This window comes from Streptomyces sp. NPDC059696 (assembly GCF_042733745.1).
Classification (GTDB): Bacteria; Actinomycetota; Actinomycetes; order Streptomycetales; family Streptomycetaceae; genus Streptomyces.
In genome coordinates this window covers 1-57671 of record NZ_JBHWFG010000023.1, presented here as the reverse complement: position 1 = coordinate 57671, position 57671 = coordinate 1, and the positions used below count along the sequence as shown (strand labels likewise).

Genomic DNA, 57671 nt, shown 5'->3' with positions numbered 1-57671 from the left:
CCGGCACGGACGCCGGTACCGGGACCGAGATGCGCGGTGCGCCCACGCCGGGCGGCGCTCACTCCCCGCCCGACAACCCCGCGAGATCCAGTGCCGCCGCGATCCGTACCGCCACGTCCTCCGCGTACAGCGCGTCCGAGCGCTCGAAGGCGCTGCGGCCCGCGCCCCGCAGGAAGGTCACGACACCCAGCGTCCGGCCCCGGCTGCGCAGCACCGCGCACAGGGCGTGCACCGCGTCCGGGGGCCACTGACGGGCCTCGGCCCACTCGCGGGCCGCCTCCGGCCGGGCCGTGCCCGCACTCGCCCGCAGGGCCCCCGCCCGCTCCACGCACTGCAGGGCCGGGTGCCCCTCGGCGTAGCGCACGGGCAGGCCCGCGGGCCCGGACAGGCTGCTCGGGCCCGGCGCGCCGGACGGCGTGGCGGCGACCCGGACCAGCCGGACGGGCCCCTCGCCCTCCCCGTCGGCGAGCGCGCCCCCGGCGACCCGGTCGACCAGCGCGTGATCGGCGAAACCGGCCAGGGCGAAATCCAGGTGGACCGTCGCCGCCTCGGCCGGGTCCTCGCACTCGGCCGCCGCCCGCGACGCCCGGTGCAGCTGCTGCGTACGGAACCGCAGCAGGGACGCCTCCTGCTCGGCCTGCTTGGCCTCCGTCACGTCCTGGAACAGCCAGCCCACCCCCAGCGGGACCGGCTCCTCCGCGAGCGGCGAGGCCAGTCTCAGGAAGCCGCTGCGCCAGCACCTGCGCTGCTCGCCCTCCACGGCACGCACGCTCACCCACACCTCGGCGGGCGCGGGCGGCGCGCCCTCCGCCAGCACGTGCTGCAGCGCGCTCTCCAGCTCCTCCACGCCCTGCGAGAGCAGCTCGCCGAGCGGGCGCCCCAGCACCGACGTACGGCCGGTGCCCAGCGCCCGGGCCGCGTGCGCGTTGACCACGGCCGGCCGCAGGTCCACGTCCACCAGGACGACACCCCAGCTGGCGTCCTCGAACAGTGCCTCGCTCAGTGCGATCGACCGCTCCAGATCGATCTGCGCGTGCACCTCGCTGAACGCGCAGTACACACCCGCCGGCTTCCCGTCGGGCCCGCGCACCGCCGCCGACTGCGTCCGCACGAGCACCCGCCCGCCGTCCTTGGTCAGCAGCGCGAACTCGTGGACCTGCCGCCCCGGGGCGTGCATCGACGACAGCAGCCGGCTCTCGACCTCCTCGGCGTCGGCGCTGCGCACGGCCCACCCGGCGAGCCCGCGCCGCCCCACGGCCTCGTCCGCGCTCCAGCCGAGGATCCGCTCGGCCTCGCGGTTCCAGTGCGTGACGACGCCGTCGGCGTCGAACGCGCACAGCGCCGCGTCCATGCCGTCCAGCAAAGCGGCAAGCAGATCCGAACCATCCGAACCGTCCCGCTCGGGCTCGTCCGGCCCCAGCTCGTCGGTGGTCCCACTACGCCGGGAAGCACTCACCTGGACCCCCTGCAGGCTGCGTCCGCACGTGCGGCACGTCGGTTCGCTCCTTGCCATCATTCAACTGGAACGTGACCCAGCGCACACCGGGTTCCCACAACATTGAAGGAATCGTTGTACGGCGGCAATGCCCACGTCAACGCCACCGGAGGCGTCCCGCCGGACCCGCCCCCGGCCGGCCGTCACCCCCGGGTCCGCCGGGCAGTCGATCAACGGCTGGGAGACCCGTCGCCGCTCCCCCGCCGCGCGTACACCTCGATCTCGATCCTCATCCTGGGGTCCGCCAGCCCGCAGACCATCATCGTCGCGGCGGGCCGCACCTCTCCGAAGCACGTGCGCAGCACCGGCCAGCAGGGCTCGAAGTCCTCCCGCTCGGGCAGCAGGTACCGCACGCGGACGACGTCCGCGAACGAACACCCGGCCTCCTCCAGCGCGGCACCGATGTTCCGCAGACACTGTTCGGCCTGCTCCACCACGTCGTCGGAGATCGTCATCCGCGCGTAGTCGAATCCGGTAGTCCCCGACACGTGCACCCAGTCGCCGTCCACGACGGCCCGGGCGTACCCGATCCGCTCCTCGAACACCGAACCGCTGAGAATCGCCTGCCGCTGCGTCATGGAGTCAAGGTCTCAAAAAAACGGTTGATGCGAGACCGAACGCTTTCTTAGGGTTCAGGTACACGAGAGAGGAGGTGGTTCGGCAGATGTATGAGAACCGGACGCGTGAGGTGGCTGCGGGCTAGCGGCCCGTCACCACACACAGTGCGGTGCCGGACCAGCGCGTGATCGAAGCGCGCAGCCGGCCCAATCTCCAGCAGTCACCCGACCCGCGAGTCGCCGGTACGTCCGGCCGGCTCCTCCCAGGAGGAACCAGACTCGCGGGTCGTCTGCGTTTTACGAGGCACCCGGAGGGGCGATGGCGACGGACGGCTGGCGCACCGACCGGATCGGCAGCGCCCTGCGAGGCGAGAACCCGGCCGTGCTGCGAAGGCTGGACAGCGGGTTCGCGGCGATCGGTGACGTGCAGTTCCTGCCTGGCTACTCGGTCCTGCTGACCGACGATCCCGCCGTGCAGCGGTTGTCCGAGCTGCCGCGGAGCGCGCGGTTGGCGTTCCTGGCCGACATGGACCGGCTGGGAGAAGCCGTCGAGCGGGCCTGCCGCCGGGTGGAGCAGGGGTTCCGGCGGGTCAATCTGGAGATTCTCGGGAATGCCGACGGGTTTCTGCACGCGCATGTGTGGCCTCGGTACGAGTGGGAGCCCGAGGAGCGGGTGCGGTTGCCGGTGTGGCTGTACCCGCGGGAGATGTGGCGCGCGCAGCGGTATGCGCTCGGGCCCGCGCACGACCTGCTGCGGGGGGCCATCGGGGAGGAGCTGGACCGGCTGGTGAAGGGGGAAGGGCCGGGGGCCTCACCCGGGGGCGGGTGAGGCCGTGAGGGGCCCCGCGTGGCCGCACCGGCCGCGTCAGTGGGCGATGTCCTCGTAGCCCTCGATCTCCTGGGGGTTGCGGGTGCCCGGGCCCACGTAGCGGGCCGAGGGGCGGACCAGGCGGCCCGTGCGCTTCTGCTCCAGGATGTGGGCGGACCAGCCGGCCGTGCGGGCGCAGGTGAACATGGACGTGAACATGTGGGCCGGGACCTCGGCGAAGTCCAGGACGATGGCCGCCCAGAACTCGACGTTCGTGGCGAGGACGCGGTCGGGGCGACGGGCGTGGAGTTCCGCGAGGGCCGCCTTCTCCAGGGCCTCGGCGACCTCGAAGCGGGGAGCGCCCAGTTCGCGGGCGGTGCGGCGCAGGACCCGGGCGCGGGGGTCCTCGGCCCGGTAGACGCGGTGGCCGAAGCCCATGAGGCGTTCGCCCTTGTCGAGCGCGTTCTTCACGTACGCCTCGGCGTCGCCGGTCCGCTCGATCTCCTCGATCATGCCGAGGACGCGCGAGGGGGCGCCGCCGTGCAGCGGGCCGGACATCGCGCCCACGGCACCGGACAGCGCCGCCGCCACGTCCGCGCCGGTCGAGGCGATGACCCGGGCGGTGAAGGTGGACGCGTTCATGCCGTGCTCGGCGGCGCTCGTCCAGTACGCGTCCACGGCCGCCACGTGCTTGGGGTCCGGCTCGCCGCGCCAGCGGATCATGAAGCGTTCGACGACGGACCGGGCCTTGTCGATCTCCCGCTGCGGGACCATCGGCAGGCCCTGGCCGCGGGCCGACTGGGCGACGTAGGAGAGGGCCATGACGGCCGCGCGGGCCAGGTCCTCGCGGGCCTCTTCGGCGTCGATGTCGAGGAGGGGCTTGAGGCCCCAGACGGGCGCCAGCATGGCCAGGGCGGACTGGACGTCCACGCGGATGTCGCCGGAGTGCACGGGAATGGGGAACGGCTCGGCGGGGGGCAGACCGGGGTTGAAGGCACCGTCGACGAGCAGACCCCACACGTTGCCGAACGAGACGTGGCCGACGAGGTCCTCGATGTCGACGCCCCGGTACCGGAGTGCGCCGCCCTCTTTGTCGGGTTCGGCGATCTCCGTCTCGAACGCGACGACTCCTTCGAGCCCGGGTACGAAGTCGGACATCAGGCGGCTCCTCGTGAGGTAAGTGACAGATGGTGTGTTATGGGGTGGGACGAACGAACCATGTGTCTGTCAGCTGGCGAAGCGGGCGCCGTCCAGTGGATCCGCGGTCGGGCGGGCGACTCGCGGTCCTGGCCGGTTGCCCCTGTGATGCCCCGTTCGGATGGCGGTCACCCAACCGGAACGGCACGGAAACGATATCTCCGAGTGCCACACTTGGGGAGGGTTCACGGCACTCAGTGCCATGCAGTGACGAAGGACACCGTCCGTACGGCAAGATGACCGGGTGACCGACCGCGACGACGTCCCCCTCGACCTGGCCTCGATGCGCAAGCAGTACCGGGCCGAGGGCCTCTCCGAGAGCGAGCTGGCCGCGACGCCCGTCGAGCAGTTCGCGCGCTGGTTCAAGCAGGCCGCGACGGACGGCGGACTGTTCGAGCCGAATGCCATGATCGTCTCGACGGCGGACGCCGAGGGGCGGACGAGCGCCCGTACGGTGCTGCTGAAGCACTTCGACACCCGGGGCTTCGTCTTCTACACCAACTACGAGTCCCGGAAGGCGCGTGATCTGGCGGAGAACCCGTACGTCTCGCTGCTGTTCCCCTGGCATCCGATGGCCCGGCAGGTCATCGTGAGCGGGGTCGCACGGCGGACCGGGCGGGACGAGACGGCGGCGTACTTCCGCACCCGGCCGCACGGCTCGCAGCTGGGCGCGTGGGCCAGCGCCCAGTCGTCGGTGGTTCCCACCCGGGCCGACATCGACGCCGCGTACGCCGAGCTGGCGGCGCGCTACCCGGAGGGCGAGCAGGTGCCGGTGCCGCCGCACTGGGGCGGTTTCCGGGTGGCCCCGCAGACGGTGGAGTTCTGGCAGGGCCGCGAGAACCGCCTGCACGACCGCCTGCGGTACGTGGAGCAGCCGGACGGCAGCTGGCGGGTGGAGCGGCTCAGTCCGTGACGGGCCGGGCTCCTGCCCGTTCCCGGACGGGCCTCATATCTTTCCCCGGACGTACGTGGTGCGGTGCCCGTCGAGCAGCTCGGCCACGCGGCTGCGGAACTCCGGTGTGAGCTCGGGCCAGTTCCAGAACTCGAACCCGAGGTGGGCGAAGGCGAAGTAGCCGTCGTTCCAGGCCCACTCGCCCAGGGGGACCCGGCGGGTGCAGGCCGGGCAGCGGACCTGGGCCGCGCCGGTGGCGGACCAGGTTTCGATGGCGTCGGAGAAGGGCGCCCAGGTCTCGTCGATCATCGACCACGCGTCGTCGACGAGGCGGGTCGTGGTCGAGCAGCGCGGGCAGACGGCTGCTTCCAGGCCTCCTGGCCAGCCGTGGAAGACGGTGCGCACGGCGTGCACGGCGAGGCCGTCCCCCGGCTCGTCGTCCGCGGCGGCCTCGTCGACCGCGCGTTCCCATCGGGGGCCCGGCGGATACCCCTCGGGCAGGCTCAGCACGCAGTCCGTGCGCTCGGCGAGGACGATGCCCTCGGCCACGAGCCACTCCACGACCCTGCGTGCGAGCGGTTCCGCGTCCGCCCCGCCCGCGTCGAGGTCGACGATCGTCTGGAAGTGATCACCCATGCCGGAACCGTAGGCCCCGCCACTGACACTCCCCTCAGCCCAGCGTCTCCTCCAGCAGTCCCGCCCACTGCGCGACCACCCGTTCACGGCGGGCCGCGTCGTCCGTGAGGAGGTTGGCGAGGCCGAGGCCGCGGGCCATGTCGAGGAGGCCCTGGACGGTCTCGCGGACGCCGGGGACGGACTCGTCGGCGGCGAGGAGCTCGACGGCTATGCGGTGGGTCTCGCGGCCGACCCGGGATTCGAGCTCGGTGACGCGGGGCCGCAGCTGCTCCTCGTTCGAGGCGGCGACCCACAGGTGGAGGGCGGCGCGGAAGAGCGGCCCGGTGTAGAGGTCGACCAGGGCGGCGACGACGGCGTGCCGGTCGCCGGCCGCGCCCTCGGGGAACAGGGCGCGCAGCGCCGTGGAGCGTTCCTCGGCGACGTACTCGACGGCCGCGGTGAAGAGGTCCTCGCGGGTCGGGAAGTGGTGCTGGGCGGCGCCGCGGGAGACGCCGGCGCGTTCGGCGACGACGGAGACGGTGGATCCCGCCCAGCCGTGTTCGGCGAGGCAGGACACGGCGGCTTCGAGGAGCCGCTGCCGGGTGGCCCGGCTGCGGTCCTGCTTGGGGACTCTCTCCGCACGGTCGACCGTGCTCACACCACCCATGCCGGATCCCGTCGTTCGAGGAAGGCCGTCATCCCCTCGCGGGCCTGCGGGGAGGAGAACAGCCGGGCCGAGAGCGCGGTCAGGTCGGCCGCGTCCCGGTCGAAGGCTTCCAGCACCCTAGTCGTGAGCAGCCGTTTCGTCTCGGCCAGGGCTTCGGGGGCGGAGCGGCGCAGACCGTCGAGGATGGGGGCGAGGGCCTGGTCGACATCGCTGTCACAGGTGGTGAGCAGGCCCGTTGCCACGGCTTCGGAGGCGGTGAAGCGTTCGCCGGTGAGGTAGTGGCGGGCCAGGGCGCGGGGGTCGGCGCGGGGCAGGACCGGCAGGGAGATGACGGCGGGGGCGACGCCGATGCGGACCTCGGTGAAGGCGAAGGTGGCTTCCGTGGAGGCGGCCGCGATGTCGCAGGCGGCCAGGAGGCCGAGGCCGCCCGCGCGGACGTGTCCGGTGACCCGGGCGACGACCGGCTTGGGCAGCGCGACGATCTGCCGCAGCAGGGCGACCAGTGCCTCGGGCGGCGGTGGGTCCTTGAGGTCGGCACCCGCGCTGAACGTGTTGCCCGAGTGGGTCAGGACGACCGCGCGGACGCCGGTGTCCTCGCCGGCGTCGGTGAGCGCGTCGGCGAGTTCTCCCACGAGGGCCGCCGACAGGGCGTTGCGGTTGTGGGGCGAGTCGAGGGACAGGGTCTCCACGGCCCGCGCGCGGGAGCGGGCGATCAGCGTCATGTGTTCTCCTTGAGCCGGCGGCGGAGGATCTTGCCGGAGGCCGCGCGGGGAACGCCGACGATGAAGGTGACGTGGCGTATCCGCTTGTACGGGGCCACGCGCTCGGCGACGTACATCATGATCTCGGCCTCGGTGAGGTCGGCGGCGGACGGCTGGCGGACGACGTAGGCGTGCGGGATCTCGTTGCCGTCGGCGTCGTACCTGCCGATGACGGCGGCGTCGGCGATGCCCGGGTGGGTGAGCAGCAGGGCCTCCAGCTCGGCGGGGGCCACCTGGAAGCCCTTGTACTTGATGAGTTCCTTGACCCGGTCGACGACGAACAGCCAGCCGTCGTCGTCCACGTGCCCGACGTCGCCGGTGTGCAGCCAGCCGTCCGCGTCGATCATCGCGCCGGTCGCGTCGGGGCGGCCGAGGTAGCCCTTCATGATCTGGGGGCCGCGGATGAGGATCTCGCCGGATGCGCCGGCGGGGAGGTCCTTGCCCGGGTCGTCGAGGGAGACGATGCGCATCTCGGTGCCGGCGACGAGCTTGCCGACGGTGCCGGGCGGGGCGTCGCTCATGGCGTCCAGGGGCACGACGTGGGTGCCGGGCGACAGTTCCGTCATGCCGTAGGCCTGGCCGACGGGCGGCAGGCCGAGGCGCCGGGAGCAGGCGGCGGCGAGGCGGGCGTCCAGGGGTGCGGCGGCGCTGATGATGTACTTCAGGGACGACAGGTCGTACTGGGCGACGGCCGGGTGCTTGGCGAGGGCCAGGACGATCGGCGGGGCCACGTAGAGGGCCGTGATGCGGTGGTTCTGGACGGCCGCGAGGAACTGTTCCAGGTCGAAGCGGGGCAGGACGACGACGGTGGCGCCCTGCCGGAGGGGTGCGTTCATCAGGGCCGTGAGGCCGTAGATGTGGAAGAAGGGCAGGACCGCCAGGACCCGGTCTCCCGGGCCCGCGGGGACCGCCGGGTGGAGCTGGGCGAGGTTGGTGGCGATCTGCCGGTGGGTGAGCATCACGCCTTTCGGGGTGCCGGTGGTCCCGGAGGAGTACGGCAGGGCGGCGACGTCTTCGGCGGGGTCGATGGCGACGTGCGGTTCGGGGGCCGTGGAGGCCAGCATGTCGATCAGGGAGCGGTGGCCGGTCGCGCTGTCGCACACGAAGATCTCCCGTACGCCGCCTGCGAGTTCGGCGGCGCGCCGGGCGGTGCCCAGCAGGGGTGACACGGTGACGATCCAGCGGGCCGCCGAGTCCCGGAGCTGTTTGGCGAACTCGTCGGCGGTGGCGAGCGGGTGCACGGTGGTGACGGTGGCACCCGCGCGCGTGGCGGCGTAGAAGGCGGTCGGGAAGGCGACGGTGTTGGGGCTGTGCAGGGCCAGGACGTCGCCCTTGCGGACCCCGGCCTCGGCGAGGGCGGCGGCGACGCGCCGGTGGAACCGGTCGACCTGCTCGTAGGTGAGGGTGGTGCCGTCGGTGCCGTCGATCAGCGCCGGGATGTCGCCGAACTCGGCGGCCCGGGCCAGGACGGCGTCGTGGATGGGCAGTTCGACGGGCGGGACGTCTGCGTACTCGCTGCGGAACATGGCTGGTTCCTCCTCGCGGCGCGGGAAGTCTCAGGTTCTCAGTACGACTTGGGCAGGCCCAGGGTCTGGTGCGAGACGAAGTTGAGGATCATCTCCCGGCTCACCGGGGCGATACGGGCCACGCGCGAGGCCGTGATCAGCCGGGCCAGTCCGTACTCGCGGGTGAGGCCGTTGCCGCCGAGGGTGTGCACCGCCTGGTCGACGGCCTTCACGCAGGCTTCGCCGGCGGCGTACTTGGCCATGTTGGCGGCCTCTCCGGCGCCCATGTCGTCACCCGCGTCGTAGAGGGCGGCGGCCTTCTGCATCATCAGCCGGGCGAGTTCGAGGTCGATGTGCGCCTGGGCCAGGGGGTGGGCGATGGCCTGGTGGGCGCCGATGGGCGTGTTCCAGACAGTGCGGTCGCGGGCGTACGCGACGGCCCCGGCCAGGGCGTGACGGCCCATGCCGATCGCGAAGGCGGCGGTCATGATGCGCTCGGGGTTGAGGCCGGCGAACAGCTGGAGGAGGCCGGCGTCCTCGTCGCCGACCAGGGCGTCGGCGGGCAGCCGTACGTCGTCCAGGACCAGTTCGAACTGCTTCTCCGCGGCGTTCAGTTCCATGTCGATGGGGCGGCGGGTGAAACCCGGGGTGTCGCGCGGGACGATGAACAGGCAGGGCTTGAGGCGGCCGCTGCGGGCGTCCTCGGTACGGCCGACGACGAGGGTCGCGTCGGCGATGTCCACGCCGGAGACGAAGACCTTGCGGCCGGTGAGGAGCCAGTCGGTGCCGTCCCTCCGGGCCGTGGTGGTGATGCGGTGGCTGTTGGAACCGGCGTCGGGTTCGGTGATGCCGAAGGCCATGAGGCGGGTGCCGTCGGCGAGGCCCGGGAGCCAGGCCTCCTTCTGGGCGTCCGTGCCGAAGCGGGCTATGACCGTGCCGCAGATGGCCGGGGAGACGATCAGCATGAGGAGCGGGCAGCCGGCCGCGCCGAGCTCTTCGAGGACGATGGAGAGTTCGGAGATGCCGCCGCCTCCGCCGCCGTGTGCCTCCGGCAGGTTGACGCCCAGGTAGCCGAGTTTCCCGGCCTCGGACCAGAGGTGGGTGGTGTCGCCTTCCCGGCCGTGGCGTTTGCCGAGTGCGGCTACGGCTTCCCGGAGGGCTTTGTGCTCTTCGGTGTCCATGGGGATCCTTTCGCGTGCGGGCTCGTCGTGGCTGATCGCGCGGTTCCCCGCGCCCCTTACGGGGCTTCCTTCACCACTGCCAGCAGTGCGCCCGGCTCCACCTGCCGACCTGGTACGACGCACAGGTCGGTCAGCGTTCCGGTCACCGGGGCCGTGATCTTGTGCTGCATCTTCATCGCCTCCAGCCACAGGAGGGGGTCGCCCGCCGTGACCGGTGCCCCTGCCGTGAGGCCGTCGGCGACGCGGACGACGGTGCCCGGCATGGGGGCCAGGAGGGAGCCGGGGGCGTGCTGCCGGGCGGGGTCGGGGAAACGGGGCAGGGCGGTCAGTGCCGTGGTGTTGACGTGGACCTGCTGGCCGTAGCGGGAGATCTCGTACGTGCGCTGCACCCCGCCCACGTCGAGGATCACGAGGTGCGCGTCCGCGTGCACCACCCGTACCCCGTCCTCCTCCGCCTCCAGGCCCTGCCGGGTGTGCCGGTAGCGGGCCTCGTGCTCCTCGCCCGCCATCAGGTACCGCTTGGTCTGCGGCTGGGAGGGGACGTTGCGCCAGCCGCCGAAGCGGGACCGGCCGTGGGCGTCGGCGAGGGCGGCGGCCAGGGGGGCGTGCGGGTCGGGGGACGGTCCGGTCAGCTCCGGCAGGTGGCGCTCGTAGAAGCCGGTGTCCATGCGGGCCGCGGTGAACTCGGGGTGGCGCAGGGAGCGGACCAGCAGGTCGCGGTTGGTGACGGGCCCGTGGACGGCGGCCCGTTCCAGGGCGGAGGCCAGGATGCGCAGGGCCTCCGGGCGGGTGGGCGCGTGGGCGATCACCTTGGCGAGCATGGGGTCGTAGTGGACGCCGATCTCGTCGCCGTCCGTGTACCCGGTGTCCAGGCGCACGGGCCCGGGGACGGTCAGACGGTGCAGGGTGCCGGTCTGCGGGGACCAGTCGCGCGCCGGGTCCTCGGCGTACAGACGGGCCTCGACGGCGTGGCCGCGCGCGCGGGGCGGGTCGGCCGCGAGGGGGTGTCCCTCGACGATCCGGATCTGCTCCGCCACCAGGTCGATGCCGAACACGGCTTCCGTGACGGGGTGTTCCACCTGGAGGCGGGTGTTCATCTCCAGGAAGTGCGCCCGGCCGTCGGCGACGAGGAACTCGACCGTTCCCGCGCCCACGTAGTCCACGGCCCGGGCGGCCCGTACGGCGAGGGCGCGGACCTCCTCGTCGAGTTCCCGGGACAGTCCGGGCGCCGGGGCCTCCTCGATCACCTTCTGGTGGCGGCGCTGCAGGGAGCAGTCGCGGGTGCCGAGGGGCCGGACGGTGCCGTGGGTGTCGGCGAGGATCTGCACCTCGACGTGCCGGCCGTTCTCCACGTACGGCTCGACGAACACCTCGCCGTCCCCGAAGGCACTCACGGCCTCGGCCCGGGCCGCGGCCACCTCGCTCTCCAGGTCGCCGAGTCGGCGTACGACGCGCATGCCGCGGCCGCCGCCGCCCGCCGCCGCCTTCACCAGCACGGGCAGGTCGTCCTCGGTGACGTCGGTGAGGGGCCGGATGCCCATGAGCTGTTTGGCGCGGGTCTTGGACGCCATCGCCTCGATGGCGTCCGGGGGCGGCCCGATCCAGCGCAGGCCCGCGTCCAGGACGGCCCGGGCGAAGCCGGCGTTCTCGGAGAGGAAGCCGTAACCGGGGTGCACGGCGTCCGCCCCGGCGGCGAGGGCGGCCTTCACGATCAGGTCGCCGCGCAGGTAGGTGTGGGCGGGCGTCTCCCCCGGAAGCCGTACGCTCACGTCGGCCACGCGCGCGTGCAGGGCGTTCGCGTCGGCGTCCGAATGCACGGCCACGGTACGGATGCCCAGGTCGTGGCAGGTGCGAAAGACGCGGCAGGCGATCTCGCCCCGGTTGGCGACCAGTACAGAAGTGATCACTGAAGGTTCCTCACATCCGGAAGACGCCGAAGCCGCCGCGCGCGCCCTCGTAGGGGGCGGTGTGGATCGCGGAGAGGCACAGGCCGAGGACGGTGCGGGTGTCGCGCGGGTCGATGACGCCGTCGTCGTACAGCCGCCCGGACAGGAACATCGGCAGCGACTCGGACTCGATCTGCTGCTCCACCATGGCGCGCAGGGCCGCGTCCGCCTCCTCGTCGTAGGGCTGTCCCTTGGCCGCGGCCGACTGGCGGGCGACGATCGACAGCACGCCCGCGAGCTGCTGCGGGCCCATGACGGCCGACTTGGCGCCGGGCCAGGCGAACAGGAAGCGGGGGTCGTAGGCGCGGCCGCACATGCCGTAGTGGCCGGCTCCGTAGGAGGCGCCCATGAGGACGGAGAGGTGGGGCACGCGGCTGTTGCTGACCGCGTTGATCATCATCGCGCCGTGCTTGATGATGCCGCCCTGCTCGTACTCCTTGCCGACCATGTAGCCGGTGGTGTTGTGCAGGAAGAGCAGCGGGATGTCGCGCTGGTTGGCGAGCTGGATGAACTGGGCGGCCTTCTGGGACTCCTCGCTGAAGAGGACCCCTCGGGCGTTCGCCAGGATGCCGACCGGATAGCCGTGGAGGGTGGCCCAGCCGGTGGTCAGGCTCGTCCCGTACAGCGGCTTGAACTCGTCGAAGTCGGAGGCGTCGACGACACGGGCGATGACCTCGCGCGGGTCGAACGGGCACTTGAGGTCGCCCGGGACGACGCCCAGCAGCTCCTCCGCGTCGTACGTGGGCGGTTCGGCGGGCCCCGGATCCTCGTACGCCTTGCGGTGGTTGAGGCGGGCGACCACGCGGCGGGCCTGGCGGAGCGCGTCCGGCTCGTCGACGGCGAAGTAGTCGGCGAGGCCCGAGGTGCGGGCGTGCATCTCGGCGCCGCCCAGGGACTCGTCGTCGCTCTCCTCGCCGGTGGCCATCTTCACCAGGGGCGGGCCGCCGAGGAACACCTTCGCCCGCTCCTTGACCATGATCACGTGGTCGGACATGCCGGGGATGTAGGCGCCGCCGGCCGTGGAGTTGCCGAAGACGACCGCGACGGTGGGGATCCCCGCGGCGGACAGCCGGGTGAGGTCGCGGAAGATGGCGCCGCCGGGGATGAAGATCTCCTTCTGGGACGGCAGATCGGCGCCGCCCGACTCCACCAGGCTGATGCAGGGCAGCCGGTTGGCGAGCGCGATGTCGTTGGCGCGCAGGGCCTTCTTCAGCGACCAGGGGTTGCTCGCCCCGCCGCGCACGGTCGGGTCGTTGGCGGTGATCAGGCATTCCACGCCCTCGACGACTCCGATGCCGGTGACCAGGGACGCGCCGACGGCGTAGTCGCTGCCCCACGCCGCCAGCGGGGACAGTTCCAGGAACGGTGTGTCGGGGTCGAGGAGCAGCTCGATGCGTTCCCGGGCGAGGAGCTTGCCGCGCTTCCTGTGCCGTGCGACGTACTTCTCGCCGCCGCCCGCGAGGGCCTTGGCGTGCTCGGCGTCGAGGGCGGCGAGCTTGGCGAGCATGGTCGCCCGGTTGGCCCGGAAGTCGGCGCCACGGGGGTCGAGCCCGGAGGTCAGGACGGTCACAGGAGGGCCTCCGGAATGTCGAGGTGGCGGGAGCGCAGCCATTCGCCGAGGGCCTTGGCCTGCGGGTCGAAGCGGTGCTGGGCGGCGACCCCGGCGCCGAGGATCCCCTCGACGACGAAGTTGAGGGCACGCAGATGGGGCAGCACGTGCCGTACGACGGTCAGCTCGCGGCTCTCGGGGATCAGTTCGCGGAACCGGTCGGCGGTCAGCTCGTGGGCGAGCCACCGCCAGGCGTCGTCCGTTCTCGCCCACACCCCGACGTTGGCGTTGCCGCCCTTGTCGCCGCTGCGGGCACCCACGACCCGGCCGAGGGCGGCCCGGGTGACCGGCCCGGGCGGTAGCGGCTCGGGCAGCGGAGGCTGCGGCACCTCGTCGGGGACGAGCGTGTCGCGGGGCGGCGGCACCGGGACCCGGTGCCCGTCGTGGAGGACCACCACATGGTCGACGGCACCATGGGGGACGTACACATCCTCGAAGACCCCATACGGCGCGCCCTTTCCGGGTGGGGCCAGCACATGGAAGCCGGGGTAGCTCGCGAGGGCCAGCTCCACGGCCGCCCCGCTCAGCGCCCGCCCCACGGCCTCCTGCTCGGGGTCCCGTACGACGAGCCGCAGCAACGCGCTCGCCGTCTCCTCGGTGGGCGCGTCGGGGCGGTCGGTGCGGACCAGCTCCCAGCGCACGTCGGACACCTTGTCGAGGGCCGGTGCCAGCTGCTCCCGCACCAGGGCGGCCTTGGCCTCGATGCCGAGGCCGGTGAGCACGAAGACCACCTCGTTGCGGAAGCCGCCGAGCCGGTTGAGGCCGACCTTGAGGGTGGGCGGCGGTGCCTCGCCGCGTACGCCCTCGATCCGCACCCGGTCGGGCCCGTCCTGGCTCAGCCGCACGGTGTCCAGCCGGGCGGTGACGTCCGGGCCCGCGTACCGGGCGCCGGCCGTCTCGTAGAGCAGCTGCGCGGTGACCGTGCCGACGTCGACGAAGCCGCCGGTGCCGGGATGCTTGGTGATGACGCAGCTGCCGTCCTCGTGCAGCTCGGCGAGCGGGAAACCGGGGCGGCGGACGTCGCCGTCCCGGAAGAAGGCGTAGTTGCCGCCGGTGGCCTGCGCGCCGCATTCCAGGACGTGCCCCGCGACCACCGCGCCCGCGAGCCGGTCGTGGTCCTCGGGGGTCCAGCCGAAGTGCGCGGCGGCGGGCCCGGTGACCAGGGCCGCGTCCGTCACCCGCCCGGTGACGACGACGTCGGCGCCCGCCCTGAGGCCCTCCGCGATGCCGAAGCCGCCGAGGTAGGCGTGGGCGGCGAGATGGCCCGGGTGGGCGGCGGTGAGGTCGTCGCCGGTCACGTGCGCGACCCGGACGGGGATGCCCAGCCGTTCGGCCGACCGCGCGACGGCGCCGGCGAGTCCGGCCGGGTTGAGGCCGCCCGCGTTGGTGACGATCCTGACGCCCCGCTCGTGCGCGACCCCCACGCACTCCTCCCACTGCCGCAGGAACGTGCGGGCGTATCCCGCGGCGGGGTCCTTCAGCCGGTCCCGGCCGAGGATGAGCATGGTCAGCTCGGCGAGGTAGTCGCCGGTGAGGACGTCGAGTTCACCGCCGGTGAGCATCTCGCGCATCGCCTCGAAGCGGTCGCCGTAGAAGCCGGAGGCGTTGCCGATGCGCAGGGGCGACCGCGAGGCCGCCTCCCTGGTGCCGCGTCCGGGCCTCACGAGGCGTGCCCCTTCGGCGGGCGGCCCTCGCCCGGGGGGCCCGCGAAGGCCTGCGCGAGGTCGAGCCAGTGGTCGGCGTCGGGCCCCTCGGCGCGCAGGGCGAGGTCCGAGCGGTGGGCGCGCTGGGTGACGAGGAGGCAGAAGTCGAGGGCGGGGCCGGTGACGCGCTGCGGGGCGTCCTCGGGGCCGTAGGTCCACAGGTCGCCGGAAGGGGCGCGGAGTTCGACGCGGAACGGGTCGGCCGGCGGGGTCAGGCCGTGCACGCCGTAGGCGAAGTCCCGGGTGCGGACCCCGAGCCGGACCACATGCCGCAGCCGGTCGGTGGGCGGGCGCTCCACACCCAGCGCGTCGGCCACGTCCTGTCCGTGGGCCCAGGTCTCCATGAGGCGGGCCGTCGCCATGGAGGCGACCGACATGGGTGGGCCGTACCAGGGGAAACGCGCCTTCGGCGTAGCGGCCCGCAGCGCCTCCTCCAGTGCCGCGCGGCCGGCGCGCCATCGGGTGAGGAGCTCGCCGGGCGGGAGTCGCGCGCCCTCCTCGGCGCCCTGGTCCACGAAGGAGTCCGGCGCGGCGAGGGCCTTCTCGACCAGCGTGCGGAAGCCGTCGGCGTCGGTGACGGCGAGCAGGGACGAGCGGTCCGTCCAGGCGAGATGGGCGATCTGGTGGGCCACGGTCCAGCCGGGCGCGGGGGTCGTGAGCGACCAGCGCCGCGGGGACAACCCGGCCACGAGGCCGTCGAGTTCCTCGCTCTCCTCACGCAGATCGTCGATCACGGGCATCGGATCGGACACGAGCGCTCCCCTCGGGGCACGGCGGTGTGCGGGGTGGTGCGGTGCGGGGTGGTGCGGCGTGCTGAGGAGCATGGCAGCGGCCCGAGAAACAATCAAGCGTGCTTGCATGAAAAGGTGTCAGACGGTGCGGTCCGCCGCTCGCGCCGCCTCCTCCAGCCGGTGCCGGTGGGCGTCCCACATGGCGCGGTCGCCCGGCGGCATGCTGTCCTTGCCCGGTGTCAGGCCGACCGCTCCGTCGATGAGTTCGCGGACGATGTCGGCGTGGCCGGCGTGACGGCTGGTGTCGGCGATCACGCGCACCAGGAGGTGGTGCAGTGTGGCCTCCCGCCGCTCCTCGGGCCACCAGGGGACCTGCCCGGTGGCGTCCAGCGGCAGCGCCCCGATCGTGCCGTCCGCGTGCTCCCACGCCTTGCGGTACAACCCCGCGATGTCCTCGCGCGACTCGTCCGGCGTGGCCCACATGTCGGCGTTGGGGTCCGCGTCCTGCGTGTACCACCAGGGCGGTGGGTTCTCGGCGAAGAACGGCCGGCCGAACGTGTCCCCGAAGTACCCCAGTTCCACCCCGGCGGCGTGCTTGACCAGTCCCAGCAGGTTGGTGCCGGTCGGGGTCAGGGGGCGGCGGATGTCGTACTCGGAGAGCCCGTCGAGCTTCCAGAGCAGGGCGTCTCGCGCCTCTTGCAGATAACGGAGGAGGTCGGCCTTCGGGCCCGGTGCGGTCATGCGGGCAGTGTGACAGCCACCACCGACACCGGGCCGGGCCGGCAACCGGGCGCCGACGCCCCCGCCCGGGCCGGCAACCGGGCACCGGAGCGACACCCCCGCCCGGGCCGGCAACCGGGCACCGGAGCGACGCCCCCGCCCGGGCCGGGCCGGACAACCCGGCGGGGCCTGCGGGCGGTCGTCCCGGGGCGGTCTGGTCGCCTGGGGGCGGCAGCCGAGGGACGGTCAGCCCTCCAGGGCCGTGCTCTCCAGGGCCGCCTTCTTCCTCCGGCCCGGGCCGACCTGGGTGCGCACCGCGCCCATGCTCGCCGCGACCACGAGGGCGATCGCGGCGGCCTCGGCGGTGCTGAGGGCCTGGTCGAGGACGAGGAAGCCGGCCGTCGCAGCGATGGCCGGCTCCAGGCTCATCAGGATCGCGAAGGTGGAGGCGGGCAGGCGGCGCAGGGCGAGGAGTTCGAGGGTGTAGGGCAGGACCGAGGAGAGCAGGGCGACCGCCGCGCCGAGGCCCAGGGTCACCGGGTCGAGCAGCTTCGTCCCCGACTCGGCGATGCCCAGCGGCAGGAACAGCACCGCCCCCACCGCCATCGCCAGGGCCAGGCCGTCCGCCTGCGGGAAGCGGCGGCCCGTACGGGCGCTGAAGACGATATAGGCCGCCCACATGGCGCCGGCCCCCAGGGCGAAGGCCGCACCCGTGGGGTCGAGACCGTCGAAGCCTCCGCCGCCGAGGAGGAAGACACCCGTGACGGCGAGGGCCGCCCAGACGACGTTGATCGCGCGGCGGGAGGCGAGGACCGAGAGGGCGAGCGGGCCGAGGACCTCCAGCGTGACCGCGGGGCCCAGCGGAATACGCGCGACGGCCTGGTAGAAGAGGCCGTTCATCGCGGCCATGGTGATGCCGAAGACGACGACCGTGCCCCAGTCGGTGCGCGAGTGGCCCCGCAGCCGCGGCCGGCAGACCACGAGCAGGACGACGGCCGCCACCAGCAGGCGCAGCGCCACGACCCCGAGGGCCCCGGCCCTGGGCATCAGCGTCACCGCCAGCGCGCCGCCGAACTGCACGGAGATCCCGCCCGCGAGCACCAGGCCCACGGGTCCGAGCGAGCCGAATCGGCCCGGGCCGGCCACGGGGGCGGCGGCGCCGGTCGTGGGCTGGGGTGAGGTGGTGGTCTCCGGCGTGGTCACGGGCGGTCCTGGGCTCGGGGGGCGGTGTCCGGGTGGTGCGCGTGTGCGGTGCGTACACCCGGACACACTCAATGTGCATCCCGATGCACTGCACAGTCCAGGGTAATGGACTCCGTCAGGTGCGTGAACCCTTTTTGCCGCTGTCCCAGGGCGTGAGACGTCACCGCCGGGAGAGATAGAGGTCGAACGCCTTGTGGAGCAGCCGGTTGAGCGGGTAGTCCCATTCGCCGAGGTACTCCACGGCCTCGCCGCCGGTGCCCACCTTGAAGCGGAGCAGGCCCAGCAGGTGGCTGGACTCCTCCAGGGTGTCGGTGATGCCGCGCAGGTCGTAGACGGAGGCGCCGAGTTCGTGCGCGTCGGTCATCATGCGCCACTGCACGGCGCTGCTCGGCTGGACCTCGCGGCGGCGGCCGGTGGAGGCGCCGTAGGAGTACCAGACGTGGTCGCCGACGGTCAGCATGGTGGCCGCGGCGAGGACCTCGCCGTCGTGGTAGGCGAGGTAGAGCCGCATCCGGTCGGGGTGTTCGGCGGTGAGCGCGCTCCACATGCGCTGGAAGTAGGGCAGCGGGCGGGGGATGAACCGGTCCCGCTCGGCGGTCTCGCTGTACAGCTCGTGGAAGGCCGGCAGGTCCTCCAGGTCGCCGCGCACGACCTTCACCCCGGCCTTCTCCGCCTTCTTGATGTTGCGGCGCCACTGCTGGTTCAGGCCGTTGTGGATGTCCTCCAGCGTCCGGCCGGCGAACGGCACCTGGAAGACGTACCGGGGCTGGCCCGCGGCGAAGCCGTCCTCGCCGGTGGCCTCGGTCTGCCGCCAGCCCATGCGGCGCAGATGGTCGGCGACCTGCCCGGCCCGCGGTTCGTACGACGTCGCCCGCACGTCGCGCAGCCGCCGGGCGGCCGGGTCGGCGATCGCGGCCTTGACCGCGTCGGCGCTCCAGCGGCGCACCACGACCGGCGGGCCCATGCGCACGGCGAAGGCGCCCCGCCGTCTCAGGTGGGCGAGCATCGGTTCCAGCAGGCGGTCGAGGCCGGGCTCGTGCCAGTCGAGGAGGGGGCCCTCGGGCAGGTACGCGAAGTAGCGCGGCAGTCCGGGCAGCCGCGGCCCGGGCAGGGGGCGCAGCAGCACCAGTCCGGCGCCGACGAGCTGCCCGCCGTCGTCGAACCAGCCGAGGCTCTCCGCCTTCCAGTCGGGCTTCACCTCGCCCCAGGACGGCACCTGGGTGTGGCTGGCGGAGGGGCGGGCCGTGACGAACGCGAGGTGCTCGTCACGGGTGATCGGCTGGACGCGGACGCTCATGCGCGGGCTCCTTCGAGCAGCGGCCCTCGGCGGGCGGTGACTGGTTCCGCGAGCCTAGGAGCGGCCCCGTCCCTCCCCCGGCTCAGACACTCGGGTCCACCGGCCCCGTGGCCCGAACGCCGCACCGCCGGGCCCACCCGGTCGCACGACCCGGTGCACCGGAACACCCACCCCCAGGCACACCGGCCCCGGAACCCGGAACACCTCACCCACAGGCACACCGCCCCAGGAACCCCGACCCCCCAAGACCCACCGCCCCGACCTGGAACACCCCCGCCGAGGCCCCCTGGCCCCACGCCTCACGCCCCCTCGCGGCTGGGCCCCCCGTCCAGCGCCTCCGCCAGGACCTCCGCCAGGTGCCTGCCCCGCACGCCGGCGAGCTGCTCCAGCTGGGTGCGGCAGGAGTAGCCGTCGGCGAGGACCACCGTGCCGTCGGGGGCGTCCCGTACCGACGGCAGGAGCTGTTCCTCCGCGCAGGCGGTGGACACCTCGAAGTGCCCCTTCTCGAAGCCGAAGTTGCCCGCGAGGCCGCAGCAGCCGCCGCTCAGTTCGCCGGTGAGCAGGGCCGCGTCCCGCAGCCGGCGGTCGGCGGCGTCGCCGAGCACCGCGTGCTGGTGGCAGTGGGTCTGCCCGGCCACCGGACGGTCCACGCGCGGCGGTGTCCAGCCGGGGGCATGGCGCTCCAGCGTTTCCGCGAAGGTGAGGACCTGCGCGGCGAGCCGGGCCGCGCGCGGGTCGTCGTGCAGCAGCTCGGGGACGTCCGTGCGCAGGGCCGCGGCGCAGCTCGGCTCCAGGACGACGACCGGGGCGCCGGTCTCCAGGACCGGTTCCATCAGGTCGAGCGTGCGGCGCATGACGGCCCGGGCCCGGTCGAGCTGGCCCGTCGACACGTACGTCAGCCCGCAGCAGACGCGCCCCCGGCCGCGCAGCAGGGACAGCGGGTCGAGGGCGACCGTCCTGCCGTCGCCCACCGGGGGCTTCTCCAGACGCAGCGTCGGCGGCAGCGCCACCCGCAGCCCGGCCGCCTCCAGCACCCGCACGGCGGCCCGGCCGACGTCCGGCGAGAGGTGCTCGGTGAAGGTGTCGGGCCACAGGACGACCACCTCGCCCGGCGCGGCCACCTCGCCCCGCGCGACCGCCTCGCCCGGCGCGGCCACCTCGCCCCGCGCGGCCACCTCGCCCGGCGCGCCCACCTCGCCCCGCGCGGCCGGCCGCCGCGTCCGCCGCTCCCACCACCGGCTGAAGGTGCGCCCGGCCACCCGCGGGATCTCCCGCTCGGGCGCGATGCCGGCGACCCGCTTCGCCGCCCACGCCAGGGGCCGTACCGCGCCGAGCGCGTTGACCAGCCACGCCGTGCGCGTCCGGGACACCGCCCGCAGCCACACCGGCAGCCGCCCCAGGGCGTGGTGGGCGGCGGGCCGGCGACGGCCCGCGTAGTGCCGGTGCAGGAACTCCGCCTTGTACGTGGCCATGTCGACCCCGACCGGGCAGTCCGACCGGCAGCCCTTGCAGGACAGGCACAGGTCGAGCGCGTCCCGGACCTCCTCGGAGCGCCAGCCGTCCGTGACGACCTCACCGGCGAGCATCTCGTGCAGCAGCCGGGCCCGCCCGCGCGTGGAGTGCTCCTCCGCGCCCGTCGCCCGGAAGGACGGGCACATGACGCCCGAGCCGGACACCGACGTCGTACGGCACTTGGCGACGCCCACGCAGCGGCGCACCGCCGCCGCGAAGTCACCGCCGTCGGCGGGGTAGCCGAAGGCCACGTCGACCGGTTCGCGGGGCAGGACGGAGAAGCGCAGGCCGCTGTCCAGCGGCGCGGGGCGGACGAGCATCCCGGGGTTGAGCAGGTCGTCCGGGTCCCACACGCCCTTGACCCGCTCGAACAGGCCGACCATCTCGGCGCCGTACATCCGCGGCAGCAGCTCCGCTCGCGCCTGGCCGTCGCCATGCTCCCCGGACAGCGACCCGCCGTGCGCCACCACCAGCTCCGCGAGCTCCTCCGAGAAGCGGCGGAAGCGGGCGACACCGGCCTCGGTGAGGAGGTCGAAGTCGATCCGGACGTGGATGCAGCCGTCCCCGAAGTGCCCGTACGGCGTGCCGCGCAGCCCGTGCGCCGCCATCAGCGCCCGGAAGTCCCGCAGATACGGCCCGAGCCGGGCGGGCGGCACCGCGCAGTCCTCCCAGCCCGGCCACGCCTCGGTGCCGTCCGGCATGCGCGTCGCCGTGCCGCTCGCGTCCTCTCGGATCCGCCACAGCGCCCGCTGCCCGGCCGGGTCGGTGACCACGCGCGCGTCCAGGACGTCGGCGGCCCGCACGATCGCCTCCGCACGCGCGCGTGCCTCCCCCGCCGACTCCCCGCCGGTCTCGACGAACAGCCAGGCCCCTCCCCTCGGCAGGTCGGCCGTGGACGGCACGAGGTCCGCCGCCATCCCCTCCACCGTCAGCGGGCCGAGGGGCAGCAGCCCGGCCGCCGCCTCGGCCGCCGCGCTCTCGTCGGCGTAGCCCAGCACGGCCAGCGCACGCGCGCGTGGTGATTCGACGAGGCGGACGACGGCCTCCGTCAGGATGCCGAGGGTGCCCTCGGAGCCGCAGAAGGAGCGGGCCACGTCGGCGCCGTTCTCCGGCAGCAGGGCGTCCAGCGCGTATCCGGAGATGCGGCGGGGCAGCTCGGGGAATCCGGTGCGCAGCCGGGCGAGTTCCGCCTCGGCCAGGTCCCGCAGCCCGTCCGGTGCCCCGGCCCAGTCCCGCCCGAGCCGCAGCCGGCCACCCCGGGCGGTGACGACGTCCAGCTCCCGCACGCTGTCGGCGGTCGTGCCCCACGCCACCGAGTGGGAGCCGCACGAGTTGTTGCCGATCATGCCGCCGAGCGTGCAGCGGCCGTGGGTGGAGGGGTCGGGTCCGAAGCGCAGGCCGTGCGGGGCGGCGGCCTCCTGGAGCCGGTCCAGCACCAGCCCCGGCTGCACCACGGCCGTGCGCTCCCCGGGGTCCACGGCGACCAGCCGGTTCATGTGCCGGGTGAAGTCCACGACGACACCGGTGCCGGTGGCCTGCCCGGCGATGGAGGTGCCGCCGCCCCGGGCGACGACGGGCACGCCGTGCTCCCGGCAGACCGCGAGCACCGCCGCGACGTCGTCGGCGTCACGCGGGGCGACCACGCCCGCCGGGACCCGCCGGTAGTTGGACGCGTCCATGGTCGTCAGCGCCCGGGACGTGACGTCGAACCCGACCTCGCCCCGGACGACGGCACGCAGCCGCGCTTCGAGATCCGTCATGCGTCCAGGATGCATCCGGCCCCGACGGTGACGGGGGCGGCTCAGCCCTTGACCGCGGAGCTGGCCACACCCTCGACGAACCAGCGCTGGAAGAACGCGAAGACGACCAGCACGGGCAGCACCAGCAGCACTCCGAAGGCGAGGATCTGGCCCCAGTCCGGCGGCTGCTGGCCCTGGAAGACGCTCATCTCCAGCGGCAGCGGGCGCACGGACGGGTCGGACACCATCAGCACCGGCCACAGGAACGAGCCCCACTGGATGAGGAAGGTGAGGATCGCGACCGAGGCGAACACCGGCCGGGACATCGGCACGATGATCGCGAAGAAGGTGCGCCAGGGGCCCGCCCCGTCCAGCCGGGCCGCCTCCTCGATGCTCGCCGGGATCTTCTTGAAGAACGTGTGGAACTGGTAGATCGCGAAGGCGTTGGCGACGAACGGCAGCGCCTGGACGAACAGCGTGTTGCGCTGGCCGTTGAACATGTAGAACAGCGGCACCGCCACCGACTCGAACGGGATCAGCATCAGCAGCAGGACCAGGGTGAACACGGCGTTCTGCCCGCGCCACTTCAGCCGGGTCAGCCCGTAGGCCGCCATCGAGTTGACGAGCAGCCCGCCCGTCACCACCACGAACGACAGCAGCACCGACACGCCCATGAACTGCCAGAAGTAGCCGGTGCTCTCGGAGTTCAGGCTGTCGAGGACGGCGGTGTAGTTGTCGAAGGACAGGTGGGTGGGCAGAAAGCCGGACAGGCCGTTCAGGACCTCGTCGGACGGCTTGAGGCTGCCGAGGAAGAGGTAGAGCGCGGGGAGGGCGAAGACGAACGCCAGGACGCTCAGGACGGTGTAGTCGAGGACGCGGCGCACGGGCGTGCGGGTCATGGCCATGGGTGGGTCAGTCCTCGTTGTCGGGCCGGACGACGCGGCGCTGGACGATGGTCAGGGCGACGACGATCAGGAAGAACACCACCGTGACGGCCGAGGCCTGGCCGATGTCGTTCTGGTCGAAGGCGGTGGTGACGGCCTGGTACATCACGGTGCGGGTGGCGTCCTCGTCCAGGCCGCCGCCGCGGATGAGGATGTACACCTGGTCGAAGACCCGGAAGGACAGCACCGAGGTCAGCATCGCCACGAAGACGAGGGTGCCGCGGATGCCGGGCAGAGTGACGTGCCGGAACTGCTGCCAGCGGGAGGCCCGGTCCAGCTGGGAGGCCTCGTAGAGCTCGCCCGGGATCTGCTGGAGGCCGGCCAGCAGGATGACCATCTGGAAGCCGACGCCCTGCCACACCGACAGCACGATGACCGAGCCCATCGCGGTGAGGCCGTCGCCGAGCCAGTCGAAGGCGCCCCAGTTGCCGAACGTCACCACGTCCAGCAGGGAGTTGAGCATGCCCTGCTCGCTGCGGGCGAGGATCAGCCGCCAGATCACGGCGACCAGCGCCATCGGGAAGACCACCGGCATGAAGAAGAAGGACCGGAACACGCCGATCGCCTTCAGTTTGCGGTTGAGCAGGATCGCCAGCGCCAGCGCCAGCCCCGTCTGGAGCGGTACGACGAGGACGGCGAAGGTCAGGTTGTTCAGCAGCGCCCGCAGGAACGGGCCGGACAGGTCGGGGTCGGTGAACAGCCGCCGGTAGTGCTCCACGCCGAAGAACGCGGGCTCCAGCGGCGAGCCGAGGCGGACGTTGTAGAACGAGAGCACCACGGCGTAGCCGAACGGGATGCCGACGAAGGCGATCAGCCCGACGACGGCCGGAGCGGACATCAGCAGCCCGTGCAGCCGGTCACGGTTGCCGCGCGCGGGACGCGGGGGCTTCCTGGCTGATGCGGACGAGACGGCCTGCGCCCGGTCTGGGGCCGCGGCCTGCGCGGTTTCCACGGTTTTCACGGGAGGTGTCCTCTTCCCGGCGGGGCGGGCGCGTCGATCCGTGGGTGCGTCACCACGTCACCGGCGGCCCGCCCGGGCCGATGCGTCCTGCGGGTTACGGGATCTCGTAGCCGGCGTTGTCGGTGAAGTCCCGGTCGATGGCGCGGGCGGCCTTGCGCAGGGCTTCCTCGGGGTCGGCGCCGCCGTAGATCGCGTTCAGGGCCGTGTTGAACTTGGCGGTGACGGTGGGGTATCCGGCGGTCACCGGGCGGGTGACGGCGACGCAGGAGGCGGTGATGTCGCTGTCGCCGCAGGGCTTGGCCAGCTGGTCGGCGAAGAGCTGGAGCGGGCCGCCCTTCTTGTACAGCTCGCTCTTGGCGAGGGCCGACTTGGTGGCGGGCACCGCGCCGTTGGCCTTCGTCATGGCGCCGACGTTGGTGTCGTTCAGCAGGTAGTCCAGGAAGGTGCCGGCGGCCTTGCCGTTCTTGCTGTCGGCGCCGATGCCCCACGCCCACGAACCCTGCCCGGTCTTGGGGCCGTTGCCGAAGTCCGGCAGCGGCAGCACGGCGAGGTCGTCATCGAGGGCCTCGCTGTAGGCGGGGTAGTTCCAGTGGCCGACCCAGCTCAGCGCCACCTTGCCCTTGGCGAAGGCGTTGCCGTCGGTGTTGGGGTCGACGTAGGGCTTCCATGACTGGAAGGTCTTCATCGCGGAGACGGCCTTGGGGCTGTCGAGGGCGCCCTCGGCCTTGCCGTCCTTCAGCAGGCCGCCGCCCGCCGACCAGAGAAGCGGGGAGAAGCCGAAGGTGCCCCACTCGGAGGCCAGGCCGTACTGCTCCGAGATGTCGAGGACCTTGCCGTCGGAGTCCTTGCCCTTCAGCGCCTTCAGGGCCTTGCCGAACTCCTCGGCCGTCCAGGCGTCGTCCACGCCCTTCGGGTACGTCACGCCGGCCGCGTCGAGCAGCTTCTTGTTGGCGTACAGGCCGAGCCCGGCGTCGAACATGCCCAGGCCGTAGTGCTTGCCGTCGATCTCGCCCTGCGCCTTGATCGCGTCGGTGGCGTTGGCGAGGGTCTTGGCGGAGACGTGGCCGTCGACCGGGGCGAGCTTGCTGTTGTAGAGGAAGTTGGCCATCGTCGGGCCGTCGAACTCCAGCACGTCCGGCAGTTCGGAGGCGCCGGTGGCGGTGATGGTCTTCGTGTAGTCCTTCTCCGGTATGAGCTTGAGCTCGGCCTTGACGTCGCTCTGCGAGGAGTTGAAGGACTTCACCGCGTTCTGCAGCGCGGTCGCCTCGCTCGCCTGGCCCTGGTGGGCCCAGACGCTGATGGTGCCCTTGCCGCTGCCCTGTTCGGCGGAGGTGTCGCCGCCGCCCCCGCCGCCACAGGCGGCCAGCGCGGCCAGCGGCAGCAGGGCGAGGGCCGTCAGGCCCGTACGACGGTGTCTTCCGTGGCCGGTGATCATGGTGGTGCCTCCGAGCGGGGTGGGTGCGGTGGGTGCGCGGACGGTGGGGAGGGGGAGCTGAGGGGGGACAGGGGAGCGGCGCGGGGCTAGCGCTGCCGGCCGGTGTGCGGCGGGGCGGTGGTCTCGCGGAGGATGAAGCGGATGGGCATCTCGACGGGGCGCGGCGGCCCGGCGTCCGGTTCGTCGAGCCGCGCGAGCAGCAGCCGGGCCGCCTCCCGGCCCTGGGCCGCGACCGGCTGGGCCACGGTGGTCAGCCCGACCACCTCGGACAGCTCGTGATCGTCGAAGCCGACCACGGACACGTCCTCCGGGACCCGCAGCCGGTGCCGGCGCAGGGCGCGCAGCGCGCCCATCGCCATCTCGTCGGACTGGGCGAACACGGCGGTCGGCGGCTGGCGCAGCGCCAGCAGTTCCGTCATGGCCCGCTCACCGCCCTCGACCGTGTAGCCGCCGTCCGCCTCCAGGGCGGGGTCGGGCTCGATCCCGGAGTCGGCGAGCACGTCCAGGTAGCCCTGCCGGCGGTCCAGGGGCGTGGTCCAGTGCAGCGGCTCGCTGGCGCCGGAGATCATGCCGATCCGCCGGTGCCCGAGGTTCACCAGGTGCCGTACGGCGCTCTCCGCGCCGCCCCGGTCGTCGATGCCGACCACCGTGAAGCCGGGCCGGGCGCCGCCGACCGTGGTCGCCAGCGGCACGTCCAGGGACCGCAGGGCGGCGGCCTCCTCCGGGTCGGGGATCAGCAGGGACAGCACGGCGTCGACCCGCTTGCGGATCGGCAGCTTGGTGAAGAAGCGCTTGCGGGCCTCGGGTGAGCCGAGGTTGTACAGCAGGACGTCGTAGCCGGCGGCGCTGAAGACCTTCTCGGCGGCGTCCAGGACGGTGCCGAAGAACCAGCGGCCGACGTACGGGACGACGACGCCGATGGTGTGGGTGCGTCCGCTGGCCAGGCTGGAGGCCGAGCGCGAGGCGGTGTAGCCGAGGTCGGCGGCGGCCGCGACGATCCGGGCCCGCATCTCCTCCGACACGCCGGGACGGCCGCGCAGGGCGCGGGACACGGTGGACGCCGAGACTCCGGTGGCCTCGGCGACATCGGTGATGCTGACCGTCACGGAACGCTCCTGGATCGGGGGGCACGCCGCCTGCCCGGGGTCGTCCGGAACACATCGGCGTGTGAGGGAGTGACGAGACCGTAAACCCGCACCTGTGGTTGCGCAAGCGTTTGCGTTCGGATTTACTGCGGCTGACTCTCAGGGGAACTCCCACCAGCACGAGAACAGCGCACACGTTTGAGTGCCGCTGTCGGCAGACAGGACCTGTCCATGCGATACGCGCCGCCCGGCCTCTGCGTGAACGACTTCGACCTCCTGCGCCACGCGGACGGCACCTACACCGTGCTGCACCTCCAGGGCCCGTGGACGGACGAGTTCGACCACCTGCGCATGGAGACGTCCTACGGCCGGGCCACCTCCGCCGACCTGGTCCGCTGGGAGCCGCAGGGCACGGCTTTCGGCAACGGCCTGCCGGGCCGTTTCGACCAGCGGGCGGTGTGGACCATGCACGCCGTCCCGCAGGGCACCGGCATGGCGATGCTCTACACGGCCGTCTCCGGGCTCACCCCGGGCGGCTGGCCCCTGCAGTCGGTCGGCCTGGCCCGCTCCGACCGCGCCGACGGCACCGGCTGGCGCCGCCACGGCACCGGGCCGGTCGTCGAGGCGGACGCGCGCTGGTACCGCACCGGCGAACGCATGGGCTGGCGCGACCCGTTCGTCGTACGCGACGACGAGTCCGACGGCTGGGTCATGCTGGTGTGCGCCGCCGACGCGTCCCTGCCGGTCGAGGTCAGCGGGTGCGTGGCCTGGGCGACCTCCGACGACCTGGAGCACTGGACGGTCCACCCGCCGCTCGTCTCCCCCGGGGACGTCGACGAGCTGGAGTGCCCCGTCCTGGAACGCCTCGACGACGGCGGCTGGCTGCTGCTCGGCTCCATCGGCGCCACCCGGGGCTTCGAGGCGTGGACCGCTCCGCGCCTGCGCGGCCCGTGGACCCGCCAGGGCCCGCTCGGCCCGACGGGCGCGTACGCCCCGCGCGTCGTCACCGCGCCCGACGGCTCCCGCGTCGTGCTGCACACCACCCCGCGCCGCGTCGGTCTGACGGACACCGGTGAACGCTGCCGCGGCATGCTCGCCCAGCCCAAGTCCCTCGTCGTCCCGCAGGGCGCGGCGCCGCGCCTTCAGTGGTGGCCCGGCCTGGACCCCTGGCTCGGCGAGGAGACGTACGACGCCCCGCTGCACGCGGTCGGAGACGTCGGCCTCTCGGGCCGCACCGACGTCACCCTGCGCACGCACCTCTCGGACGGGGACCGGCCGGCGCTCACGGTCGGCTGCGACGGCAAGAACCTCCGGGTCACCGGCCCCGACGGTGTCCCGCTCGGCGAGACCCTCCTGCCGGAACCCGCCGCCTCCCTGCGCATCCTCACCGTCGGGGAGTACGTCGAGGTCTATGCCGACGGTGTCTTCGTCCTCACCACCCTGTGCTACTCCGGCCGTCCCGCCCCCTGGACGGCCGTCGGCGAGGACGGGGTCCGGCCCGTCGCCGTGCGCCCCCTCCGGCTGCCGGACCCGCACCGCGACGACGCCTCGGCCGTCTGGCCCGGCCCGGCCCCGCACTGACCTGTCCACATCCCGTCTCACCGGACGGACGACGTTTCGCCCGCGTTTCTGGAAACGGCTACGCTCCCCTCCGTGGCTGAGATCCGGATTCCCTCTGACATCAAGCCCGCGGACGGACGTTTCGGCGCGGGTCCCTCCAAGGTGCGGACGGAGGCGCTGGACGCCCTCGCCGCGACCGGCACCTCTCTCCTGGGCACCTCCCACCGCCAGGCCCCCGTCAAGAACCTGGTCGGCCAGGTGCGCGAGGGCATCAGCGAGCTGTTCCAGCTCCCCGACGGCTACGAGGTGATCCTCGGCAACGGCGGCTCCACCGCGTTCTGGGACATCGCGACGCACGGCCTGATCGAGAACAAGTCGCAGCACCTGAACTTCGGCGAGTTCTCCTCGAAGTTCGCCAAGGCCGCCAAGCTGGCCCCCTGGCTGGACGAGCCGGACGTCATCGCCTCCGACCCGGGCACCCACCCCGAGGCGGTCGCCCAGGCGGGCGTGGACGTCTACGCGTTCACCCACAACGAGACCTCGACCGGTGTCGCCATGCCGATCAAGCGCGTGGCCGGTGCCGACGAGGGTGCCCTGGTGCTCGTGGACGCCACCTCCGGCGCCGGCGGCCTGCCCGTCGACGTCAGTGAGACCGACGTCTACTACTTCGCCCCGCAGAAGTCCTTCGCCTCCGACGGCGGCCTGTGGATCGGCGTCTTCTCCCCGGCCGCGATCGAGCGCGCCGAGCGGATCCACGCCTCCGGCCGCCACGTCCCGGAGTTCTTCTCGCTGCCGACGGCGATCGACAACTCCCGCAAGAACCAGACGTACAACACCCCGGCGCTGGCCACCCTCTTCCTGCTGAACCAGCAGCTGGAGTGGATCAACGGCCAGGGCGGTCTGGACTGGTCGGTCCGGCGCACGGCGACCTCCGCCCGCACGCTGTACGGCTGGGCCGAGGACATCAAGTACGCCAACCCCTTCGTCACCGACCCGGCCAAGCGCTCGCAGGTGATCGGCACGATCGACTTCACCGACGAGGTCGACGCCGCCGCCGTCGCCAAGGTGCTGCGCGCCAACGGCATCGTCGACACCGAGCCCTACCGCAAGCTGGGCCGCAACCAGCTGCGCGTCGCGATGTTCCCGGCGATCGACCCGGCGGACGTCGAGGCGCTCACGAAGTGCGTCGACTACGTGATCGAGCAGCTCTGACCTTCTCGCGCGGGTGAGTGTCGAGGGCGTCCCGCTCACGCGGGGCGCCCTCCCTCGTCCTCAGACCGGCATCGAGCGCGCCACCCGGAACCCCACGTCGTCGATCCGGAACGTCGGATGGCTCCGGCGGCGCACCGAGGCGCGGCAGCTCCAGTGCTCGTCGGACCAGCCGCCGCCGCGCAGCACCCGGTAGGAGCCGTAGACCTCGGGGTCGTAGAGGTCCCAGCACCAGTTCCAGACGTTGCCCAGCATGTCGTACAGACCCCAGGCGTTGGGCTGCTTGCCGCCCACGGGGTGGACGCGGTCGTCGGCGTTGCCGCGGTACCAGGCGATCTCGTCGAGCGGTCCATAGCGGGGGCCGGTGCCGCCGGCGCGGCAGGCGTGTTCCCACTCGGCCTCGGTGGGGAGGCGGTAGCCGTCGGCGGTGGTGTCCCAACCGGCCTCCCCGTCCCCCGGCCGCACCTGGTACGCGGGGGTCAGGCCCTCGCGTGCCGACAGGGCGTTGCAGAACCGTACGGCGTCCCACCAGGACACCCCCTCGACCGGCAGCAGGTCGCCGCGGGCCGCGCTCGGCCGCTCGCCGGTGACCTCCGCGTACCGGGCCTGGGTGACCGGCACCGCCGCCATCCGGAACGAGGGGACGTCGACCGTCCACCTGCGCTCGGTCCGCCGGTCGGACAGCGTGACGGACCCCGCCGGGACATCCACCATGTCGTTGTTCATGCGCTCCCCCATGACCGCACAGCCTAGGGGCGCCCGGCGCATGTCGCCGGACGCCCCCTGCCGTGCTGTCAGTTCCGGGTCACCGAGGCGCTCAGCGGCCGGACCCCAGGATCCCGCGCAGGCTGTCGCCGACCGCCGCGAGGGCCGGCTGCTTCGCGCCCGACGCCTTCCGCGCCGCCGGCTGCGGCTTCGGGTCGGCGGTCTTCTTGCAGACCGCGTCGGCCACGCCGTTGCCGTGCGGGACCTTGCCGTTGGTGAGGTACGTGGCGAGGTACTTGTCGAGGCAGGCGTTGCCGCCCAGCGTGATGCCGTGGTTGCCGCCGCCCTGCTCCACCACCAGGCTGGACTTCTTCAGCAGCCGGTGCATGGTGACACCGCCCTGGTAGGGGGTGGCCGCGTCGTCCGTCGCCTGGAACAGCAGCACCGGCGGGAGCTTGCTGTTGGAGACGTTCACCGGCTTCAGCGACTTCGTCGGCCAGAACGCGCACGGCGCGTTGTACCAGGCGTTGTTCCAGGCCATGAACGGAGCCTTCTCGTACACGGCCCAGTTGTCCTTGCGCCACTGCTTCCAGTCCCGCGGCCAGGACACGTCACGGCACTGCACGGCGGTGTAGACGCTGTAGCCGTTGTCACCGGAGGCGTCGATCGCCGCGATGGTGTCGTACGCCTTGACCAGTGCGGCGGTGTCGTGGTGGTTGACGTACGCCGCGAACGTCTGGGCGAGCGTGGGCCAGTAGGCGTTGTTGTAGCCGCCGGGTATGAAGATGTCCTCCAGCTCGGAGGCGCCCACCTTGCCGCCCGCGGGCTTCTTGGCCAGAGCCGCCCGCATGGCGTACCACTTGGCCTCGACCTTCTTCGGGTTCGTGCCGAGCTTGTACGTGGCGTCGTACTTGGCGATCCACGCCATGAGCGCCTTGTGACGCTTGTCGAAGGCGTAGTCCTGCTGGATGTTGTCGTCGTACCAGACGCCGGTCGGGTCGACGATCGAGTCCAGCACCAGGCGCCGCACCCGCTCGGGGAACAGCTTGGCGTAGACCGCGCCCAGGTAGGTGCCGTAGGAGTAGCCGAAGTAGTTGATCTTCGATGCGCCGAGGGCCTTGCGGATGGAGTCCATGTCCTTCACGGCGCTGACCGTGTCGATGTACGGCAGGACGTCCTTGTACTTCGTGCCGCAGGCCTGGGCGAAGGCCTTGGCGCGCGCGAGGTTGGCCTTCTCGAGCGCCGGCGTGCTGGGCACGGAGTCGGGGCGGACCGGGTCGAAGTGGCCCGGCTTGCAGTCGAGGGCGGGCTGGCTCTCGCCGACGCCGCGCGGGTCGAAGCCGATCACGTCGTACTGGGCGGCGACCTCCTTGGGCAGGGAGGACGCGACGAACGAGGCCAGCGACAGGCCGCTGCCGCCGGGGCCGCCGGGGTTGACCAGCAGCGGGCCCTGGGACTTCGACGCGGTGTGCGGCACGCGGGACAGCGCCAGCGTGATCTGCTTCCCGCGGGGCTTCGCGTAGTCGAGCGGCACCTTGACCGACCCGCACTGGAGTGTCGGGGAGTCGTCGGTCGCGCACTTCTTCCAGGTGACCTTCGCCGCGGCGGTCGTCACGGCGGTGTTCGCGGAGTGCGCCGCGCTGGCGTCGGCGGGGGCGGCGGTGAGCGTCCCGGCCAGGACGACCGTGGCGCCGCACAGAACGGCTGCGCTTCTTCTCATGGAGTTCTCTCGCAACGGTGAGGGGGGTCGGGCCCGTGAGTGACACGGGCCGTGCCGCATCGTTTCGGAAGAGCGCGCCGCACACGTACGCATTCGACCAAGACTTGACCGAATCGAGTCATAGCAGGTTCTCAGACACCGCTCAGACAGGGCGAGTTGTGACCATTTCGGACAGCCGGCGCTGACCGCGGTACGCCCGGCGGACACCGGGCGTACCGCTCGCTCTCGCGCTCAGGCGGCCGTGCACGCGAGGCTCGGCACGCTCCCGCCACCGGGCGCACCGCCCAGGCCGAAGCTCGCCGAACCCGCCACCGGCACACTCCCGTTGTGCGCGGCGTTGACCGCCGTGACGGTCGCCCCGCTCTGGGTGTGCGAGGCGTTCCACATGCTCGTGACCTTCTGGGAGCCGCTCCACGTCCAGCTCACCCGCCAGGACTTCAGCGGAACGCCGCCCGTGTTGGTCACCTTCACCTCGGCGTTGAACCCGCCGCCCCAGTCGCTGCTGACGGTGTACGCGGCGGTGCAGGCGGGCGTGGAGCCGCCGGGGTCACCGGGGTCGCCCGGGCCGGGGCCGGGGGTCCCGGAGCCGAAGGCGGGGGCCTTGACGGACGCCAGGTAGGCGTCCTTCGCCGTGTCGACCGTCCGCCAGTCGTCCTTCAGGATGCCGCCCGTGTCACCGGAGTTGGGGTTCCAGGACCAGAACGTCCAGTGGAAGCTGTCGGCACCGTGCGCCGACGTCGAGCGCAGGTACTTCACCAGCTCGGCCAGCCACTTCTGGTCCACCGAGGCCTGAAGGGTCGTGCCGAACTCGCCGAGCCACACCGGGGCGATGTTCTGCTTGAAGACATAGCCCCAGTACTTGTCCCAGATCCCCGGCAGATTGGCGGGGAAGGACGGGTCGGAGAACCAGGACTGCTGCGCCACCGACGTCGCGTAGTCGTGCGCCGAGTACACCAGCCGGTCGGGGACGTCCAGCTGGACCGGGTACTGGGCCACGCCCATGAGGTTGCCGCCCCACCAGCCGTTCACGCCGTTGAACGACTGCACGCCCTCGACCATGATCAGCAGGTCGGGGTTGACCGACAGCACCGCGTTGCCCGCGCGCTGGGCGGCCAGACGCCAGTCGCGTGCGGTGTCGCCACAGCCCCAGCAGGCCGGGTCGTGGGGCTCGTTGTGCAGGTCGATGCCGATCACGGTGGAGTCGCCCTTGTAGCGCGCGGCCAACGCCTTGAGGTTGGTGATCCACGTCGACTCGGGGACGGACGTGGTGTACCAGAGGGCCGACTGGCCCGCCGCGTCCGGGCGGTGGCGGTCCAGGACGACCTTGAGGCCGGACCGACCGGCGTAGGCGACGATCCTGTCCAGGACCTGGAGGGACGTCAGCCCGCGCAGATCGGTGTTCATGCCGTCGGTGTTGATGCTGTCCGGCATGGTGCCCGGCTTGAGGATGTCGTCGCTGTAGGGCATGCGGAGGGTGTTGTAGCCGAGCGACCTCATCTGGTCGATCATGCTCTTGTAGTCACGGGCCCACAGGCCGTGGACGACGTGGTTGCCGGTCTCGAAACCGAACCAGTTGATGCCGGCGATCCGGACCGGCTGCCCGGCCGCGTCCAGGATCTGCCGGCCGCTGGTGTGCCAGTAACCGGCCCCGGCGGCCTCGGCGGTGGCATCGGCCTGGGCCGACTGCACACCCGCCAGCGGTAACAGGAGCGCCGCGGCAACACACAGGGCTCTGCGCAGAGTGCGGAACATGTGGCTGCTTCCTCTCGGGTTCCTCGGGGAGGGGGGAGCACGGCACCCGGAACAGAATGGGAGCGCTCCCATCATGCCGCGCACCCCCCAGAGAACTCATGCAACATGAGCACGTCAAGACTCCGGGAGGTGTCTCTCCACCACGGCCGCCGCCGGCTCGGCTTGCCGGACTCCGGCCTCCCAGGCGCCGGGGCTGCGGTGGCGGTTCTTGTGCCCGGCGGCGAGTACGTGGCGCAGTTGGGCGAGGTGCTGGGTGTTCGTGGGGAGATCCAGCTGGTCAAGGAGGGCCAGTGCGGCAGCCGGTTCCAGGTCGCCGTAGACGTCGTGGAAGCTCGCCAGGAGGCCGCGGAAGACGGCCGAGTGCAGGGCGGGAAGCCGCATGACGGTGCGGTACGTCGGCTCCTTCACCGTCCAGCGCACCGGGCCTGAACATTCCAGAACGCGACGGGCTCGGCGGAGCAGGGCTTCCGATCCCTCGGCCACCACGCGGTCGATGTCGTTACCGAGGACCTCGGCGAAGGCCGTCGCGGAAGTGGTGCGGTCCTCGAACCAGTCCACCCACAGCGAGTAGGTGACGGCCTCGACGTCCCGGTCCGCCTCCAGCAGCTGACGGTAGCCGTCCCACAGCACGTCGGCCGGCAGGGGGCCTTCCGCACTCTCGTTCGCGAACCGGATCTCGCACGTGACCCAGTAGTCGTCGAGGAGGCCCAGCAGCCCGAAGGCCAACCGCAGCCGGTCGGCCGCATCCAGATCTTCTGCGAACACATCGCCGGCCCAGGACTGCGCCACCTGATGGGCTGTCAGCAACACGTCCGGCCGCTCGTCGCTCACCCACCCGTCGCCCACCTGGCGGACGCCCTGATCAGCCAGCCAACGCCGCGCTGCCTCCTCGGTTCGCCTCTCCACTCGGGAAGTATGACAAGCCTCGCAAGATCCGAACGAAACGGCCTAGCGCCGGCGCCTCAGTGTCCGCCAGCCGAACAGGGCGACCAGGGCCGCACCGGCGGCGATCGCCCCGGTCTTGAGGTTGCCGCCCAGGCCCTCGCCGCCGCCGCCGGACGAGCCCGAACCGCCCCTGCCCGACGCCGCATCGGACCCGTCCGACCCCGGCGCGTCCTGCGGCTCCACGGGGCTGTCCGCCCCCTCGGCGCCGTACATCAGCTTCGTGCCGTCGGCGGTGTAGGTGACGGACTCGCCCTGCCCCAGGAACGGCACACCGAGCCGCTCCTTCTTCTTGATCCTCCCGCCGTTCCAGTCGTAGGCGATCGCGCCGAAGTAGCTGCGGACGACGAGATGTTCGCCGTCCGGGGAAAGCGTGGCGTCGGTGGCCTCCAGGTCGGGGACCGCGGCGACCGGCCGGAACACGTTCGCACCGGACGGGGAGAGCTCCGCCGGTCCCTCGTACAGGTGCCCGCCCTTCTCGTTCTTGTCGACGATGTAGACACGGCCGGTCTTCGGGTGCACCACGAGGGACTCGGCGTCCCGCGCGCCGTCGGAGTACTTCACGACGTACTGGGTGGCCTTGATCGTCTGGTCGCGCAGGTTCTTCGGCTCGGGCAGCCGGTAGATCCAGACGTACGGCCAGGTGCCGCCGAGGTTGTCGCCGATGTCGCCGACGTAGATCTGGTCGTCCGGCCCGATGGAGACGGCCTCGACGTCGCGCGGGCTGCCCACGCCGGACATGGTGATCGTGGCGACCGTCTCGCCCGTCGAGCTGTCGACGGCGTAGAGGTACGCCCCGTCGTCGCTGTCGTTGTGCGTCCAGTAGATGCCAGGGTGCTGCCGTGAGGCCGCCAGGCCGCTGGACTCGGTGATGCGCGGATCCCTGATCGTGAACTTCTCGTCGCCGTCGGCGGCGGAGGCGGGCACGGCGAGGGCGCCCGTGAGGAGGGCGGCGGCGAGCAGTGCGAACGGTCTGCGCATACCCCAAGCCTGCCATCCGGCCCGGCGGTTCACCGGCGTAATGGATCACAGGCCCCCGTGCGCGGACGGGGCGCGTGTCCCGACTCACACCCCGTCGGCCGTCGAGATCGTTCATCATGAGCGGATGCTCAGGTTCATGCCCGTCGGTGACTCCATGACGATCGGAAGCGCGGGCGAACACACATGGCGCTACCGGCTGTGGCAGCACCTGTCCCGGTCCTACGGCGGCCCCTGCACCCTCGTCGGGCCCCGCGAGACCCTCTACGACAAGCTCGCCGAGGCCCCGGAGTCGTACGCGTACGCCGAACCGGACTTCCCCCGGGGCCACCTGGCCGGCTGGGGCGAGGGCTGGCTGCACATGGCGCCGCTGATCGGCGAGGCGGTGCGGTCCTGCCGCGCGGACGTCCTGCTGGTCTCCCTCGGCCTCATCGACCTGGGCTTCTACACCAACGCGGAGCAGACCGCCGAGAACGTCCGGGCGTTCGCGTCCGAGGCCCGGGCGGCGAACCGGCGGGTGCGGATGGTGTGGCTGCCGGTGATCCCGAACGTGCGCGCGGCGACGGACCAGCCCTTCGCCACCGAGGTCACCCGCTTCAACGAACTGCTGGCGAAGACGGCCGCCGACCTGGATGAGCCCGGCTCCCCCGTCCTCCTGGCCTCACTGCCCCCGTCGTACGACATCCACGCCGACACCTACGACGGCACCCACCCGAGCGGAAGCGGCGAGCACAAGATCGCGGCGGCGTTCGCGGAGGCGATGTACCAGGGCTGGGACCTGGCCGGGCCGTACGCGCAGTAGCCGTCCGCGAAAGGGCGGCGGGCACCCGCGGGTTCGTGCTTGCCTGGAGCGCACTCCAAGACGTTGGCTTGGACACCATGAAGTACACGCAGCTCGGACGCACGGGACTCAAGGTCAGCCGGCTCGTCCTCGGCACCATGAACTTCGGCCCGCAGACCGACGAGGCCGACAGCCACGCCATCATGGACGCGGCGCTGGACGCGGGCATCAACTTCTTCGACACGGCCAATGTCTATGGGTGGGGCGAGAACAAGGGCCGTACCGAAAGCATCATCGGCACCTGGTTCGCCAAGGGCGAGGGACGGCGCGACAAGGTCGTCCTCGCCACGAAGGTCTACGGCAACATGGGCGCCGACGGCCCGGCCTGGCCCAACCACGACAAGCTCTCCGCGGTCAACATCCGGCGGGCCGTGGACGCCAGCCTCAAGCGGCTCCAGACCGACCACATCGACGTCTACCAGTTCCACCACGTCGACCGGGACACCCCCTTCGACGAGATCTGGCAGGCCATCGACGTCCTGGTCCAGCAGGGCAAGATCCTCTACGTCGGATCGTCGAACTTCCCCGGCTACAAGATCGCCCAGGCCAACGAGATCGCCGCCCGGCGCGGCGGGACCATCGGCCTGGTCAGCGAGCAGTGCCTGTACAACCTCGCCGAGCGGCGCGCCGAGATGGAGGTCATCCCGGCCGCGCAGGAGTACGGACTCGGCGTCATCCCGTGGTCGCCGCTGCACGGCGGTCTGCTGGGCGGTGTCCTCAAGAAGGAGGTCGAGGGCGGCCGCCGCGCCTCCGGCCGCGCGGCCGACGCACTCGCCGACCCCGCCACCCGCGCACGGATCCAGTCCTACGAGGACCTGCTCGACAAGCACGGCATCGAGCCCGGCGAGGCCGCCCTGGCCTGGCTGCTCACCCGCCCCGGCGTGACCGGCCCGATCGTCGGCCCGCGCACCGCGGAACAGCTCGCCTCCGCCGTCCGCGCGTCCGAGCTGGACCTCTCCGAGGAGCTCCTGGCCGGCCTGGACGAGATCTTCCCGGGCCCGGGCCCGAGCCCGGAGGCCTTCGCCTGGTGATCGGGGGCGGCCCACGCCCTTCTTTTCGGGCCGCGGGGTTCCCGGCGCCCCTCCGGGGCGCGGGGAACCGCGCGACCAGCCCCCCATCGGCCCGCGGCCGAAGAACGACCAGGGAAGCCCCCGGCCCCGCTACTTCCCGATCACGGAAGCGAGGGCGACGACGAGAAACATCAGCACGAGCACACCGGCCATGATCCGGTTGCGGGTTTTCGGGTCCACGGCACCGAGCCTAACCGGCACCCCCGAGTGCCCAGCGCCCGACCGCCTCGTACCGGGGCTGCTCCCCCGGCACCCCGGACGTCGGCAGATTGCTCCGTACCAGGCACAGCTCCCGCACCGTCCAGGTCCGGCCCGTGAAGCCCGCGAGGGTGTCCAGGAAGGCCCGCACATCCCCCGCCGCCCGGCTCCGCGCCACGGTCAGGTGGGCCTTGTAACGCCGGTGCTCCCCCATCGGCACCCCCGCCTTGCGCGCCGCCGCTTCGGCCCGCTCGGCCAGCAGCCGGAGGCTCGCCACGTCTCCCTCGGCCCCGGCCCACAGCGCCTTCCCACGCCCGAACTGCCCGCCTCCCCGGACGGCCAGGGCGAACGGCTCGGTACGGCGTGCGGCCCGCTCCAGCCGCTGCGACAGCCCGGGGACGAGACCGTCGTCGACCTCACCGTAGAACGCGAGGGTGAAGTGCCAGCCGGGGCGGCCGGTCCAGCGCATGCCGTCGGCGCCGGGCAGCCCGCGCAACTCGTCCACCACGGTGCCGAGTTCCCGGCACACCTCGTCCGGGGGCAGCACGGCCGCGAAGAGTCTCATGGGTCCAGCCTGGCACCATGAGCCCATGCGGATCACCATCCGGGACGGCGGGCCCGACGACATTCCCGGGATACTCGGCATGCTCGACAGCTGCGTGGAGTGGCTGGTCTCCCAGGGGCGCACGGGGCAGTGGGGGACGAAGCCCCTGTCGCAGAGCCCGAAGACGGTGGAGTCGGTCCGCCGGTACATGGCGGAGGGCAGCGTGTACATGGCCGACGTCGACGGCGTCCCGGCCGGCACCCTCACCCTGACCGGCTCGGCGGGCGCCTACCTGTCCCACCTCCCGCAGCCCGGCGAGCCCGAGCGCTACATCCACTGGCTGGCCTCGGACCGCCGCTTCAAGGGTCACGGCGTGGGCAGCGCCCTGCTCGCGCACGCCGCCGAGGAGACCCGCCGCGCCGGCATCTCCCTCCTCCGCGTCGACTGCTACGCCGGCGACGACGGCAAGCTCGTCCGCTACTACGAGTCCAACGGCTTCACCCGCACCGTGGCCTTCACGGTCGGCGAGGACAAGTGGCCGGGGCAGCTGCTGGCGCGGAGGGTGTAGGCACGGGTCCCGCGGACCCGGGCGTGTCCCGGTCACCGTGCGTATCGTTGTACTGCTCGGCCGGATTCATCCACGGGTGCGGCCGGGGAGGAGCGCCACGATGACCGTCCTTGACGACAGGATCGAGATGGCCGAAAGCAGCGGCGAACTCACCCTCGACATGATGTTCGAGTGGGTGGAGACGATGCCCGTCCCCGAGGGTTACAAGGTCGAGATCGTCGGGGGGAACATCTTCATGGCGCCTCAGCGGGACACCCACTGGGACATCATCGCGGACATCTACGACCAGCTGCGCAGCAAGTATCCGCGCAAGCGCGTGAAGTCCGACGTCCGCGTCGACTACCCGGGCCACCTCAACGGCTTCGCCTCCGACATCACCGTGATGGCGGAGAACTCTGCGAAGAACGACAAGGGCCTGTGGCGCTACCAGGACGTCGAGTTCGTCGCCGAGGTGATCTCCAGGAAGACCGGCGCCAACGACTACGGCCCCAAGAAGGACGCCTACGCCGCCGCCGGCGTGCCGGTGTACCTGATCGTGGATCCGTACACCGGCCGCTGGCATCTGCACACCAAGCCCAAGGACGGCGAGTACCGGGGCGAGCTGAGCCTGGACTTCGGGGACGAGATCGACCTGACGGGCACCGCGGTCGGGCTCGTCCTCGAGACCGGCGAGTTCCCCCGGGACTGACCGACACCGCACTACGCCCACTACGCCGCCGGGGCCAGCGCCTCCTGCTGCTCCCGGGGCACGAACCGCACCCGTGGATGCCCGCCGTGCCAGCCCACCGACAGGCGCAGGTTGCCGACCCGGGCCAGGATCAGGCCGATGACGGCCGCGGCGAGTGCCGCCACCGCGCCGCCCACCGCGAGGCCGATCCGGGCGCCGTAGGTGTCGGTGATCCAGCCGACGATCGGGGCGCCGACCGGCGAGCCGCCGAGGAAGATCATCATGTAGAGGGCCATGACACGGCCGCGCATCGCCGGGTCCGTCGACATCTGGATGCTGGTGTTCGTCGTGACGTTGACCGTCATGCCGAACAGGCCCAGCGGGACCATGAGCAGGGCGAACATCCACAGCGTGGGGGTCGTCGCCGCCAGGATCTCCAGCGCGCCGAAGGCCATGGCCGCCACGATCAGCAGCCGGAGCCGGGCCGTGCCCCGCCGCGCGGCGAGCAGTGCGCCCACCACCGAGCCGACCGCCATGAGCGTGTTGAACATGCTGTACGCGCCCGCGCCCGCGTGGAAGACGTCGTCCGCGAAGGCCGACAGGTACACGGGGAAGTTGAAGGCGAAGGTGCCCACGAAGCCGACCAGGACGATCGGCCAGATCAGCTCCGGGCGGCCGGTGACGTAGCGCACGCCCTCCCGCAGCTGCCCCTTGCCGCGCGGGGCGCGCTCCACGAGGTGCAGCTCCCGGGCGCGCATCAGCAGCAGACCGGTGAGCGGCGCGATGAAGGACAGGCCGTTGAACAGGAACGCGTAGCCGGTGCCGACGCCGGTGATGAGCAGGCCCGCGACGGCGGGGCCGACCAGGCGGGCCGACTGGAAGTTCGCCGAGTTCAGACTGACCGCGTTCTGCAGCTGCCCCGGGCCGACCAGCTCGGAGACGAAGGACTGCCGGGCCGGGTTGTCCACGACGGTGGCGAGGCCGACCGCGAAGGCGGCGACGTACACGTGCCACACCTGGACGTGCCCGGTGAGGGTGAGGACGGCCAGGGCGATCGCCGTGAGCGCCATGGAGGACTGCGTCACGAGCAGCGTGGGCCGCTTGCGCAGCCGGTCGACGAGGACACCGCCGTAGAGGCCGAAGAGCAGCATCGGCAGGAACTGCAGGGCGGTGGTGATGCCGACGGCGGCGGAGGAGCCGGTGAGGCTGAGCACCAGCCAGTCCTGGGCGATGCGCTGCATCCAGGTGCCGATGTTGGAGACGACCTGGCCCATGAAGAACAGGCGGTAGTTCCTGACCTTCAGGGAGGAGAACATCGAGGACGTGCGGGCGGGCGGGGCGGCGGGTGTGTCGGAGGCGGGCGGGGAATCGTGGGGGTCAGGTGCGGGGGCGGAAGCTGCTCCGGGTCCCGAACTCAAAGGGTTCGCCTCCTTGCGACGACTGCTGCTTACAGATGCGCGAGCTTCTCCAGCACGGGGGCGGCGGCGCGGAGTTTCGCCCACTCGTCCTCGTCGAGGTTCTCCACCAGCGTGGCCAGGAACGCGTTCCGCTTGGCGCGGCTCTCCTCGAGCATGGCCTCGGCCTGCTCGGTGCGGGTGACGACCTTCTGGCGCCGGTCCTCGGGGTGCGGCTCCAGCCGGACCAGGCCCTTGGCCTCCAGCAGTGCCACGATGCGGGTCATCGACGGCGGCTGCACGTGCTCCTTGCGGGCGAGCTCGCCCGGGGTGGCCCGGCCGCACAGCGACAGGGTGCCCAGCACCGACATCTCGGTGGGGCTGAGCGATTCGTCGACCCGCTGGTGCTTGAGCCGACGGGACAGCCGCATCACTGCGGAGCGGAGGGAGTTCACGGCGGCTACGTCGTCGCCATGGCTGAGGTCCGGCATGTTCTTTAGCGTAACTCATTACTCTCGCTAAAGACCAGCCGGAACGCGCACCGTCACCCGTGACGCCCGCCACTGAACCGTGACATCACTCATCTGGGTGACACGGCGGCAAAAGGTGCCCCGCCGGACCGAACGGTACCGCGACCCTCGTGCTCATGGGGACCAGTGTGCTCAGCCTGCGAATAGACCACGACCTGCTCGAACGGCTCCGGCACCAGGCCGCGAAAAGGGGAATGAGCGTCCAGGACTATGTCGTCCGGACGCTCATTCGGGATGACTTCGACCAGCGGTTCCAGGCCGCCGTCGAGGAGACGGAGAAGTTCTACGGCGCCCCCGCGCCTCCGGGGGCGGGTATCAGGTCAGACCCAGCGCCGGCATCAGGTAGTAGAAGGTGAACACCGCCGCCACCGCGTACATCGCCGCCGGCACCTCCCGGCCCCGCCCGGCCGCCAGCCGCAGCACCACGAAGGTGATGAAGCCCATGCCGATGCCGTTGGTGATCGAGTACGTGAACGGCATCATCAGCATCGTCACGAAGGCCGGGACGGCGATCGTGTAGTCCGCCCAGTCGATCTCCCTGACCGACCCGGCCAGGATCAGGAAGCCGACCGCGACCAGGGCCGGGGTGGCCGCCTGGGACGGCACCATCGTGGCGACCGGCGTCAGGAACAGGGCAACGGCGAAGAGGCCGCCGGTGACGACGTTCGCCAGGCCGGTCCTGGCGCCCTCGCCGACACCGGCCGTGGACTCGACGAACGCGGTCGTCGCGGAGGAGGAGCTGGCACCTCCGGCGGCGACCGCGAGGCCGTCGACGAACAGCACGCGGTTGATGCCGGGCATCTGCCCCTCGCCGTCGGTCAGCTTCGCCTCGTCGGAGACGCCCATGATCGTGCCCATCGCGTCGAAGAAGCACGACAGCAGCACGGTGAAGACGAACAGCACGCCGGTCAGCACGCCGACCTTGCCGAAGCCGCCGAACAGGCTGACCTGCCCGATCAGCCCGAAGTCCGGGCTCGCCACCGGGTTGCCGGGCCAGGTGGGCGTGGTCAGGCCCCAGCTCGGCACCTCGGCCACCGCGTTGATGATCACCGCGAGGACCGTCATGGCGACGATCGAGATCAGGATCGCGCCGGAGACCTTGCGCACGATCAGCGCCAGGGTCAGGAGCACGCCGAGCACGAACACCAGCACCGGCCAGCCGTTCAGGTGACCGTCGCCGCCCAGCTGGAGCGGGACGGTGGTCTGCGCGGCGTCCGGGATCCGGGAGACGAAGCCCGCGTCGACCAGCCCGATCAGCATGATGAACAGGCCGATACCGATGGAGATGGCCTTGCGCAGACCGTAGGGCACGGCGTTCATGACGCGCTCGCGCAGCCCCGTGGCGACCAGCAGCATGACCACGAACCCGGCGAGGACGACCATGCCCATCGCGTCCGGCCAGGACATGCGCGGGGCGAGCTGGAGGGCGACGACGGAGTTCACGCCGAGACCCGCGGCCAGCGCGATCGGGACGTTGCCGATGACGCCCATGAGGAGGGTGGTCAGCGCGGCCGTGAGGGCCGTCGCGGTGACCAGCTGCCCGTTGTCGAGCTGGTGACCGTACATGTCCTTGGCACTGCCGAGGATGATCGGGTTCAGCACGATGATGTAGGCCATCGCGAAGAAGGTGGCGAGACCGCCCCGGACCTCGCGCGGCAGGGTGCTGCCCCGCTCGGAGATCCGGAAGAAGCGGTCGAGTGCGCCGTACGTGCGCCCGGCTCCCGGCTGATCAGGGGCGGGGGCCTTGGCGGGAGCCGAGGAGGACATGTATTTGGTGGTTCCTACGAAGAGAAGTGGTCAGACACAAACCGTTTCAGTATGAACATATAAAGCCCCTCCCGGCCATCTCCGCGCGTAGACCTGATCGCCTCGTAAGCTGTTCCCCATGGCGAAGTGGACCCCCCGACACGAGGCGCCGGAGCCCCTGGAGGGCCCCGTGGTCGCCACCATCACCGGCGGCACCATCCTGTGGTTCGTCCTCTTCCTGGTTCAGCTCCCCTTCTACGGCTGGTTCGACGATCATGGCCACTCCTGGTGGGTGTGGACCTGCCTGGCCGGTGGCGGCCTGGGCCTGATCGGCATCTGGTACGTCCGCAGGCGCGACGCCGCGCTCAAGCGGGCCGCGGCCGGTGACCCGGCGACGGCACCCCCGGTCGACCAGACGCCGTCCTGACCGTTCTCCGCCGAGACACGCCCCCGCCCCCTCCCTACGCTCGTAGGAGGCGGCGAAACGCTCGAGAACCGTCGGCGCGGATCCGCCGCCCGACCGGTGAGGAGCGCAGTGATGACGATGCAGAACAGCGTGGCCGAGGCCGACCGCGCCCTGAAGTCCAAGCACCGGGCGATGTGGGCCCAGGGCGACTACCCCTCCCTGGCCGCCGAGATCATCCCCGAGCTGGGCCCGATCCTGGTCCAGGCGTGCGGGGTGCGGCCCGGACAGCGGGTGCTGGACGTGGGGGCCGGCTCCGGCAACGCCGCGATCCCGGCGGCCCTGACCGGCGCGGACGTGGTCGCCTCCGACCTGACCCCGGAACTCTTCGAGGCCGGCCGGCGGGTGGCCGAGAAGCAGGGGGCACGGCTCGCCTGGCAGGAGGCCGACGCCGAGGCCCTGCCCTTCCGCGACGCGGAGTTCGACACCGTGCTGTCCTGCGTCGGTGTCATGTTCGCCCCCCACCACCAGCAGGCCGCCGACGAACTCGTCCGGGTCTGCCGCCCGGGCGGCACCATCGGGCTGCTCAACTGGACACCGCAGGGCTTCATCGGCCGGATGTTCGCCACGATGAAGCCGTACGCGCCGCCGCCCCCGCCCGGGGCCGAGCCGCCTCCGCTGTGGGGGGACGAGGACCATGTCCGCGCCCTGCTCGGCGACCGCGTCACGGACGTCCGCGCCGAGCGCCGCACGGTCCGCGTCGACCGCTTCGAGACCCCCGAGGCGTTCCGCGACTACTTCAAGGAGCGCTACGGCCCCACCATCAGCGTCTACAAGAACATCGCCGATGAACCCGAACGCGCCGCGGCCCTCGACGGCGCCCTGGTGGACCTCGCCCGCGACGGCGACCTCGGCAGGGGCGAGGGCGGGACCGCCCTGGAGTGGGAGTACCTGCTCCTCACGGCGCGCCGGGCGGGCTGACGGCGGGCCGTGGCACCGTGGTCCCACGGCATACAACTGCCGTAGGACGACGGCACGGAGTCCGTCCACCCCGGGTCGGATCTTCGCCGCATTCAGCGGGTGAAGCGGCAAAACCGCACGTACCGTCGAATGCATGACGCATCTCGACGCGGGTGCCCGCCCCGACTCCGCTCGGCCGGCGACGGTCACCTCCCGCGAGACCGGCCTGACCGCGGCTCAGGTCGCCGAGCGGGTGGAGCGCGGGCAGGTCAACGACGTTCCGGTGCGCAGCAGCCGGTCCACCCTCGACATCGTCCGTGCGAACGTCTTCACCCGCTTCAACGCGATCATCGGCGTGCTGTGGCTGATCATGCTGGTGGTCGCGCCCATCCAGGACAGCCTGTTCGGGTTCGTGATCCTCGCGAACACCGGTATCGGCATCGTGCAGGAGTGGCGGGCGAAGAAGACGCTGGACTCGCTCGCGCTGATCGGCGAGGTCCGGCCGACCGTGCGCCGCGACGGGACGGCCGCCCCGGTCGGCACGAGCGAGATCGTGCTGGACGACCTGATCGAGATCGGGCCCGGGGACAAGGTCGTGGTCGACGGCGTCTGCGTCGAGGCGGACGGCCTGGAGATCGACGAGTCGCTCCTCACGGGCGAGGCCGATCCGGTCGTGAAACAGCCGGGCGACCACGTCATGTCGGGCAGCTTCGTGGTCGCGGGCGGCGGGGCCTTCCAGGCGACGAAGGTCGGCCGTGAGGCCTACGCCGCCCAGCTCGCCGAGGAGGCCTCCCGCTTCACCCTCGTCCAGTCCGAGCTGCGCTCGGGCATCTCCACGATCCTCAAGTACGTCACGTGGATGATGGTCCCGACCGCGATCGGGCTGGTCGTCAGCCAGCTGGTCGTCAAGGAGAACGCCTTCGACGACTCCGTCGCCCGCACGGTCGGCGGCATCGTCCCGATGGTCCCCGAGGGTCTCGTCCTGCTCACCTCCGTCGCCTTCGCCATCGGCGTGATCCGGCTCGGCCGCAAGCAGTGCCTGGTGCAGGAGCTGCCCGCGATCGAGGGACTGGCCCGGGTCGACACGGTCTGCCTCGACAAGACCGGCACCCTCACCGAGGGCGGCATGGACGTCACCGAGCTGCGCCCGCTCCAGGGCGCCGACGAGACGTACGTACGGAAGGTGCTCGGCGCGCTCGGCGCGTCGGACCCCAGGCCGAACGCCTCCCTGAAGGCGATCATCGACGCCTACCCGGCCGTGGAGGGCTGGCGCTGCACCGAGGCCCTGCCGTTCTCCTCGGCCCGCAAGTACAGCGGCGCCGCCTTCAGCGAGGGCGACGGGCGGTCCGGCCGGTGGCTGCTGGGTGCGCCCGACGTGCTGCTGGCCGAGGACGATCCGGCCCTGGCCGAGACCGGGCGGCTGAACGAGCAGGGTCTGCGCGTGCTGCTGCTGGCCCGGGTCGCGCGGGAGCTGGACGATCCCGACGTGGCGAAGGGCGCGCAGCCCACCGCGCTGGTGGTGCTGGAGCAGCGGCTGCGGCCGGACGCCGCCGACACCCTGCGCTACTTCGCCGACCAGGACGTCCGGGCCAAGGTCATCTCCGGCGACAACGCGGTGTCGGTCGGGGCGGTCGCCGCCAAGCTCGGGCTGGCGGGCACCACCGTGGACGCGCGCCGGCTGCCCGCCGACCAGGACGGGATGGCCGCCGCCCTCGACGACGGCACGGTGTTCGGGCGGGTCACCCCGCAGCAGAAGCGGAACATGGTGGGCGCGCTGCAGTCCCGGGGGCACACCGTCGCGATGACGGGCGACGGGGTGAACGACGTCCTCGCCCTGAAGGACGCGGACATCGGCGTGGCGATGGGCTCCGGCTCGGAGGCGACCCGGGCGGTGGCGCAGATCGTGCTGCTGAACAACAGCTTCGCGACGCTGCCGTCGGTGGTCGCCGAGGGGCGCCGGGTCATCGGCAACATCACGCGGGTGGCGACGCTGTTCCTCGTCAAGACCGTCTACTCGGTGCTGCTGGCCGTGCTGGTGGTGTGCTCGCAGGTGGAGTACCCGTTCCTGCCCCGCCATCTGACCCTGCTGTCGACGCTCACCATCGGCATCCCGGCGTTCTTCCTGGCGCTCGCGCCCAACAAGGAGCGGGCGAGGCCGAACTTCGTGCGGCGGGTCATGCGGTACGCGATCCCGGGCGGGGCCGTGGCGGCGCTGGCGACCTTCGCGACGTATCTGCTCGCCCGCGAGCACTACACGGGGGCGGGGGCGCTGGACGCGGAGACCAGCGCGGCGACGCTCACGCTGTTCCTGGTCTCGATGTGGGTGCTGGCGATCATCGCCCGCCCCTACACGTGGTGGCGGATCGCCCTGGTCGTCTCGATGGGCGGGGCGTTCCTGGTGGTGCTGGTCGTGCCGTGGCTGCAGCACTTCTTCGCGTTGCAGCTGGTGGGGGTGACGATGCCATGGACCGCCGTCGGCGTCGCGGCGGTGGCGGCGGCCGCCCTGGAACTCCTGTGGAGGTGGGTGGACCGCCGCTTTCCCGCGTAGCGGCGAGGGGGCGCGGTTCATGTGCGCTGCGGCGCCGTCGTGGCTTGCCGCGCAGTTCCCCGCGCCCCTGACGGGGCGTCTTTACTGCACGTCGACGAAGTCACCCGTGGCGTTGACCGCCGGGGTGGTCGTGGTGCCCGCGAAGGAGTAGCGGAAGTAGCCGTCCGTCGAGGCGGTGACGGTGGTCTTCAGCTCGCCCGTGCTGTTGGACTTGATGGTCTTGACGGTGGTGTAGGTGTCGCTGCCCTTCTTGCGGAACTGCAGCTTCACCGACTGGTTGGTGTACCCGTGGTACTTGTTGTCGTCCCAGTTGGCGCGGGACAGCTTGCCGGTGACCGTGATGGTCTTGCCCTTCTTCACGGGCTCCGGCGAGGCGTTGACCGTCAGCTTGGAGTAGCGCTGGAGCTTGAAGGAGTTCGTCGGGTCCTTCACCGCGACACCGACGTTGTCCAGGTTCGGGTTCTCCGGGTCCTCGCCGTTGAACGCGACCGCGAACGCGGCCGCCTTCCAGGAGCCCGCGTCCTCGTTCAGCAGCGCGAACGGGTCGATCTCGACGGTGGCCTTGCAGCTCGCGACGGTCGCGGAGGAGTCCGTGCAGGTCGCGTCGTTGCTGTCGAAGAAGAACTCCGACTCCTCGAACGAGGCGCCGCGGTACAGCTCGACTCCCGCGAAGAAGTCGGCGGCGTGGATGTTCACTTCCTTGCCGTGGGTCAGCGTGAAGGACACGGGGACCTTGACCAGGTTGGTGGTGCCCACGGCGATGTTCTTGCCGTTGTTGACCTTCACCGAGGAGAAGGTGGCGTTCAGGAGGGTCGGCTCGCCGTCCACGGCGCCGACGAAGGCCGACCGGCCGGAGTCGGCGTGGACGACCTCGCTGGCGGCGGCGATGTCCGCGGGAACCTTCGGGTCCGCGGCCTGGGCGGCCGGGACGGCGAGGACGGAGAGGGCCAGGGCGCCGGTGACGGCGGCCACGGTGGCTCGGATACGCATGCGTTCTCCAGGTGGAGAGGGGCCCCGGCGCTCGTCGTCGGCTCTCGGGGCCCAAGTGATCGTGGAGTCTGTTGACTCACGTGATCAGATACCTCAGGCATACGCATGGTTGTACGACAGGTGAAAAATTTGTGCGGGAGTTTCTCCCGCGTGTCGTACGTGCCCGCGGCGGCCCGCCGCACGCCGCCCCGGCTCAGTCGAACCACCGGTCCCGGGCCAGTTCGTCCGTGCGGGACGGGTCCTCCAGCAGGGCCGCCACCTCGAACCGCCGCGGCCACTGTCCCGCCGCCCAGGCGAGCCCCGCGGCGACGCCCTCCAGGGTGGCGGCGTGCAGGACGCCGTCGTCGGTGAGCCGCCAGTCGATCTCCACGCCGTCGACGACGAGTTCCTCGTGCTCGACGTAGGAGGACGGGGCCGGCCGGCCGAGCAGCACCCGCACCGGCTCCGGCACCTCGTGCTCGGTGCCCTCGGAGGTGACCTCCCCGGTGACCGACTCGCTCAGCCGCCGCACCTGGAACAGCTCGGCCAGCCCGGCGGCGCGTGACGGGCGTACCGGGAGCAGCGGGACGCCCTCGGTGAACGGCAGCAGGTCCGGCGAGTCGCACACCACGGCGTCGGCCGCGTCCACGACCTCCACCCGGCCGTCGACGACGGCCCGCAGGTCGTCCGGCAGGGTCACCTGCTCGGGATCCAGCTCGGCCAACGCCCCGTACAGGGCGTGCAGCTGGGCCCCCGTCACCTCCCGCTGGGGGTCGGCGAGCCGGTCGAGCAGCTCGGCGGCGCCGCCGGGCTCGTCCAGCAGCGCGGCGACGGAGGTCCGCACGCCCAGCGCCCGCAGCACCTGCTCGTCTTCAAAACCGGTCGCGTCGGCCTCGTCGTAGAGCCCGCGCAGCAGCGGGTCGCCGCCGGCGGCCCGCAGGCCGGCCGGGCGGCGGCCGTCGAGCACCGGGTTCCCGCGCAGCCACCAGGCGGTGTACGGGCGGACGAGCTCGTGGGTCCCGTCCGGCAGCAGGATCCGCACGGGCTGCACGATCGCGTCCCGCAGCGGCGGCCGGGACAGCAGCGCCAGCGCCTGCGCCCACTTGTCCTCGTCGACGAGGTCCAGGTCGCGCACGGCGACGATCTCGGTGGCGACCGGCGGCACCGGGCTGTCCGGGAAGCGGTCGAGGACGTCCTCGCACCACACGTCGACGGCGTCCAGCAGGCCCGCGTCGTCGGGCTCGGCGAAGTCGCCCTCGCGGGGCTCCAGCTCGTCCGGGTCGAGGACGACGTCCGTGGCGCGGACGAGCGCGAAGTCCACCAGGACACCGCAGGCGGCGAGCGGCTGCTCGCCCCACTTCCCGGCCAGCTCCGCGTCCACGGCGGCGAGTTCACCCTCGCGCATGACCTGCGCGAAGGGCCCGCCGGGGAAGACGAGTTCGCACGCCGGTGCCGGTTCGCCGTCCTCGTCGGGCAGGGCGAGCGCGCCCAGCCAGGGCTCGTCACCGGGCTCCAGGCCGGCGTCCCGCACCAGCGCGAGCACGGTGTCGGCCAGTTCCTCGGCGTCGAGGGAGTCCTCTTCCCAGTTCACACCGCCCTCGTCGTCCAGGGAGGCGGCGACGGCGACCCGGACCTGCGGGGTGGTGAGGATCGCCCGGGGTGTCGCGGGCAGCGCGCCGAGCTTCTCCAGGATCGGGTGGGCGGCGTCGGGGTGGGCGACCTTGAGGCCGAGCCGGGCCAGCACCCCGGGGTCGATCCGGGCGGCCTCCGCGCCCGGCAGCAGGATCTGCCGGGGCCCGATGGCCGTCCGGCCGTCGGCGAGCGGCACCGGGAGCCCCGACAGGCGGTCGGGGTCGATCCCGGCCAGGCTGTCGTAGAGCCGCCGCCACCAGCCGGGGTCCTTCTCCAGGCCGGCCAGCCGGTCGATCGCGTCGGTCAGCGGGACGCGGGCGACGCCCAGGGTCCGCAGCTCGGCGCGGCGTTCCAGTCCGGCGGGCAGCAGGGTGGGGAGCACCTCGGCGAGCACGCGCACGGTGTCGGCGCCCGCGCCCTCGACGACCTCGGCGTCGCGCGGCCGCAGGGATTCCGGCAGCTCGTCGTCCTCGCGGGGCGGGAGCGCGGGCGGCAGGAAGGAGGTCCGCGGCAGCCGCTGGAGGATCGCCTGGCGCAGGGCGCCGTCCAGTTCGCCCCTGCCGAGCGGGCCCGGCACGAGGTCGATGATCCCGCCGGTCACCGGCCGCCAGCCGCCGAGGAGTTCGGCGTAGGCGTCGGCGGCGCGCTGGACGAGGAAGTCGGTCAGCGGGCCGGGGGCGGCGTGCCGGCGGGTGGAGTCCAGCGGGAACGAGGCGATGAGCAGCGCCGGGACGCCGAGCGGTTCGTCGCTCGGGGTGGGGGCGTGCACGACGGCCTGGGTGCGGGGCCGGGCCGGGCTGCCGTCACTGTCCACGGGCACGGCCCAGGTCACGGACCAGTGGGGCCGCAGCCGCTCCTCGACGGGCCGGTCGGCGAGCAGGTCGGGGGTGAGGGGGCCGTGGGCGGCGGCGGTGCGCCAGTGGGTGACGCCGCGCGCGGAGTCGTCGACGACGGTGAAGGCGCCGTCGGTGCGGCGGGTGAGGGTCCGCGGGCTCTCCCCGTTGATCTCGACGACCAGTTCTTCGAGCCCGGGCAGGGTGAGCAGCAGGGCGTCGTCGACGGCCCGCAGGAGGCGCTCGGCGAGGTCGGCGGCCGGGGTGTCGCGCAGCGGCAGGATGACGGCGGTGTCGTAGGGGGCGGGAGCGGTGCCCTCGGCGGCGTACGGCAGCCGCAGCAGGGGGACGTGGCCGTCGCGCCGCCGGATCTCGTCACCGAGACCGGGGCTGTGCCGGGCGGTCTCGGCGGCCAGTGCCCTGGCCTCGGCCAGCGACCACCGCACCCCGCCGTGCCGGCCGACGACGGCGGGCTCGTCGGTGACGGAGAGCACGGCGGCGAAGCCGACCCCGAACCGCCCCACGGAGGACGTGTCGCCGGTGTCCCGCTTGGCCGACGCGCGCAGCGTGGACAGCGACTCGACGCCGGCCGCGTCCAGCGGGGCGCCGGTGTTGGCGGCGACGAGCACGCCGTCGCGCAGGGTGAGCCGCAGCCGGCCCGGCACTCCCGCCCGGCCGGCCGCGTCGGCGGCGTTCTGGGCGAGTTCCACGACGAGCCGGTCCCGGTAGCCGCCGAGGACCAGATCCTCCTCGGCGTTGGCGTCCTCGCGGAACCGGGCGGGGCTGGTGGCCCAGGCGTCGAGGACACCGCGCCGCAGACGGGCGGTACCGAACGGATCGGCCCCCTCGGCGGCGGGCCGCACGAACTTGCTGCTCACGTTCCGTTCCTTCTCCTCGCGGCCATGGCGCTGGACGTGAGGAGAAGGTACCGCTTGGGGAGCACACGGCGTGCGCGCGGACGGCCGGAGGCCGTGGCCGCAGGACCCGGGGAGGCTATGAGTGCCCCAGTTCCTCCGTGTCCGCGTCGGCCGTCGGTGTCACCGAGCCGGAGTCCGGGGCCGGGCGCAGCGGGAACGGGTCGACGCGGGTCTCGTCGATGACCGGGGCGGCCGGCTGGGGCGGCCGGGGCATGACGGCGGCCTCGGAGTGACCGCCGCAGCCGTAGGCGAGGGAGACCAGGCGGCCGTCGGCCGGGGAGAACTCGTTGGCGCAGGCGCCGAAGGCCTGGCCGAGGGAGCCGCCGATGGGGACGAGGAAGCCGCAGCTGACGCAGGGGGCGGGCGCCGACTGCGCCATGGGGGTCTTGGGGCCGAACGCCTCCTCCCAGCGGTCGGCCGCGCTGTGCAGGCCGTAGCGGGACAGGACGCGGGCCCGGCGCATGCCCAGTTCCTCGGCGACCGCCGGGATCGAACCACGGGAGGGGGCCACCGTGAAGCCGGACGCGGCAGCGCCCGTGAGGTCGGCGTCCTCGGCCTCGACCAGGTCGGCCATCTCGTGCGACACGGGCACCTTCGGGGCCGCCTCGTCCTCGCCCGAGTAGCCCGGTTCCAGCCGCAGGTCCTCGGCGTCGGTCGGCAGCAGGTCGCCGGGCCCCAGGTCGCCCGGGCGCAGCCGCTCGCTCCACGGCACCCACTCGGGCGCCAGCACGGCGTCCGGGCCGGGCAGCAGCGCCGCCTCGTCCACCGTGACGATCTTCGCGCGGGAGGCCCGGGCCACGGTCACGGCCCAGCGCCAGCCCCGGTAGCCGAGCTCCCGGCACTCGAAGAAGTGCGTGACAACGCGGTCCCCCTCGGAGACCGTCCCCACGTGCTCACCGACGATCCCCGGCGCGGCGGCCTCCTCGGCTGCGGCGCGTGCGAGGTCGACGGCCTCGGCGCACAGACGGTCAGGGGTGCGGCTTCGCGTTGTCGCTGCGCTCACAGGTATCGCTTCTCTCCATACGCCGTCTCACGAGTGCGCCACTCCCGGCACAGGGGCGGACGGAGCGGACCGGGGGACCGCGTCGACGTCCTTCCTCCATTTTGCGGGATGGCTGAGATACGCACGCTACCCTTCCGCCCCACTTCGCGTACACCGACGGTCCTGTTGCGCCGCCCACCGGATCCGCGGCCGCCGCCCCGGGAGTCACCCCACAGGCCCTATACAAGCGGTAATGGCACTACCCGCGGCCTTCTCGGGGCACTATGACGTCGTGGCAGCCGCGAAGACACCCCCGGGCGCCACCGGGACCGGTGGGTCGAAAGGGGTCAAGGGAGGCATCCGAGCGGGCGGACCGGGCCGTGTGGGCGGCTCCTTCCGCAAGGTCGGCCGTGCCCTGCACTTCCCGGTGACCGGCGCGGCCCGCGGCATCCGCAAGGCCACGCACGCGCACGGCGCGGGCGAGTCCGGCCTCGGCAAGCTGATCGAACTGCACGGGGTGAACGGCGCCGGCGACGTCATGATCACCGTCGCCCTCGCCTCCACCGTCTTCTTCTCGGTGCCGACCGACGAGGCGCGCGGGCGCGTCGCGCTCTACCTCGCCATCACGATGGCGCCCTTCACGCTCCTCGCGCCCGTCATCGGCCCTCTCCTGGACCGTCTCCCGCACGGCCGCCGCGCCGCCATGGCCGGTGCGATGCTGGCCCGGGCGCTGCTCGCGCTCGTCCTGTCCGGCGCGGTCGTCAGTGGCGGCCTGGAGCTGTACCCGGCCGCGCTCGGCGTCCTCGTCTCGTCGAAGGCGTACGGCGTGGTGCGAAGCGCCGTCGTGCCCCGGCTGCTGCCACCGCGCTTCTCCCTGGTGAAGGCCAACTCACGGGTCACCCTGGGCGGCCTGCTCGCCACCGGCATCGCCGCGCCCGTCGGCGCCGGACTCCAGCAGATCGGCCCACGCTGGCCCCTGTACGGCGCCTTCGTGCTGTTCGTGGCGGGGACGGTCCTGTCGTTCACCCTGCCGCCGAAGGTCGACTCCGCCAAGGGCGAGGACCGTGCCCTGCTGGCGGCGGACGAGCAGCATCTGCACGGGCCGCACCGGCAGCCGGTCAAGCGCCCCGGGCTGCGCACGGTCGGCCCGGCCGTCACCCACGCCCTGGCCGCCAACGCCGCCATCCGCTGTCTGACCGGGTTCTTGATCTTCTTCCTGGCGTTCCTGCTGCGCGAGCACCCGGTCTCCGGCCAGAGCGCCGCCGTGTCGCTGGGGATCGTGGGCGTGTCGGCGGGCGTGGGCAACGCGCTCGGTACGGCCGTCGGGGCGTGGCTGCGCTCCCGGGCGCCGGAGATCATCATCGTGACGGTGGTGGCGTGCGTGGCGGGCGCGGCGATCGCGGCCGCCGTGTTCTTCGGCGCGGTCATGGTGGCCGGCCTGGCGGCGATCGCCGGGTTCGCCCAGGCCCTGGCCAAGCTGTCGCTGGACGCGCTGATCCAGCGGGACGTGCCCGAGAGCGTCCGTACGTCGGCCTTCGCCCGTTCCGAGACGCTGCTGCAGATGTCCTGGGTGCTGGGCGGGGCGATCGGCATCGCGATGCCGCTCAACGGCACGGCCGGGCTGGCTGTGGGCGCCGCGATCGTCGGCGTCGGGTGGGTGACGACCGTACGGGGGCTGATCGACTCGGCCCGGCGCGGCGGCCCGGGGCGGGCGCGGGTGGCGTAGGGGTTCTTCCGATGGATCTCCCGGGGAGCCGTACCCCGCGTGGGCGGTCCGCCGCGCGGGCCCGATAGCCTTCGCCCATGAACACGTTGCAATCCGTTGTGCGACGCCGCCGCGCCGTCGCCGTCGCCGGCGTCGTATCCGCCGGACTGCTCGTCCTGTCGGCCTGTGACAAGCCGACGCCGATGGCCACGGTCACCGTGGGCAGCGACTCGGTGAACTCCGAGGCCACCTGCGGCGGCGAGGGCGACGCCCTGAAGCCGTCCGATCTCGCCGGGTGCCTGAAGGACAAGGGCATCAAGAGCATCTCCGTCGACCCCGACGAGACGGTGCGTTTCGGGGTGGACCCCGAGATCGCCGACGAGGGCTGGACGATCCTGATGAACGGTCAGCCGCTGACCGACTCCAGCACGAAGACCTACCGCACGATTCCGGGCAGCGTGTTCTTCAACGCCCAGTACGGCGCGCAGGGCAACTCGACGCTGGTGTCCATCAAGGAAGGCGACAAGGACCCGTCCGGGCTCTGGAACTTCAAGCTGAAGAAGGACGCCTGATCACTGCCGCCGGCCCTCGCCGCGTGCTGGTCGCCACCGCGGTTCCCGTGGAGCGGGACGCGGTGGCCGGAGCCTGCGCCGGGGTGAGCGGCGTCGAGGTGATCGCCGGTGGTGTCGGGCCCGCGCTCGCCGCCGCCTGTGTCGCTTCGGCTCTCACCCGCGCCGATCTGGGCGGTGAGCCCTACGGTCTCGTCGTGTCCGCCGGGATCGGGGGCGGGTTCCAGCCCGGGGCGCCCGTGGGGTCGCTGGTGGTCGCCGACGAGGTCGTCGCGGCCGACCTTGGGGCCGAGACCGCGGACGGGTTCGTGCCGGTCACCGAGCTCGGGTTCGGGACGGTCAGGCATCAGCCGCCCGCCGATCTCGTACGGCGGGTCGCCGAGGCCACCGGAGCCCGCACCGGGGCCGTGCTCACCGTGTCGACCGTCACCGGGACGGCCGTCCGGGCCGCCGCGCTGCGGGAGCGGCACCCCACCGCCCTCGCCGAGGCCATGGAGGGCTTCGGCGTCGCCGAGGCCGCCGCCGCGCACGGCGTGCCCGTGCTGGAGATCCGGGCGATCTCCAATCCCGTGGGCCCGCGCGACCGCGCCGCGTGGCGCATCGCCGACGCCCTGGCAGCCTTGACCGAGGGGTTCGGGAAGCTCACCCCCGTACTGGAGGGTTGGAACCGGCATGACCGCTGAGCAGCTGCAGATCGCCTACTCGCCCTGCCCGAACGACACGTTCGTCTTCGACGCCCTGGCCCACGGCCGGGTCCCCGGCGCGCCCGCCCTCGACGTGACGTTCGCCGACATCGACATCACCAACGGCATGGCCGAGCGCGGCGAGTTCGACGTGCTGAAGGTGTCGTACGCCGTGCTGCCCTACGTCCTCGACGACTACGCCCTGCTGCCGTGCGGGGGCGCGCTGGGGCGGGGCTGCGGGCCGCTGGTGCTGACGCGGGAGGCCGGCACCGACCTGGCCGGCCGCACCGTCGCCGTGCCCAGTGAGAAGTCCACCGCCTACCTGCTGTTCCGGCTGTGGGCCGCGGACACCCTGGACGGCGGGGTCGGCGAGATCGTCGTCATGCCGTTCCACGAGATCATGCCGGCCGTGCGGGACGGGAAGGTCGACGCGGGGCTCGTGATCCACGAGGCACGCTTCACCTACGGCGAGTACGGGCTGCACAAGCTCGCCGACATGGGCGAGCACTGGGAGCACACCACCGGGCTGCCGATCCCGCTGGGCGCGATCATCGCCAAGCGGTCGCTGGGCGAGCAGAAGCTGCGGCTGCTGGCCGACTCGATCCGCACGTCCGTGCGCGCCGCCTGGGACGACCCCGAGGCGTCCCGGCCGTACGTCATGGAGCACGCCCAGGAGATGGACCCGGCCGTCGCCGACCAGCACATCGGGCTGTACGTCAACGAGTTCACCGCGGGGCTGGGCGAGGACGGTTACGCGGCCGTGCGCGGGCTGCTCACCCGTGCGGCGGCCGAGGGGCTCGTACCGCCCCTCGGCCCGGACGCGCTGCGTTTTCCCTGAGCGCCGTCACACGTCCCGGTCGGCGTCAGACGTTCTGATCGGCGTCAGGCGTTCTGTTCGGCGTCACACGTTCTGTTCGGCGTCACACGTCCAGCTGGTCGGCGACCGCGCGCAGCAGGCCGGCGATCTTCTTGCCGGCCGTCTTCTCCGGGTAGCGGCCCCGCTCCAGCATGGGCGTGATGTTCTCCAGCAGCGTCGTCAGGTCCTGGACGATGGAGGCCAGCTCGTCCGGCTTCTTGCGGGTCGCGGCGGCGACGGACGGGGTGGGGTCCAGGATCGCCAGGGACAGCGCCTGGTCACCGCGCTGTCCGGCGACGACGCCGAACTCCACTCGCTGACCCGGCTTGAGTGTCTCGACTCCGGCGGGGAGGACCGAGGAATGGACGAAGACGTCACCGCCGTCGTCGCGGGAGAGAAAGCCGAAGCCCTTCTCACTGTTGAACCACTTGACCTTGCCGGTGGGCACGTCTGTCCTCGTCCTCGTACTCGTCGGAAAACTGCTTCGGGAAACGGCTCTTGATAGCACTCGGGCGGGTCGTACGGACCCGCCGGTACCAAGGCTAATGCTCTTGCAGCCGGTGACAAGACGTCACCCGGTTGTTCCTTCGCGCTGGGAACTACCCTGGTCGGGTGCGTGACAAAACCCAAACGAATTCCGCCGCTCCCGGAGACCGTCTGGTCCGGGCCGGAGCCGTCGTCTTCTTCATCGGTGCCGTGGCCACACTGGTCACGGTCGCCCCTCTGCTGCTCGGGACGACTCCCTTTCCGACGTACATGTTCGGATTGAGCATGCTCATGGCCGTCGGATTCCTGATGGCCGGTGCGGGAGTGCTGTGTTCCGTGGCGGCGGGACGGCGTCAGGCGCGCGCGGGGCGGTAGTCCGAAAGCCACCGGGGGAATTCGGTCAGATCGGTGAGGACGACGTCCGCGCCCGCCGCGCGCAGTTCCTCCGGCGGGCAGGGGCCGGTGGCCACCGCGACCGAGAGCGCCCCGGCGGCCCGGGCCCCGCGGACGTCCCCGACGTGGTCGCCGACGTAGACGCCCGCGCCGTGCGCGCGCAGGGCCTGCGCCTTCTGCTCGGCCCACAGGTCGCCGACGACGGCGTCGGGCTCGATGCCGAGGTGGGCGAGGTGCAGCTTGGCGTTGGGCTCGTACTTGGCGGTGACGACCATCGCGCGCCCTCCGGCCTCCCGTACGGCGGCGATGGCCTCGCGGGCGCCGGTCAGCGCGGGGGTCGCGGTGATGGCGATCGTCGGGTACATCTCGCGGTACAGGTCCGCCATGACCGGGATCTCCTCGGCCGGGAACCAGTGGATCAGCTCGTCGGCCAGCGGCGGCCCGAGCCGGGTGACCGCCAGGTCGGCGTCGATGTACGTGCCCGTCCGCTCGGACAGCGCCTGGTAGCAGGCGCGGATGCCGGGCCGGGAGTCGATGAGGGTCATGTCGAGGTCGAAGCCGACGGTGAGCGCGGGCGGGGTCATGGAGGCCATATGGGCCATTGTGCCCAGCCGGTGTGCACGGCAGGCGCCCGCCCGTGACCGGCCGGCGCGAGGGGCTTCGAGGGGGGCCCGGCCGGCGCGAGGGGCTTCGAGGGGGGTCCGGCCGGCGCGAGGGGCTTCGAGGGCGGGTCCCGGTCGGCGCGCGC

The 57671-nt window shown here is 72.4% G+C and carries 51 protein-coding genes; 17 read left to right on the top strand and 34 right to left on the bottom strand.

The genetic code is table 11. The annotated features are described in order from the left end of the window. Positions 1-58: 58 nt before the first annotated feature. Positions 59-1456 carry a PAS domain-containing protein gene (locus tag ACFV20_RS24275; protein WP_385659639.1) on the bottom strand — a complete coding sequence of 466 codons (1398 nt, stop codon included), beginning with the start codon at positions 1454-1456 and terminating at the stop codon, positions 59-61. Between the two features lie 209 nt (positions 1457-1665). Beyond that, positions 1666-2073, bottom strand: a complete 408-nt coding sequence (locus ACFV20_RS24270; protein ID WP_385659638.1) for a RidA family protein — start codon at positions 2071-2073, stop codon at positions 1666-1668. Positions 2074-2371: 298 nt separating this feature from the next. Between ACFV20_RS24270 and ACFV20_RS24265 the strand changes: the two genes are divergently transcribed. Further along, the gene (locus tag ACFV20_RS24265; protein ID WP_385659636.1) at positions 2372-2881 is read left to right on the top strand and encodes an HIT family protein; all 510 of its coding nucleotides are present in this window, start codon (positions 2372-2374) and stop codon (positions 2879-2881) included. A gap of 36 nt (positions 2882-2917) precedes the next feature. Here the strand turns inward: ACFV20_RS24265 and ACFV20_RS24260 are convergent, their stop codons facing one another. Then, complete coding sequence (locus ACFV20_RS24260; protein WP_385659634.1) at positions 2918-4018, bottom strand: citrate synthase 2; 1101 nt, start codon at positions 4016-4018, stop codon at positions 2918-2920. 283 nt (positions 4019-4301) lie between these two features. On the opposite strand from ACFV20_RS24260, the gene pdxH reads away from it, so the two are divergent. After that, positions 4302-4970 (top strand): pyridoxamine 5'-phosphate oxidase, encoded by a 669-nt coding sequence (gene pdxH / locus ACFV20_RS24255; RefSeq protein WP_385659632.1) that lies wholly within the window; start codon positions 4302-4304, stop codon positions 4968-4970. Between the two features lie 33 nt (positions 4971-5003). On the opposite strand, the gene ACFV20_RS24250 is transcribed toward pdxH, so the two are convergent. From ACFV20_RS24250 to ACFV20_RS24170, 17 genes are all read right to left on the bottom strand, one after another. Continuing rightward, positions 5004-5585, bottom strand: a complete 582-nt coding sequence (locus ACFV20_RS24250) for a hypothetical protein (RefSeq protein ID WP_385659631.1) — start codon at positions 5583-5585, stop codon at positions 5004-5006. 34 nt (positions 5586-5619) lie between these two features. Next, a complete protein-coding gene (locus tag ACFV20_RS24245) occupies positions 5620-6231 on the bottom strand; it encodes a TetR/AcrR family transcriptional regulator (protein ID WP_385659630.1) in 612 nt (203 codons plus the stop codon). Further along, positions 6219-6953, bottom strand: coding sequence for an enoyl-CoA hydratase family protein (locus ACFV20_RS24240; protein WP_385659628.1), 735 nt, complete (start codon positions 6951-6953; stop codon positions 6219-6221). The genes ACFV20_RS24245 and ACFV20_RS24240 overlap by 13 nt, the downstream gene beginning before the upstream one ends. Beyond that, on the bottom strand, positions 6950-8518 hold the full coding sequence (locus tag ACFV20_RS24235) for a 4-coumarate--CoA ligase family protein (RefSeq protein ID WP_385659626.1): 1569 nt from the start codon (positions 8516-8518) through the stop codon (positions 6950-6952). The genes ACFV20_RS24240 and ACFV20_RS24235 overlap by 4 nt, the downstream gene beginning before the upstream one ends. A 38-nt stretch (positions 8519-8556) precedes the next feature. Beyond that, positions 8557-9678: an acyl-CoA dehydrogenase family protein gene (locus ACFV20_RS24230; RefSeq protein WP_385659625.1), complete on the bottom strand. Its 1122-nt coding sequence runs from the start codon at positions 9676-9678 to the stop codon at positions 8557-8559. A 56-nt stretch (positions 9679-9734) separates the two neighbouring features. After that, on the bottom strand, positions 9735-11585 hold the full coding sequence (locus ACFV20_RS24225; RefSeq protein WP_385659624.1) for an acetyl/propionyl/methylcrotonyl-CoA carboxylase subunit alpha: 1851 nt from the start codon (positions 11583-11585) through the stop codon (positions 9735-9737). A 10-nt stretch (positions 11586-11595) separates the two neighbouring features. After that, complete coding sequence (locus ACFV20_RS24220; protein ID WP_385659622.1) at positions 11596-13194, bottom strand: acyl-CoA carboxylase subunit beta; 1599 nt, start codon at positions 13192-13194, stop codon at positions 11596-11598. Beyond that, positions 13191-14897 (bottom strand): acyclic terpene utilization AtuA family protein, encoded by a 1707-nt coding sequence (locus tag ACFV20_RS24215; protein ID WP_385659620.1) that lies wholly within the window; start codon positions 14895-14897, stop codon positions 13191-13193. The genes ACFV20_RS24220 and ACFV20_RS24215 overlap by 4 nt, the downstream gene beginning before the upstream one ends. Continuing rightward, the gene (locus tag ACFV20_RS24210; protein WP_385659618.1) at positions 14894-15688 is read right to left on the bottom strand and encodes a TIGR03084 family metal-binding protein; all 795 of its coding nucleotides are present in this window, start codon (positions 15686-15688) and stop codon (positions 14894-14896) included. Before ACFV20_RS24210 ends, ACFV20_RS24215 begins: the two co-directional genes overlap by 4 nt. 117 nt (positions 15689-15805) lie before the next feature. After that, positions 15806-16408 carry a DinB family protein gene (locus ACFV20_RS24205; protein WP_385659616.1) on the bottom strand — a complete coding sequence of 201 codons (603 nt, stop codon included), beginning with the start codon at positions 16406-16408 and terminating at the stop codon, positions 15806-15808. 225 nt (positions 16409-16633) lie between these two features. Continuing rightward, positions 16634-17590, bottom strand: coding sequence for a DMT family transporter (locus tag ACFV20_RS24200; protein ID WP_385659614.1), 957 nt, complete (start codon positions 17588-17590; stop codon positions 16634-16636). A gap of 160 nt (positions 17591-17750) precedes the next feature. Further along, on the bottom strand, positions 17751-18887 hold the full coding sequence (locus ACFV20_RS24195) for a lipid II:glycine glycyltransferase FemX (protein WP_385659612.1): 1137 nt from the start codon (positions 18885-18887) through the stop codon (positions 17751-17753). A gap of 299 nt (positions 18888-19186) precedes the next feature. Beyond that, complete coding sequence (locus ACFV20_RS24190; protein WP_385659610.1) at positions 19187-22159, bottom strand: FAD-binding and (Fe-S)-binding domain-containing protein; 2973 nt, start codon at positions 22157-22159, stop codon at positions 19187-19189. Between the two features lie 41 nt (positions 22160-22200). Then, a complete protein-coding gene (locus ACFV20_RS24185; RefSeq protein WP_385659609.1) occupies positions 22201-23043 on the bottom strand; it encodes a carbohydrate ABC transporter permease in 843 nt (280 codons plus the stop codon). Between the two features lie 7 nt (positions 23044-23050). Continuing rightward, complete coding sequence (locus ACFV20_RS24180) at positions 23051-24043, bottom strand: carbohydrate ABC transporter permease (protein WP_385659607.1); 993 nt, start codon at positions 24041-24043, stop codon at positions 23051-23053. 94 nt (positions 24044-24137) lie between these two features. Next, positions 24138-25478: an ABC transporter substrate-binding protein gene (locus tag ACFV20_RS24175; RefSeq protein WP_385659605.1), complete on the bottom strand. Its 1341-nt coding sequence runs from the start codon at positions 25476-25478 to the stop codon at positions 24138-24140. Between the two features lie 86 nt (positions 25479-25564). After that, positions 25565-26584, bottom strand: coding sequence for a LacI family DNA-binding transcriptional regulator (locus ACFV20_RS24170; RefSeq protein WP_385659603.1), 1020 nt, complete (start codon positions 26582-26584; stop codon positions 25565-25567). Positions 26585-26794: 210 nt separating this feature from the next. Between ACFV20_RS24170 and ACFV20_RS24165 the strand changes: the two genes are divergently transcribed. After that, the gene (locus ACFV20_RS24165; RefSeq protein ID WP_385659601.1) at positions 26795-28144 is read left to right on the top strand and encodes a mucin-1; all 1350 of its coding nucleotides are present in this window, start codon (positions 26795-26797) and stop codon (positions 28142-28144) included. A 72-nt stretch (positions 28145-28216) separates the two neighbouring features. Beyond that, positions 28217-29335 carry a phosphoserine transaminase gene (gene serC, locus ACFV20_RS24160; protein ID WP_385659599.1) on the top strand — a complete coding sequence of 373 codons (1119 nt, stop codon included), beginning with the start codon at positions 28217-28219 and terminating at the stop codon, positions 29333-29335. A gap of 60 nt (positions 29336-29395) precedes the next feature. On the opposite strand, the gene ACFV20_RS24155 is transcribed toward serC, so the two are convergent. The 5 genes from ACFV20_RS24155 to ACFV20_RS24135 form a co-directional block, all read right to left on the bottom strand. Further along, the gene (locus ACFV20_RS24155; RefSeq protein ID WP_385659597.1) at positions 29396-30070 is read right to left on the bottom strand and encodes a formylglycine-generating enzyme family protein; all 675 of its coding nucleotides are present in this window, start codon (positions 30068-30070) and stop codon (positions 29396-29398) included. Between the two features lie 79 nt (positions 30071-30149). Beyond that, positions 30150-31757, bottom strand: a complete 1608-nt coding sequence (locus ACFV20_RS24150) for an alpha/beta hydrolase (RefSeq protein ID WP_385659595.1) — start codon at positions 31755-31757, stop codon at positions 30150-30152. A gap of 231 nt (positions 31758-31988) precedes the next feature. After that, entirely contained in the window at positions 31989-33509 is a 1521-nt protein-coding gene (locus ACFV20_RS24145; RefSeq protein WP_385659593.1) for a cellulase family glycosylhydrolase, read from the bottom strand. 114 nt (positions 33510-33623) lie between these two features. After that, positions 33624-34415, bottom strand: a complete 792-nt coding sequence (locus ACFV20_RS24140; RefSeq protein ID WP_385659591.1) for a hypothetical protein — start codon at positions 34413-34415, stop codon at positions 33624-33626. Between the two features lie 42 nt (positions 34416-34457). Continuing rightward, positions 34458-35432, bottom strand: a complete 975-nt coding sequence (locus ACFV20_RS24135) for a WD40 repeat domain-containing protein (RefSeq protein ID WP_385659590.1) — start codon at positions 35430-35432, stop codon at positions 34458-34460. A 124-nt stretch (positions 35433-35556) separates the two neighbouring features. On the opposite strand from ACFV20_RS24135, the gene ACFV20_RS24130 reads away from it, so the two are divergent. Beyond that, positions 35557-36231, top strand: coding sequence for an SGNH/GDSL hydrolase family protein (locus tag ACFV20_RS24130; protein WP_385659588.1), 675 nt, complete (start codon positions 35557-35559; stop codon positions 36229-36231). Positions 36232-36308: 77 nt separating this feature from the next. Beyond that, the gene (locus tag ACFV20_RS24125) at positions 36309-37301 is read left to right on the top strand and encodes an aldo/keto reductase (RefSeq protein ID WP_385659586.1); all 993 of its coding nucleotides are present in this window, start codon (positions 36309-36311) and stop codon (positions 37299-37301) included. Between the two features lie 229 nt (positions 37302-37530). Here the strand turns inward: ACFV20_RS24125 and thpR are convergent, their stop codons facing one another. Continuing rightward, a complete protein-coding gene (gene thpR / locus ACFV20_RS24120) occupies positions 37531-38103 on the bottom strand; it encodes an RNA 2',3'-cyclic phosphodiesterase (protein WP_385659584.1) in 573 nt (190 codons plus the stop codon). Between the two features lie 25 nt (positions 38104-38128). On the opposite strand from thpR, the gene ACFV20_RS24115 reads away from it, so the two are divergent. Together ACFV20_RS24115 and ACFV20_RS24110 are read left to right on the top strand one after the other, a co-directional pair. Further along, on the top strand, positions 38129-38650 hold the full coding sequence (locus ACFV20_RS24115; protein ID WP_385659582.1) for a GNAT family N-acetyltransferase: 522 nt from the start codon (positions 38129-38131) through the stop codon (positions 38648-38650). 100 nt (positions 38651-38750) lie between these two features. Then, on the top strand, positions 38751-39338 hold the full coding sequence (locus ACFV20_RS24110; protein WP_385659580.1) for a Uma2 family endonuclease: 588 nt from the start codon (positions 38751-38753) through the stop codon (positions 39336-39338). 20 nt (positions 39339-39358) lie between these two features. Here ACFV20_RS24110 and ACFV20_RS24105 read toward each other — a convergent pair whose 3' ends face one another. Both ACFV20_RS24105 and ACFV20_RS24100 read right to left on the bottom strand, forming a co-directional pair. Then, positions 39359-40735, bottom strand: a complete 1377-nt coding sequence (locus ACFV20_RS24105; protein WP_385659578.1) for an MFS transporter — start codon at positions 40733-40735, stop codon at positions 39359-39361. Positions 40736-40764: 29 nt separating this feature from the next. Further along, positions 40765-41202 carry a MarR family winged helix-turn-helix transcriptional regulator gene (locus tag ACFV20_RS24100; RefSeq protein ID WP_030849396.1) on the bottom strand — a complete coding sequence of 146 codons (438 nt, stop codon included), beginning with the start codon at positions 41200-41202 and terminating at the stop codon, positions 40765-40767. Positions 41203-41351: 149 nt separating this feature from the next. Here ACFV20_RS24100 and ACFV20_RS24095 point away from each other — a divergent pair, with 149 nt between their 5' ends. Next, complete coding sequence (locus tag ACFV20_RS24095) at positions 41352-41597, top strand: ribbon-helix-helix protein, CopG family (RefSeq protein ID WP_385659575.1); 246 nt, start codon at positions 41352-41354, stop codon at positions 41595-41597. Here the strand turns inward: ACFV20_RS24095 and ACFV20_RS24090 are convergent. Beyond that, positions 41557-43008 carry an NCS2 family permease gene (locus ACFV20_RS24090; protein WP_385659573.1) on the bottom strand — a complete coding sequence of 484 codons (1452 nt, stop codon included), beginning with the start codon at positions 43006-43008 and terminating at the stop codon, positions 41557-41559. The genes ACFV20_RS24095 and ACFV20_RS24090 overlap by 41 nt on opposite strands. Positions 43009-43126: 118 nt before the next feature. On the opposite strand from ACFV20_RS24090, the gene ACFV20_RS24085 reads away from it, so the two are divergent. From ACFV20_RS24085 to ACFV20_RS24075, 3 genes are all read left to right on the top strand, one after another. Further along, complete coding sequence (locus tag ACFV20_RS24085; protein WP_385659571.1) at positions 43127-43414, top strand: DUF2530 domain-containing protein; 288 nt, start codon at positions 43127-43129, stop codon at positions 43412-43414. 111 nt (positions 43415-43525) lie between these two features. Beyond that, complete coding sequence (locus ACFV20_RS24080; protein ID WP_385659569.1) at positions 43526-44371, top strand: class I SAM-dependent methyltransferase; 846 nt, start codon at positions 43526-43528, stop codon at positions 44369-44371. A gap of 133 nt (positions 44372-44504) precedes the next feature. After that, entirely contained in the window at positions 44505-46898 is a 2394-nt protein-coding gene (locus ACFV20_RS24075) for an HAD-IC family P-type ATPase (RefSeq protein WP_385659568.1), read from the top strand. A gap of 81 nt (positions 46899-46979) precedes the next feature. Here the strand turns inward: ACFV20_RS24075 and ACFV20_RS24070 are convergent, their stop codons facing one another. The 3 genes from ACFV20_RS24070 to ACFV20_RS24060 form a co-directional block, all read right to left on the bottom strand. Beyond that, positions 46980-47888 (bottom strand): hypothetical protein, encoded by a 909-nt coding sequence (locus ACFV20_RS24070; protein WP_385659566.1) that lies wholly within the window; start codon positions 47886-47888, stop codon positions 46980-46982. Between the two features lie 193 nt (positions 47889-48081). Further along, complete coding sequence (locus tag ACFV20_RS24065) at positions 48082-51210, bottom strand: sacsin N-terminal ATP-binding-like domain-containing protein (protein WP_385659564.1); 3129 nt, start codon at positions 51208-51210, stop codon at positions 48082-48084. Between the two features lie 115 nt (positions 51211-51325). Next, complete coding sequence (locus ACFV20_RS24060; RefSeq protein ID WP_385659563.1) at positions 51326-52252, bottom strand: DUF3027 domain-containing protein; 927 nt, start codon at positions 52250-52252, stop codon at positions 51326-51328. Positions 52253-52523: 271 nt separating this feature from the next. On the opposite strand from ACFV20_RS24060, the gene ACFV20_RS24055 reads away from it, so the two are divergent. From ACFV20_RS24055 to ACFV20_RS24040, 4 genes are all read left to right on the top strand, one after another. Beyond that, the gene (locus tag ACFV20_RS24055) at positions 52524-53957 is read left to right on the top strand and encodes an MFS transporter (RefSeq protein WP_385659739.1); all 1434 of its coding nucleotides are present in this window, start codon (positions 52524-52526) and stop codon (positions 53955-53957) included. Between the two features lie 77 nt (positions 53958-54034). Continuing rightward, positions 54035-54508 (top strand): DUF2771 domain-containing protein, encoded by a 474-nt coding sequence (locus tag ACFV20_RS24050; protein WP_170320984.1) that lies wholly within the window; start codon positions 54035-54037, stop codon positions 54506-54508. Positions 54509-54531: 23 nt separating this feature from the next. Beyond that, a complete protein-coding gene (locus ACFV20_RS24045) occupies positions 54532-55188 on the top strand; it encodes a futalosine hydrolase (RefSeq protein WP_385659560.1) in 657 nt (218 codons plus the stop codon). Then, positions 55178-56026, top strand: a complete 849-nt coding sequence (locus ACFV20_RS24040) for a 1,4-dihydroxy-6-naphthoate synthase (RefSeq protein ID WP_385659558.1) — start codon at positions 55178-55180, stop codon at positions 56024-56026. Before ACFV20_RS24045 ends, ACFV20_RS24040 begins: the two co-directional genes overlap by 11 nt. An 82-nt stretch (positions 56027-56108) precedes the next feature. Here the strand turns inward: ACFV20_RS24040 and ACFV20_RS24035 are convergent, their stop codons facing one another. Beyond that, positions 56109-56492: a cold-shock protein gene (locus tag ACFV20_RS24035; protein ID WP_003991106.1), complete on the bottom strand. Its 384-nt coding sequence runs from the start codon at positions 56490-56492 to the stop codon at positions 56109-56111. A 164-nt stretch (positions 56493-56656) separates the two neighbouring features. Between ACFV20_RS24035 and ACFV20_RS24030 the strand changes: the two genes are divergently transcribed. After that, positions 56657-56905: a hypothetical protein gene (locus tag ACFV20_RS24030; protein WP_385659556.1), complete on the top strand. Its 249-nt coding sequence runs from the start codon at positions 56657-56659 to the stop codon at positions 56903-56905. Here ACFV20_RS24030 and ACFV20_RS24025 read toward each other — a convergent pair. Continuing rightward, positions 56884-57516 (bottom strand): HAD family hydrolase, encoded by a 633-nt coding sequence (locus ACFV20_RS24025; RefSeq protein ID WP_385659555.1) that lies wholly within the window; start codon positions 57514-57516, stop codon positions 56884-56886. The two genes, ACFV20_RS24030 and ACFV20_RS24025, sit on opposite strands and share 22 nt — an antisense overlap. Between the last annotated feature and the right edge of the window lie 155 nt (positions 57517-57671).

Coding starts and splice junctions, on each gene's coding strand:
- ACFV20_RS24270 (WP_385659638.1), bottom strand. CDS start 2,073: ATGACGCAGCGGCAGGCGATTCTCAGCGGTTCGGTGTTCGAGGAGCGG.
- ACFV20_RS24265 (WP_385659636.1), top strand. CDS start 2,372: ATGGCGACGGACGGCTGGCGCACCGACCGGATCGGCAGCGCCCTGCGA.
- ACFV20_RS24260 (WP_385659634.1), bottom strand. CDS start 4,018: ATGTCCGACTTCGTACCCGGGCTCGAAGGAGTCGTCGCGTTCGAGACG.
- ACFV20_RS24250 (WP_385659631.1), bottom strand. CDS start 5,585: ATGGGTGATCACTTCCAGACGATCGTCGACCTCGACGCGGGCGGGGCG.
- ACFV20_RS24245 (WP_385659630.1), bottom strand. CDS start 6,231: ATGGGTGGTGTGAGCACGGTCGACCGTGCGGAGAGAGTCCCCAAGCAG.
- ACFV20_RS24240 (WP_385659628.1), bottom strand. CDS start 6,953: ATGACGCTGATCGCCCGCTCCCGCGCGCGGGCCGTGGAGACCCTGTCC.
- ACFV20_RS24235 (WP_385659626.1), bottom strand. CDS start 8,518: ATGTTCCGCAGCGAGTACGCAGACGTCCCGCCCGTCGAACTGCCCATC.
- ACFV20_RS24230 (WP_385659625.1), bottom strand. CDS start 9,678: ATGGACACCGAAGAGCACAAAGCCCTCCGGGAAGCCGTAGCCGCACTC.
- ACFV20_RS24205 (WP_385659616.1), bottom strand. CDS start 16,408: ATGACCGCACCGGGCCCGAAGGCCGACCTCCTCCGTTATCTGCAAGAG.
- ACFV20_RS24195 (WP_385659612.1), bottom strand. CDS start 18,887: ATGAGCGTCCGCGTCCAGCCGATCACCCGTGACGAGCACCTCGCGTTC.
- ACFV20_RS24190 (WP_385659610.1), bottom strand. CDS start 22,159: ATGACGGATCTCGAAGCGCGGCTGCGTGCCGTCGTCCGGGGCGAGGTC.
- ACFV20_RS24185 (WP_385659609.1), bottom strand. CDS start 23,043: ATGGCCATGACCCGCACGCCCGTGCGCCGCGTCCTCGACTACACCGTC.
- ACFV20_RS24175 (WP_385659605.1), bottom strand. CDS start 25,478: ATGATCACCGGCCACGGAAGACACCGTCGTACGGGCCTGACGGCCCTC.
- ACFV20_RS24165 (WP_385659601.1), top strand. CDS start 26,795: ATGCGATACGCGCCGCCCGGCCTCTGCGTGAACGACTTCGACCTCCTG.
- ACFV20_RS24155 (WP_385659597.1), bottom strand. CDS start 30,070: ATGGGGGAGCGCATGAACAACGACATGGTGGATGTCCCGGCGGGGTCC.
- ACFV20_RS24150 (WP_385659595.1), bottom strand. CDS start 31,757: ATGAGAAGAAGCGCAGCCGTTCTGTGCGGCGCCACGGTCGTCCTGGCC.
- ACFV20_RS24145 (WP_385659593.1), bottom strand. CDS start 33,509: ATGTTCCGCACTCTGCGCAGAGCCCTGTGTGTTGCCGCGGCGCTCCTG.
- ACFV20_RS24135 (WP_385659590.1), bottom strand. CDS start 35,432: ATGCGCAGACCGTTCGCACTGCTCGCCGCCGCCCTCCTCACGGGCGCC.
- ACFV20_RS24130 (WP_385659588.1), top strand. CDS start 35,557: ATGCTCAGGTTCATGCCCGTCGGTGACTCCATGACGATCGGAAGCGCG.
- ACFV20_RS24125 (WP_385659586.1), top strand. CDS start 36,309: ATGAAGTACACGCAGCTCGGACGCACGGGACTCAAGGTCAGCCGGCTC.
- thpR (WP_385659584.1), bottom strand. CDS start 38,103: ATGAGACTCTTCGCGGCCGTGCTGCCCCCGGACGAGGTGTGCCGGGAA.
- ACFV20_RS24115 (WP_385659582.1), top strand. CDS start 38,129: ATGCGGATCACCATCCGGGACGGCGGGCCCGACGACATTCCCGGGATA.
- ACFV20_RS24110 (WP_385659580.1), top strand. CDS start 38,751: ATGACCGTCCTTGACGACAGGATCGAGATGGCCGAAAGCAGCGGCGAA.
- ACFV20_RS24100 (WP_030849396.1), bottom strand. CDS start 41,202: ATGCCGGACCTCAGCCATGGCGACGACGTAGCCGCCGTGAACTCCCTC.
- ACFV20_RS24090 (WP_385659573.1), bottom strand. CDS start 43,008: ATGTCCTCCTCGGCTCCCGCCAAGGCCCCCGCCCCTGATCAGCCGGGA.
- ACFV20_RS24085 (WP_385659571.1), top strand. CDS start 43,127: ATGGCGAAGTGGACCCCCCGACACGAGGCGCCGGAGCCCCTGGAGGGC.
- ACFV20_RS24080 (WP_385659569.1), top strand. CDS start 43,526: ATGACGATGCAGAACAGCGTGGCCGAGGCCGACCGCGCCCTGAAGTCC.
- ACFV20_RS24075 (WP_385659568.1), top strand. CDS start 44,505: ATGACGCATCTCGACGCGGGTGCCCGCCCCGACTCCGCTCGGCCGGCG.
- ACFV20_RS24070 (WP_385659566.1), bottom strand. CDS start 47,888: ATGCGTATCCGAGCCACCGTGGCCGCCGTCACCGGCGCCCTGGCCCTC.
- ACFV20_RS24050 (WP_170320984.1), top strand. CDS start 54,035: ATGAACACGTTGCAATCCGTTGTGCGACGCCGCCGCGCCGTCGCCGTC.
- ACFV20_RS24040 (WP_385659558.1), top strand. CDS start 55,178: ATGACCGCTGAGCAGCTGCAGATCGCCTACTCGCCCTGCCCGAACGAC.
- ACFV20_RS24025 (WP_385659555.1), bottom strand. CDS start 57,516: ATGGCCTCCATGACCCCGCCCGCGCTCACCGTCGGCTTCGACCTCGAC.